The sequence below is a fragment of the Kribbella sp. NPDC026596 genome (genome assembly GCF_040638415.1).
In the GTDB taxonomy this organism is placed as follows: Bacteria; Actinomycetota; Actinomycetes; order Propionibacteriales; family Kribbellaceae; genus Kribbella.
In genome coordinates, this window is the sequence record NZ_JBEZYF010000062.1 from 1 (window position 1) to 53,563 (window position 53,563).

The following is a 53,563-nucleotide window of genomic DNA, read 5'->3' on the forward strand; positions in this document are numbered from 1 at the left end:
CGGGCCTTCGGCGCCGGCAGGGTCATGGGGCCTTGGCTCCCGGCCTTCCCTCGTCACTCCAGTCGCTGCGCTCCCTGCGCTCCTCAGTCCAGGCCGGGAGGCCCCATGACCACGAACCCGGCCATCGAGACCTTTCGTGAGTATGCGAAGGACCGCCGGGTCATCCCGGTGACGCGGCGGCTGCTGGCTGACGCGGAGACGCCGATCGGGGTCTACGGCAAGCTCGCGGCCGAGCGTGAGGGCACCTTCCTGCTCGAGTCGGCGGAGAACGGCGGCGTCTGGTCGCGCTACTCGTTCATCGGCGTCCGCTCCGCCGCGACGCTGACCGAGCGCGACGGCGAGGCGCTCTGGACCGGCCACCCGCCCGTGGGTCTGCCACAGAGCGGTGACCCGCTGCGGGTGCTCCGCGAGACCGTGGAGATCCTGCACACGCCCCGGCTGCCGGACCTGCCCCCGCTCACCGGCGGCATGGTCGGCTTCCTCGGGTACGACGCCGTCCGCCGGCTGGAACGGTTGCCGGACACAACGACCGACGACCTCGGCCTGCCCGAGCTCACCTTCCTGTTCGCCACCGACCTGGCCGCCCTCGACCACGAGACCGGCGAGATCTGGCTGATCGCGAACGCGGTCAACTGGGACGACTCCGACGAGCGCGTCGACGAGGCGTACGCCGACGCCGTCCGCCGGCTCGACGCGATGGAGGCGGACCTCGCCCAGCCGACCCCGTCGTACGTCGTCCGCGCGAATCGGACCGCGGAGCCGGACCCGTACCGGCAGCGGTCGAGCGCGGAGTACCGGGAGGCGGTCGAGCACGCCAAGGAGGAGATCCGGGCCGGCGAGGCGTTCCAGATCGTCGTGTCCCAGCGGTTCGAGCTGCAGACCACGGCGTCCGCGCTCGACATCTACCGGGTGCTGCGTCGCTCCAACCCGAGCCCGTACATGTACCTGGTCCGCCTGGACGGCTTCGACATCGTCGGCTCGAGTCCCGAGGCGCTGGTCAAGGTCACCGACAACAAGGTGATCCTGCACCCGATCGCCGGCACCCGCCGCCGCGGCGCGACGCCGGAGGAGGACCACGCGCTCGAGGCAGAGTTGCGCGCCGACGCCAAGGAGCGCGCCGAGCACCTGATGCTGGTCGACCTCGGCCGCAACGACGTCGGCCGGGTCTGCGCGCCGGGCACGGTCGAGGTGGTCGACTTCATGGACGTCCGCCGCTACAGCCACGTGATGCACCTGGAATCGACCGTCACCGGGCAGCTCGCGGCCGGCAAGACCGCGTTCGACGCGCTCACCGCCGCGTTCCCGGCCGGAACGTTGTCCGGGGCACCGAAGCCGCGGGCGATGGAGATCATCGACAAGCTCGAGGTGACGCGCCGCGGGGTGTACGGCGGAGTCGTCGGCTACCTGGACTTCGCCGGTGACGCCGACACCGCGATCGCCATCCGGACCGCGGTGCTGCGCGGCTCCACGGCGTACGTGCAGGCCGGTGCGGGAATCGTTGCCGACTCCGACCCGGCCGCCGAGGACGCGGAGTGCCGGACCAAGGCGGCCGCCGTGCTGAATGCGATCGCGGTCGCGGGAACGTTCAGTGACGTATGAGGGACGTATGAGGCCACAACGGCTGGTCGACCTCCTCGCGCTGGTGGCGCTGGTTCTGCTCGGGTTGTCGGCGTACCTGACGTGGTCGTCGGCCGGTCCGGGCAGCGGACGGCCGGTCGTGGACTTCAACGGCTACACCGTCACCAAGGCACCGGTGACCCTCGCACTGGCGTCGGTGGTCGCGATCGTCGTAACGAAACTGGCCGGGACCGTATTGCGTCGCGTGCTGGCCGCTCTCGTGCTGCTGATGGGCGCCGCCGCGATCGGCGTTGCGCTGCGGGTGCGACCGGACGTGGACGAGCTGAGCCGGATCCGGCCGGAGCTGAGCCAGGCGGTCACCGATCGGGTCACGCTGGACGGTGGGCCGGCGCCTTGGTTCGCGCTGGCCGGGGGACTGGCCTTGGTCGCGGCAGGCCTGATCGCTTTGCTGACAGCGGGAAGGTGGCGCCGGCCGACGGCGCGGTACGAGCGTGATCCAGCCGCGGCAGCGTCGGATGAAGGAGCCGATCAGTGGAAGGCGATCGACGCCGGGGAGGACCCGACTCTCTGATCGCGGCGGGCTACCGCCACAATAGGACGGGACGACGACGAGGAGTGGCGCCAATCATGGACAATACGGTGGCTGATCAAGGGGCGGACCAAGCAGCGCCGCGGGTGAGCGAGGAGGCTCCCCACGATCTGCACGGCAACAGCCCGGCGGCCTGGACCGCGGTGACCATCGTGCTGATCGCGTTCACGGTCGGCGCGATCGCGATGGTGCTCGGCCCGAACTGGGTGTTGTTCTGGATCTCGGTCGCGATCGCCGTACTGGGGGCGCTGACCGGCAAGGTCATGCAGCTGCTGGGCTTCGGGGTCCCGGCCCACGGCGACCACTGAGGGGCGGACGGACATGACTGTGCTTGACGACATTCTCGCGGGGGTCCGGGAGGACCTCGCGGAGCGCCAGGCGCGGGTCAGCCTGGACGATCTGAAGCAGGAGGCCCAGCGCAAGCCCGATGCCAAGGACCCGATGCCGGTGTTCCGCGGTGACGGGATCGCGATCATCGCCGAGGTGAAGCGGTCCAGTCCGTCCAAGGGCGATCTGGCCGAGATCACCGACCCGGCCGCGCTGGCCGGTGAGTACGAAGGCGGTGGCGCGGCCGCGATCTCGGTGCTGACCGAGCGGCGCCGGTTCAACGGCAGCCTGGACGACCTGCGTGCGGTCCGGGGCCGGGTCGACGTCCCCGTGCTGCGCAAGGACTTCATCGTCTCGTCGTACCAGCTCTGGGAGGCCCGTGCGGCCGGCGCCGACATGGTGCTGCTGATCGCCGCGGCGCTGGAGCAGGAGGCATTGGTCTCGCTGATCGAGCGGGCGCACTCGATCGGCCTGTGCCCGCTGGTCGAGGTGCACGACGAGGAGGAGACCCGGCGTGCGGTGGACGCCGGAGCTCAGCTGATCGGCGTGAACAACCGGAACCTTAAGACCCTCGAGGTCGACCGGACCACCTTCGCCCGGGTCGCTCCGACGATCCCGTCCCACCTGGTCCGGGTGGCGGAGTCCGGAGTCCGCGGGCCGCATGATGTAATCGAGTTCGCGCGCGCCGGGGCCGATGTCGTCCTCGTCGGTGAAACCCTGGTGACCGGCCGCGATCCGCGCGCCTCGGTCGCCGACCTCGTCGCCGCCGGATCGCACCCCGCCATCCAGCAGGCCCGGTAGCACCCCGCGCCGTCAGCCGGCCCGGGGCACCACACCCCCGCGCCGGCGGCGTGGGGTATTTGGAAGGCTTGTACGGATGACAACTGTGCTGCCCGACCAGCTCGGGCACTTCGGCCGTTTCGGCGGCAGGTTCATGCCGGAGGCGCTGATCGCGCCGCTCGACGAGCTCACCACGGCCTGGCACGAAGCCATGGCCGACCCGGAGTTCACCGGTGAGTTCGAGCGGATGCTGCGCGAGTACATCGGTGCTCCGAGCCTGCTCTACGACGCGACCCGGCTGTCCGATGTCGCCGGTGCCCGGATCCTGCTGAAGCGCGAGGACCTCAACCACACCGGCGCACACAAGATCCGCAACGCGATCGGCCAGGCGCTGCTGACCAAGCGGATGGGCAAGACCCGCGTGATCGCCGAGACCGGCGCCGGCCAGCACGGCGTCGCGACCGCGACCGCGTGCGCCTACCTGGACCTCGAGTGCGTGGTCTACATGGGCGAGGTCGACACCGAGCGGCAGGCGCTGAACGTGGCGCGGATGAAGCTGCTCGGCGCCGAGGTGATCTCGGTCAAGACCGGCAGCCGGACGCTGAAGGACGCGATCAACGAGGCCCTGCGGGACTGGGTCGCCAGCGTGGACCAGACGCACTACATCCTCGGTACGGCGGCCGGTTCGCATCCCTTCCCCGCGATGGTGCGTGACTTCGTCCGTGGCATCGGCGACGAGGCCCGGGAGCAGTCGCTCGCGTTGCTGGGCAAGCTCCCGGACGCCGCGGTCGCCTCGGTCGGCGGTGGGTCGAACGCGATCGGCCTGTTCACCGCGTTCATCCCGGACGCGGACGTGAAGCTGTACGGCATCGAGCCGGGCGGCGACGGGTTCGAGACCGGCCGGCACGCGGCCACGATCACCGCCGGGCAGGTCGGCGTACTGCATGGTGCGCGGTCGTTCCTGCTGCAGGACGAGGACGGTCAGACGATCGAGTCGCACTCGATCTCGGCCGGCCTGGACTACCCCGGTGTCGGTCCCGAGCACGCGTGGCTGGCCGAGACCGGGCGCGCGTCGTACCGGCCGATCACCGACGCCGAGGCGATGGAGGCGTTCAAGCTGCTGTCGCGGACCGAGGGGATCATCCCCGCGATCGAGTCCGCGCACGCGGTCGCCGGCGCGGTCGACATCGCCAGGGAATTGGGGCCGGAGGCAACCATTCTGGTGAACCTGTCCGGTCGCGGGGACAAGGACATGGACACGGCCGTCTCGTGGTTCGGCCTGATCGACTCGGAGACCGCTGGTGAGTGAATTGGTTGCCCTGGGCAAGGCCGGGGCCGCGATCCGGAAGGCGAACGACGCGGGCCGCGGCGCCCTGGTCGGGTACCTGCCGGCGGGCTTCCCGACGTACGACGGTGGCGTGGACGGGATCAAGGCGCTGATCGACGGTGGCGTCGACGTGGTCGAGGTCGGCCTGCCGTACAGCGACCCGGTGATGGACGGCATCACCATCCAGCGCGCCACCGAGGTGGCCCGGGCCGGTGGGCTGCGGACCCGCGACGTCCTGAGCACGATCGAGAAGGTCGCGGCGTACTCCGATGTCCCGGTGCTCGTGATGACGTACTGGAACCCGGTCGAGCGGTACGGCGTGGACCGGTTCGCAGCGGACTTCGCCGGCGTCGGGGGAGCGGGGCTGATCACGCCCGACCTGATCCCGGACGAGGGCGCGGAGTGGATCGCGGCCGCCGACAAGAACGACCTGGACAAGGTCTTCCTGGTCTCGCCGTCGTCGACCGACGAGCGGATCGCGATGACCACGGCTGCCTGCCGCGGTTTCGTGTACGCGACCGCTGTGATGGGAGTCACCGGTGCGCGGGACAAGCCGTCGGATCTCGCGGCGCCGCTGGTGGCCCGGGCGAAAGCGGTGACCGGCCTGCCGATCGGCGTCGGCCTCGGAATCTCGAACGCGGACCAGGCGGCCGGTGTGGCAGCGTTCGCGGACGCGGCGATCGTCGGCGCGGCACTCGTCAAGGCACTCGAAGACGGCGGCCCGGCCGGTGTGCGAAAGCTCACCGAAAGCCTCGCCGAAGGCGTCCGCAGGGAACCCAGCGCCGCCGCCGGTCGTTAGACACGCCGTGAGTCGAACCCGAAACGCGGCCCTTCTCCTGGCCGCGGTGGCTCTGCTCGCCCTCGCGGGCTGCAGTGGCGGCAAAGAGAAGGCGGACAACCCCGGCGGTGCGATCATCCGCACCACGCAGAACCCGAACGGTCTGCGCGGTGCGACGCTGGACCGTCCGTACTCGTTGCCCGCGGCCACCCTGACCGACACCGGCGGGAACCCGTTCAACCTGGTCACCTCGACCAAGAAGCCGGTCACGCTGGTGTTCTTCGGTTACACGAACTGCCCGGACGTGTGCCCGACAGTGATGGCCGACGTGGCGTCCGCGCTGACCAAGCTGGACGAGCCGGTGCGGGACCAGGTGCAGTTGCTGTTCATCACCACCGACCCGTCCCGGGACACCGGCCCGGTGATTCGTAAGTACCTGGACCGGTTCGACCCGTCGTTCGTCGGGCTGACCGGTTCGCTGACGTCGATCAAGGACATCGCGAAGGCTGTCGGCGTACCGGTGGAGGGGATGCAGAAGCTTCCTTCCGGTGGGTACGAGGTCGGCCACGGTGCGCAGGTGATCGGCTTCGGCAAGAACGACAAGGCGAACGTGCTCTGGTTGTCGAACGCCGCCATCGGCGACCTGGCCCACGACTTCGGGAAGCTGGTGGAGGACAACCAGTGACGGTTCGACCCTGGTTCGAATGGGTCTCGCTGGGAGCGCGACTGGTGCTGGGCGGTGTGATGCTGGTGGCCGGCGCGCTGAAGGTGACCGATCCGGAGACGGCTGCTCAGGCGGTCCGCGCGTACGAACTGCTGCCGTCGTCGCTGGCGGCGCCGGTCGGCTGGGGGCTGCCGTTCCTGGAGATCGCGATCGGATTGCTGTTGATCGTCGGTTTCGGTGTCCGCGCCGCGGCGGTGGCCGCGGGTGTTTTCATGGTCGTGTTCATCGCCGCGGTGGCCTCCGCCTGGGTCCGCGGCCTGGCGATCGACTGCGGCTGCTTCGGCGGCGGTGGCCAGGTCGCCCCGGGGCAGACGAAGTACCTGCAGGAGATCCTGCGGGACGTCGGCTTGCTGGCCCTGGCAGCCTGGTTGTGGTGGCAGCCCACCAGTAAGTTCGCCCTCGAGTCCGATTCGCACAGCCCGTCAGGAGTCACCGCGTCGTGAGCAAGACCAAAGCCCCCGTGAATCCGCTGGTGCAGCAGCCGAAGCGACGGATCACACCCGGGATCATCGTGGTGATCGTCCTGGTGCTCGCTCTCGGCGGCGGCGTCGGGGTGCAGTACTGGCGCGGGCACTCCAAGGTCGAGGTGACCTCGACCGGGAAGATGGAGCCGGCCGTGATCACCGGACCGGGGACGTCCGGCAAGGGCGTCACCGTCGGCAAGGCCGGCGCCAAGGCGCACATCGACCTGTACCTGGACTTCCGCTGCCCGCACTGCGCGGAGTTCGAGGAGTCGACCGGCGCGACCATCGACAAGCTGGTCGAGGACGGTACGGCGACGCTGACCTACTGGCCGCTCGCCTTCGTCAACCCGGACGCCTCACCGCGGCTGGCCAACGCGTTCGCCGCCGCGGCCGCGAACGGCAAGGCGCTCACCTACGCCGACGAGATGTACGGCGACTTCTCCAAGTCGTGGACCACCGACCAGCTGATCGAGCTGGGAAAGCAGCTGGGCATCGGCGACGCGAAGTTCCAGCAGGCGCTGCAGGACAACACGTACGCCGGTTGGCTGGACACCGTCTCGAAGGCCTCGGACGACCGCGGCGTGACCGGGACGCCGACCGTCTACGTCAACGACAAGCAACTGGGAGCCGACCAGCTCACCGCCGACGGCCTGCAGAAGGCCGTGGATGCGATCGCGAGCTGACGCACCGAGTCCCCATCGTGACCATGAGTTTCTGGCCGTGCTGGGACGGGTCGAGTAGCGTTCCTGGTTGCCATGTCTAGTCTGATTCCCGCCGTGATGGTTCCGGCGTTCATCCCCAGCCCGAGCCAGGGTGTCTGGCACGTCCTCGGCCTGCCGATCCGCGCGTACGCGCTGTGCATCCTGGCCGGTATCTTCATCGGTTACTGGCTCGGCCGCCGCCGCTGGGTCGCCCGCGGCGGCTCGCCGACCGTGCTGGCCGACATCATGTTCTGGGCCATCCCGTTCGGGCTGGTCGGGGCGCGGATCTACCACGTCATCACCGACGCCGAGCTGTACTTCGGCGCGGGCCGGCACCCGATCGACGCACTGAAGATCTGGCACGGCGGACTGGGCATCTGGGGTGCCGTCGGCTTCGGCGCGCTCGGCGCCTGGATCGCCTGCCGGCGCGCCAAGGTGCCGTTCCTGGCGGTCGCGGACGCGATGGCGCCGGGGATCGCGCTGGCACAGGTGTTCGGGCGGTTCGGCAACTACTTCAACCAGGAGCTGTTCGGCAAGCCGACGACCAGGCCGTGGGGCCTGGAGATCGCCCCCGAGCACCGGCCGGACGGGTTCGCCGACTTCGCCACGTTCCACCCGACCTTCCTGTACGAAGCGATCTGGAACCTCGGCGTGGTCGTGCTGGTCATCCTGGTCGACCGCCGCTACAAGCTGGGCCACGGCCGCGCGTTCTTCCTCTACGTGGCCGGCTACACCGCGGGCCGCGCCTGGATCGAGAACCTGCGCATCGACACGGTCAACCACTTCCTCGGCCTCCGCCTGAACGTGTGGACCGCCCTCATCCTGTTCGTCCTCGCCGTCGTCGCCTTCATCATCAGCGCCCGCAAGTACCCCGGCCAGGAAGACCTCACCACCGGCCCCGCCGCCGGCAAGCCCACCGCGGACGCGGCGACGCCGGAAACGGCGGACGACGAGCAGGCAAGCACCGACGAATCAGCTGATACTGAAACGACGGACGCCGTACCGGACAAACCAAAGGTCGAGGCGACCAACGGTTCTGAATCAGATGGGTCTCGTGACTGACCTTCCCGAGGTTTCTGCCGAGCACCACGGAGATCACACCCACCGTGATGTGAACGGCGGCTGGCTGCGACCGGCCGTCTTCGGCGCCATGGACGGCCTGGTCTCGAACTTCGCCCTGATCGCGGGCATGGACGGCGGTACGACGTCCGGCTCGCAGGTGATCGTGCTCGCCGGGCTGGCCGGCCTGGCCGCCGGCGCGTTCTCGATGGCGGCCGGGGAGTACACCTCGGTCGCCTCGCAGCGTGAGCTCGCCCGGGCCGAGATCGAGGTGGAGCGCAAGGAGATCCAGCGGCACCCGATCGACGAGGAGATCGAGCTCGCCGAGACCTACCGCGCCAAGGGCCTCGACCCGGACCTGGCCAGCAAGGTCGCCAAGCAGTTCCACACCGACCCGGACCAGGCGCTGGAGGAACACGTCCGCGAGGAGCTCGGCATCGATCCGCACGACCTGCCGAACCCGTTGCTCGCGGCCGCGTCGTCGTTCGTCTGCTTCGCGGTCGGCGCGTTCATCCCGCTGGCGCCGTACCTGCTCGGTGCGGGCAGCGTCGTACCGGCCCTGATCCTGTCGCTGACCGCCCTCTTCGTCTGCGGCGCGGTCGTGTCGAGGGTGACCAGCCGGTCCTGGTGGTACTCCGGCCTCCGCCAGCTGATCCTCGGCGGCCTGGCCGCGGGCCTCACCTACTTCGTCGGAACGCTGGTCGGACCCGGAATCTAGGCCTTGAACAGCCCGCTGTAGGCGTTGAGCGCGGGCTGGCCGCCGAGGTGCGCGTAGAGGACGTTGGAGTCCTTCGGGATGTCGCCGTTCCGGATCAGGTCGATCAGGCCGGCCATCGACTTCCCCTCGTAGACCGGGTCGATGATCATCCCCTCGAGCCGACCGGTGAGCCGGATCGCGTCCAGCGTGGACTGCACCGGGATGCCGTACCGGTCACCGGCCCAGCCCTCGAGCACGGTGATCTCGTCGTCGCGCAGGTCCCGGCCGAGGTCGATCAGCTCCGCGGTGGCGCGCGCGATCCGCTCGACCTGGTCGCGGGTCTCCTGCAGCTTCGCGCTCGCGTCGATGCCGATCACCCGCCGCGGCCGGTCCTGGCCGGCGAACCCGGCGATCATCCCGGCCTGCGTCGACCCGGTCACCGCGCAGACGACGATCGTGTCGAAGAAGACGCCGAGCTCGCGCTCCTGCTGCTCGACCTCGTAGGCCCAGTTGGCGAACCCGAGCCCGCCGAGCCGGTGGTCCGAGGCTCCCGCCGGGATCGCGTACGGCGTACCTCCGCGCCGCTCGACGTCCGCGAGGGCTTCCTTCCAGCTGTCCTTGAACCCGATCCCGAACCCGGCCGGATCGAGCCGGACCTCGGCACCCATGATCCGGCTCAGCAGGATGTTGCCGACCCGGTCGTTCAGCGCGTCCGGCCAGTCGACCCAGTTCTCCTGCACCAGCACGGCCTTCAACCCGACCTTCGCCGCGACCGCCGCGACCTGCCGGGTGTGGTTGGACTGATACCCACCGATCGACACCAGCGTGTCGGCCCCCTGCGCCAGCGCGTCCGGGATCAGGTACTCCAGCTTCCGCGTCTTGTTCCCGCCGTACGCCAACCCGGAGTTGCAGTCCTCCCGCTTGGCCCAAACCCGCGCCCCACCAAGCTCGGCACTCAGCCGCTCGAGCAAGTGCACCGGGCTAGGCCCGAACGTCAATTGGTACCGCGGAAAGTCGTTCAGTGTCATAGATTCCTCCCGTGTTCCCTGGCGAGATCGTCGTACTCCCGGCCACCTACCTCAACCACCTGGGCACCATCTTCGCCCGCTTCGACACCCAGGACTCCGGCAACGTCGCGTACGGCGTCCAAACCCCCGACCACAAGTACTTCGTCAAGACCGCGGGCGACCCCATGGACAGCACGCCGTACCTCGACTTCGACGGCCGAGTCGCCCTCCTCCGCAACGCCGTGGAGCTCGCCGAGTCCGTCACCCACGCCACGCTGCCCACCCTGCATGCCGTGATCGAGTCCTCGTCCGGCCCGCTCCTCGTCTACGACTGGCGCGACGGCGAACACCTGGGCAACGACCGCGACCACCCCGCCAGCGCTCACCAACGCTTCCGCGCCCTCCCGCCGAGCGAGATCCTCGCCGCCCTCGACGAGCTCTACGACCTGCACACGAAGCTCGACGCCGCAGGCTGGGTCGAGGGCGACTTCTACGACGGTGCGCTCCTCTACGACTTCGGCGCGCGCCAACTCACCGTCATCGATCTCGACACCTACCGCCGCGGTCCCTTCCGCAACACCATGGGCCGCATGTTCGGCTCCACCCGCTTCATGGCCCCCGAACAACACTCCCTCGGCGCCCCCATCGACACCCGCACCACGGCCTACGTCCTAGCCCGCACCGCCCTCGTCCTCCTCCCCGAACCCCCGCCCCCGCTCTACGCCGTCCTCCAAGAAGCCACCACCACCCGCTACCCGACCTATCAGACCTTCCACCAGGCATGGCTGGCAGCCCGCGGAGCCTGACGACTCCAGCGGCCGGGGTCCCCGAACCACCGTTGCGCCGTACCGATGGACGGGTAGTGGTCGAGCGCTGCGGCGTCTGGCTCGCCTGTGTTAGCCGGTGTCGGGCGGCATCTGACGACCACTACCCGTTCGTCCGTACGCAGCACGCCTATGCGATGTGGCCGGCGGCTTCCTCCACCACGTTTGACAGCATCAGGAACTGGTTGACGTGGTTGCCGGGGGTTGGCTGGGTCAGGGACCAGGCGGCGCGAGAGACCGTGGTGTAGGCCGCGATCAGGGTGACTCCACGCCGTACGACGTCTGTGTTGCCGGCGTGGGCTGCCAAGAGGTCGTCGAGTGGGGTGTTCCCGGCTAGCAAGAGGCAGGCCAGGTCGAAGCCCGTCGGGGCAAGGCCGAACTGTTCCCAGTCGATGGCGAGTACGTCGTCGCTGTCGCGGCCGATCAGGTTGATCGGATGCGCGTCTCCATGCGACGGCGTTCGCGGTACGTCCCTGGCAACCCACGACGGCTCCGTCACCGAAGACCGCGCAAACCGGCCCAGAGCAGCAGCCAGAGCGACTGGAGTCCACGGTGCCGGTGGTACGTACGCCATCCGGAGGGTGATGCCCGTGGGATCGCGTTCGACGGCCAGACACGCCGGCGAGCGGAGGCCTGGCGTCGTGGCGACGACGCCAGACTCGGCGACCAGCGCCTGGCGTTCCCAGTAGGCGTGGTGGCGGGGGTCCTGGATGCCGGGGACGAGGCGTTTGACCACCTGCTCGTCGGGTGTCAGCCATACGCCGCCGGTGGCTTGGCCAGTGCCGGCGGTCAGCGGTTGCCAGTCGGGGGAGGGCTGCCAGGGCATACGTGTGGCTTACCAGGAGGCAGGCGTCTCAGCAGGTGAATTTCAGGGGGCATGGGTGGTTGCGGGGCGGGGTTGCTGGGAAGATTAGGGCTGGTAGTGAGCGCTTGCTTACTGTGGGTTATCAGGGCGTTGTGACGGTGGGACGAGCGTCCATCTGTCGGGCGTCATGAGGTAGTCTCGGGACTCCCGGCTTGGGCCAATGTTGTCCCGCGGCCAGTTGTTGACCGTAGGACGACGGGAGCCCCTGAATGTTTGGTCGCCCCCCATTCCCGAGCGAGGGACTCTACGACGGGCAGCACGAGCACGATGCTTGTGGTGTCGCTTTCGTCGCGACCCTGACCGGTGAACCGAGCCACGACATCGTGGCCAAGGCTTTGACCGCCCTGCGCAACCTCGAGCATCGCGGCGCCTCGGGTGCCGAACCGGACTCCGGCGACGGCGCCGGCATCCTGATCCAGATCCCGGACGCGTTCTACCGCAAGGTGTGCGAGTTCGAGCTGCCGGCCAAGCACAGCTACGCCGCCGGCATCGCGTTCCTGCCCGCCGAGGCCGACGACGCGGCCAAGGCGATCGACCGGATCGAGGAGCTCGCGGCCGAGGAGAACCTGACCGTCCTCGGCTGGCGGGACGTCCCGACCAGCCCGGACCTGCTCGGCGCGACCGCACGCTCGGTGATGCCGACGTTCAAGCAGCTCTTCGTCGCCGCGAAGGCCGGCCGGGTGCTCGGCCTGGCGCTGGAGCGGATGGCGTTCCGGCTGCGGAAGCGGGTCGAGAAGGAGACCGAGACCTACTTCCCGTCGCTGTCCGGCCGGACCATCACCTACAAGGGGATGCTGACCACCGACCAGCTGGACAAGTTCTTCCCCGAGCTGACCGACCCCGACTTCGCCTCGGCGATCGGCATCGTGCACTCCCGGTTCTCCACCAACACGTTCCCGTCCTGGCCGCTGGCCCACCCGTACCGGTACATCGCCCACAACGGTGAGATCAACACCGTCCAGGGCAACCGGAACTGGATGCGCGCCCGCGAGGCGCTGCTGTCCAGCGACCTGATCCCCGGCGACCTCGAGCAGCTCTACCCGATCTGTACGCCGAGCGCCTCCGACTCGGCCTCCTTCGACGAGGTCCTCGAGCTCCTCCACCTGGGCGGCCGCTCACTGCCGCACGCGATGCTGATGATGATCCCGGAGGCGTGGGAGAACGCCACCACGATGGATCCGAAGCGGCGCGCCTTCTACGAGTTCCACTCGACGCTGATGGAGCCGTGGGACGGCCCGGCCTCGGTGGTCTTCTCCGACGGCACCAAGGTCGGCGCGGTGCTCGACCGCAACGGCCTTAGGCCATCGCGGTACTGGGTGACTGATGACGGTCTCGTCGTGCTCGCGTCCGAGGCGGGCGTTCTCGACATCGACCCGGCCACCGTCACCGAGAAGGGCCGGCTCGAGCCGGGCCGGATCTTCCTGGTCGACGTCGACGCGCACCGGATCATCACCGACTCCGAGGTGAAGAACGCGCTCGCCACCGAGCATCCGTACGACGAGTGGCTGCATGCCGGCCTGATCCGGTTCGAGGACCTGCACGAGCGTGAGCACGTCGTCCACAGCCACGCGTCGGTGACGCGGCGCCAGCAGGTGTTCGGGTATACCGAGGAGGAGCTGCGGGTCATCCTGACCCCGATGGCGAAGGCCGGTGCCGAGCCGATCGGCTCGATGGGCACCGACACGCCGATCGCCGTGCTGAGCGACCGGCCGCGGCTGTTGTTCGACTACTTCGCGCAGCTGTTCGCCCAGGTCACCAACCCGCCGCTGGACGCGATCCGCGAGGAGCTCGTGACGTCGCTGTCGTCGAGCCTCGGCCCGGAGTCGAACCTGCTCAACCCGAGCCCGGCGTCCTGCCGACAGGTGGTGATCCCGTTCCCGGTGATCACCAACGACGAGCTCGCCAAGCTGCGGCACATCAACCTCGACGGCGACATGCCGGGCCTGGCCACCACGGTCCTGCGCGGCGTGTACGACGTCGAAGGCGGCGGAGAGGCTTTGCGGGCACGGCTCGCGGAGATCTGCGCCGAGGCCGACGCGGCGATCAAGGAGGGCGCCCGGATCCTGGTGCTGTCCGACCGGCACTCCAACGCCGACAGCGCGCCGATCCCGTCGCTGCTGCTGACCGCCGCGGTTCATCACCACCTGGTGAGGGAGAAGACCCGCACCCAGGTCGGTCTGGTGGTCGAGGCAGGTGACGTCCGCGAGGTCCACCACGTCGCGCTCCTGATGGGGTACGGCGCCGCCGCGATCAACCCGTACCTCGCGCTGGAGTCGGTCGAGGACCTGTGCCGCCGCGGCACCTACCTGCCGGGCATCGACCCCGAGCAGGCGGTCCGCAACGTGGTGAAGTCGCTCGGCAAGGGCGTGCTCAAGGTCATGTCGAAGATGGGTGTCTCGACGGTCGCGTCGTACACCGGCGCCCAGATCTTCGAGGCGAACGGGCTGTCCCCGTTCCTGGTCGACATCTACTTCACCGGTACGTCGTCGAGGCTCGGCGGCGTCGGCTTGGACACGATCGCCGAGGAGGTACGCCGCCGGCACCTGCGCGCGTATCCGGCCGACGGGATCCTGCCCGCGCACCGCAAGCTCGAGATCGGCGGGGAGTACCAGTGGCGGCGTGAGGGTGAGCCGCACCTGTTCGACCCGGACACCGTGTTCCGGCTGCAGCACAGCACCCGGACCGGGCGCTACGACATCTTCAAGCAGTACACCGCTCGCGTGGACGAGCAGTCCGAGCGGCTGATGACGCTGCGCGGGTTGTTCGGCTTCAAGAGCGACCGCGGGCCGATCTCCGTCGACGAGGTCGAGCCGGTCAGCGCGATCGTCAAGCGGTTCTCCACGGGTGCGATGAGCTATGGCTCGATCAGTGCCGAGGCGCACACCACGCTGGCGATCGCGATGAACCAGCTCGGCGGCAAGTCGAACACCGGTGAGGGCGGCGAGGACTCCGACCGTCTGCACGACCCGGCGCGGCGGAGCTCGATCAAGCAGGTCGCGTCCGGGCGCTTCGGTGTCACCTCGGAGTACCTGACGAACTCCGACGACATCCAGATCAAGATGGCGCAGGGTGCCAAGCCGGGCGAGGGTGGCCAGCTGCCCGGCAACAAGGTCTACCCGTGGGTGGCGAACACCCGGCACTCGACGCCGGGCGTCGGCCTGATCTCGCCGCCGCCGCACCACGACATCTACTCGATCGAGGACCTGGCCCAGCTGATCCACGATCTGAAGAACGCCAACCCGCAGGCGCGCATCCACGTGAAGCTCGTCTCCGAGGTCGGCGTCGGTACGATCGCCGCCGGTGTCTCGAAGGCCCACGCGGACGTCGTACTGATCTCCGGTCACGACGGTGGTACCGGTGCGGCGCCGCTGACGTCGCTGAAGCACGCCGGTGGTCCCTGGGAGCTCGGACTGGCCGAGACCCAGCAAACCCTGCTGCTGAACGGATTGCGCGACCGCATCGTCGTACAGACCGATGGCCAGCTGAAGACCGGCCGGGACGTGGTCATCGCGGCGCTGCTCGGTGCGGAGGAGTACGGCTTCGCCACTGCGCCGCTCGTGGTGTCGGGCTGCATCATGATGCGGGTCTGCCACTTGGACACCTGCCCGGTCGGCGTCGCGACCCAGAACCCGGTGCTGCGCGGGCGGTTCTCGGGCAAGCCCGAGTTCGTGGTGAACTTCTTCGAGTTCATCGCCGAGGAAGTCCGCGAGTATCTGGCCGAGCTCGGCTTCCGGTCGCTGGACGAGGCGATCGGGCACGCCGAGGTGCTGGACATCCAGCGCGCGGTCGACCACTGGAAGGCCGACGGGCTCGACCTGTCGCCGATCCTGCATGTGCCGGCGCTGCCCGAGGGCGCGTCGCGTCACCAGGTCGTCGGCCAGGACCACGGCCTCGACAAGGCGCTCGACAACGAGCTGATCCGGATCTGCGAGCCCGCGTTGGAAAGCGGCGAGCCGGTACGGGCGCAGTTGGCGATCCGCAACGTCAACCGGACCGTCGGCACGATGCTCGGTCACGAGATCACCAAGCGGTACCGGGCGGCCGGGCTGGCCGACGGCACGATCGACCTGACCTTCACCGGATCGGCGGGCAACTCGTTCGCCGCCTTCGTCCCGAACGGCGTCACGCTGCGGCTCGAGGGTGACGCCAACGACTACGTCGGCAAGGGGCTGTCCGGTGGTCGCGTGGTGATCCGTCCGGACCGCCACGCGCGGTTCGACGCGGCCGACCAGATCATCGCCGGCAACGTCATCGCGTACGGCGCGACGTCCGGTGAACTGTTCATCAGTGGTGGCGTCGGGCAACGGTTCTGCGTCCGGAACTCCGGTGCCACCGCGGTCGTCGAGTCGGTCGGCGACCACGCCTGTGAGTACATGACCGGTGGGCGCGTCGTCGTACTCGGCGCCGTCGGCCGGAACTTCGCGGCGGGCATGTCGGGCGGCGTGGCCCACGTGCTCGACCTGGACCACACCTTGGTGAACCCGGAGCTGGTGGATCTGCACCCGGCGACCGAGGACGAGTCCGAACTGCTGCACGACCTGGTCCGCCGGCACCACGAGGAGACCGGTTCGGAACGGGCGGCCAAGCTGCTCGCCGACTGGCCCGAGGCGGCCACCAGGATCACCACGGTGATGCCTCGCGACTACGCCCGGGTGCTGGCGGCCAAGGCGGCCGCCGAGCGGGACGGGCTGGACGAGGACGCCACCACGCGAGCGATGATGGAGGCCATCTGATGGCTGACCCGAAGGGATTCCTGACCACCCAGCGGGAGGTCGCCGAGCGGCGGCCGGTCGACGAGCGGGTGCAGGACTGGAAAGAGGTCTACCCCGGTGGGCCCGGCAAGGCACTGCTGCCGATCATCACCAAGCAGGCCGGTCGCTGCATGGACTGCGGCATCCCGTTCTGCCACAACGGCTGCCCGCTGGGCAACCTGATCCCGGAGTGGAACGACCTGGTCTGGCGCGACGACTGGTCCAGTGCGATCGAACGGCTGCACGCGACCAACAACTTCCCGGAGTTCACCGGCCGGCTCTGCCCGGCGCCGTGCGAGACCTCGTGCGTACTCGGGATCAACCAGGACCCGGTGACGATCAAGAACGTCGAGGTCGCGATCATCGACAAGGCCTGGGAGTCCGGTGACGTCCGGCCGCAGCCGCCGGAGTGGCTGACCGGCAAGACGATCGCGGTCGTCGGTTCCGGCCCGGCCGGTCTGGCCGCCGCGCAGCAGCTGACCCGCGCGGGTCACACCGTCGCGGTGTACGAGCGCGCCGACGCGCCCGGCGGCCTGCTGCGGTACGGCATTCCCGAGTTCAAGATGGAGAAGGAGCAGGTCGACCGCCGGATCCAGCAGATGAAGGAAGAGGGCACGGTCTTCCGCTCCGGCGTGAACGTCGGCGTGGACGTGACCGGGACCCAGCTCAAGCAGCGGTACGACGCGGTCGTGATCGCCACCGGGGCCACCGCGGCCCGCGATCTGCCGGTGCCGGGCCGCGAGCACGGCGGGATCCACCAGGCGATGGAGTACCTGCCGCAGTCGAACCGGGCCTCGCTCGGCAAGCTGGTCGAGGACCAGATCGTTGCCACTGGCAAGGACGTGGTGATCATCGGCGGCGGCGACACCGGGGCCGACTGCCTCGGTACGGCGCACCGGCAGGGTGCCCGCTCGGTGACTCAGCTCGAGATCATGCCGCGACCGGGTGACGACCGCCCGGCCGGCCAGCCGTGGCCGACGTACCCGATGATCTACCGGGTCGCCTCGGCGCACGAGGAGGGTGGCGAGCGGGTCTACTCGGTCTCCACCGTCAACTTCGAGGCGGATGCCGAAGGCAACGTTTCGGGGCTGAACCTGGTCGAGGTGGAGTTCAAGGACGGCAGGTTCGTGCCGGTCGAGGGCACCGAGCGGACCATCCCGGCGCAGCTGGTGCTGCTCGCGATGGGCTTCCTCGGCCCGGAGCGCGAGGGCTTCCTCGAGCAGCTCGGCGTCGAGCTGGACGAGCGCGGCAACGTGAAGCGGGACAAGACGTACCAGACCTCGGTCGAAGGTGTCTTCGCCTGCGGCGACGCCGGTCGCGGCCAGTCCCTGATCGTCTGGGCCATCGCCGAGGGCCGGTCCTGCGCCAACGGCGTGGACACCCTCCTCACCGGCTCATCCACCCTCCCCACCCCCATCCCCCCGACCGCCCGCCCGCTGGCGGTCTGAACCAGTACCACCTTGAGCACCCACCAACCGGAATCCGTGACGTTGTGTGGTCGGCCGGTGCTCAAGGTGGTGCATCCCGATAGGTTGGGAGTGTGGCTACGCGCCTGGTGACCCGAGCCCGGCTCCGTGCGATCGCGCCGTGGGCCGCACTCAGCCTGCTCTGGCTGGTCATCTCGGCCGCGGTCGGTCTGTTCGCGTTCGCCAACGACTCCGAGCGGGTCACGATCGGCGCCCACGCGGCGACCGTGTCACCGACCTTCGACGGGCACGCCACTGTCGACCTCGGCGCCGTCCTGCCCCGGCTGCGGATCGCCGCCCACAATCCGTTCGGCCTCGGCGTCAACATCGATGTGCAGGAGACCGACGCCGACAACCTCACCGATCTGATCAACCGCGACGCCCTGATCGCCTCCCAGCCCGACGGTGAGATCGCGCGGATCCAGCAGGTGGTGCGGGACATGGCGGTCGACGACTTCCTGGCCGGCGCCGGTTCCGGTCTGCTCGTGGTCGTGGTCGCGGCGACCCTCTGGGCCGTGATCGGCGCCCGGCGGCGCCGCGAGTTGTGGCACCTGGTGCACCGGCACGAACGACGCGTCGAGCACCGCGCGATCGTCGTCCTGGTCGCGATGCTGATCACGATCGCGTCGATCTTCGGCCCGGCCCGGATGCGGCCGGCCGACGTACCGCCGACGGCGTGGCGCCCACTCGCCGAGTTGCTGCCCGAGATCCCCCTGGACGAGCGGCTGCAGGGGGTCGAGGTCGCGGCCGGGTTCTCCACCACGGGTGGGGTCGGGGTGATCCGTACGGCGGTCGAGACGTACCAGCGATCCACCCGGTTCTACGGTCAGCTGAAGGACCGGGTCGGGGACGTCGCCGGCGAGATCCATCAGCCCGGCGAAGGCCAGAAGGTCGCCATCCAGGTCAGCGACCGGCACGACAACATCGGCATCGACGGTTTCGCCGCAGAGGTGGCCAAGGCGGCCGGCGCGAAGCTCCTGATCGACGCCGGGGACGACACCTCGTCGGGCCAGGCCTGGGAGGTGTTCAGCATCAACTCGTTGCGCCAGCACTTCAAGGACTTCAAGGTGGTCGCCGTGGCGGGCAACCACGACGCCGGTGGCCACGTCGAGAACGCCATGCGCAAGAACGGTTTCACGGTGCTGGACAGCAAGCCGGTCGATGTCGAGGGCATTCGGTTCCTCGGCGACAGCGATCCGACCAAGACCGGCCTGGGCAGTGCGGACCAGCCCGGCGACGAGACCACCTCCGAGCAGTCGAAGCGGCTGGCGGACGTCGCCTGCGACCAGCCTGACGACAAGCGGATCTCGACCTTCGTGGTCCACGACCCGTCGTCGTTCGCGGACACCGCCGCCCGGGGCTGCGCGACCTTGCTGCTGTCGGGTCATCTGCACCGTCAGGTCGGCCCGGAGAGCAAGGTGGTCGACGATCGGCCGGTCACGACGTACACGAACGGCACGACCGGGGGAGCGGCGTACGCGTTCGCCCTCGGCTACACGTTGCGGCGGCCGGGTGAGGTCACCCTCATCACGTACCAGAAGGGGCAGCCGATCGGCCTGCAGACGGTCACCGCCGAACTGACCGGCGCCATCACGGTCGGGGCCTACACCCCCTTGCCTTCTTGACGATTCAGGCTTCGTCCCCTCTTGTCATCAGCTGTTAACTGTCCAGTAAGGGGGGCGGACCAGCGGGCGCAGTGGTTTGTAGGAGTAGGGTTTTGTGACGTGCGTCGCGCAAAGATCGTTTGTACGCTCGGCCCGGCTACGGCCGCCCCTGAGCGCATCCTGGAACTCGTCCAAGCAGGTATGGACGTCGCAAGACTCAACCTGAGTCACGGCGCCCATGCCGAGCATGAGCGGATCTATCAGCGGATCCGCACCGCAGCGGCCGAGACCGGCCAGAACGTCGGGATCCTCGTCGACCTGCAGGGTCCGAAGATCCGGCTGGCGGAGTTCGCCGAAGGCAAGGCCACCCTGACCTACGGCGAACGCTTCACCATCACCACCCGGGAGGTGCCGGGTGACGTGACCATCTGCGGTACGACGTACGACGGCCTGCCCGGTGACGTGAAGCCGGGCGACCAGCTGCTCATCGACGACGGCCGGATCGCGCTGGTCGCCGAGGAGGTGACCGAGACCGACGTGGTCTGCCGGGTCACCGTCGGCGGACCGGTGTCGAACCACAAGGGCATCAACCTGCCGGGTGTCGCGGTCAGCGTGCCGGCGATGTCGGAGAAGGACGCCGAGGACCTGCGCTGGGCGCTGCACCTGCCGGCCGACATGATCGCGCTGTCGTTCGTGCGCGACGCGTCCGACATCCAGCTGGTGCACAAGATCATGGACGAGGAGGGTCTGCGGATCCCGGTCGTCGCCAAGATCGAGAAGCCGCAGGCGGTCGCCAACCTGGACGAGATCATCGAGGCCTTCGACGGGTTCATGGTGGCCCGCGGCGACCTCGGCGTGGAGCTCCCGCTCGAGGAGGTCCCGCTGGTCCAGAAGCTGATCATCGACCAGGCCCGGCTGAACGCGAAGCCGGTGATCGTCGCCACCCAGATGCTGGAGTCGATGATCTCCGCGCCGCGGCCGACCCGGGCCGAGGCGTCCGACGTCGCGAACGCCGTACTCGACGGTGCCGACGCGGTCATGCTGTCCGGTGAGACCAGTGTCGGCCGGTTCCCGATCGAGACCGTCAAGACGATGTCCCGGATCGTGGAGTCGACCGAGGAGCACGGCCTCGGCCGGGTGGCCGAGATCGACTGGGAGCCGCGGACCAAGGGTGGCGTGATCGCCCGGGCCGCCGCGGACGTGGCCGAGCGGCTCGAGGCGAAGTACCTGGTGGCCTTCACCCAGTCCGGTGACACCGCGCTCCGCCTGGCCCGGTACCGAACCGAGATCCCGGTGCTCGCGTTCACGCCGGTCCCGTCGGTCAGCTCCTGGCTGAGCGTCGTCTGGGGAATCGAGACGCACATCGTCCCCACCGTCGACCACACCGACGAAATGGTCCGCCAGGTAGACCAGCGCCTCCTCGAACTCGGCAAGGTCAACAAGGGCGACCTCGTAGTCATCGTCGCCGGCTCCCCACCCAGCCTCCCCGGCTCCACCAACGCCCTCCGAGTCCACCGCATGGGCGACGCCATCGAAGGCATAGCCCCGGCGTACCGCAGCCCCAACCCGTAAACCACCTGATGTGAGGCGGACAGCCGATCCGGCTGTCCGCCTTTCGTCATTCGGGCAGGTTGTAGGCGACCGGGTGCAGCGGCTGGTAGACGCTCAGGCGGGCGCCGCTGGGCAGAGGGATGCTGGCGAGCCGGCCCCAGCGCTCCTCGGTGATGTCGCGCGAGACGTCGACCCCGGCATCGGCCAGCTTGTCGAAGAGCGCCTCGATGTCCTCACACATCAGATAGAACTCGTGCCGCTCGTCCCCATCACTCGGATGCACGGCAACCTCCGCCGGCGGCAACCGAAAGATCAACCACCCCGCCCCCGCATCCACATACGGAACCCCAGCACATCCGCAATAAACCCCCGATCAGCCCCCGCATCCCCGCTGTACAAAATCACATGAGCCCCAACAAACACGCCCCACTCCTCTCACCCTGACCCTTCACGGTACGACGGGCAGGTCCGGGCTTCCCGTTCGGGCACACGGGAGGAGGTGGACGGGACGGTGCTGGTGTCCCGCTCGGGCGATCGATCACACAGCGTGGTGGATCTGGTGTCCGCAACACACCCCGCGATCCGCCGGGCCCGATGAGCGCAGCAGGCCTCTGAGCGGATACAGTTCTCCTGCAACCTTGCCGGGTTGGTGGAATGGCAGACACGACGGACTCAAAATCCGTTGCTCGCAAGGGCGTGTGGGTTCGAATCCCACACCCGGCACAATCTGTCGGTGGCCGGCGTGAGCATGGGGCATGGCTCACTTCAGGTCGCAGGAGACAGTGGACTCCGCGTTGCGGATGTCGGACGAAGGCGTCAGCGATCGGGTGAACGCCGAGATCCACGGCGTGGCGATCAAGACGATCCGGCGATGGCGGCGGCTGTACCAGCGCCGAGGGCTGCCGCGAGGGACGGGCTTTCAGGGAACGCCGTGTCCACGGTGTGATGGGGCTGCGTTGGACGGGACGGCGTACGCGCTGTTGCTGGGGTGGTATCTCGGTGACGGGCACATCGCCCAGGCGAGGCGTGGGGTCTTCTGCCTGCAGATCGCCAACGATCTGAAGTATCCGGAGCTGAACCAGGAGATCGCGGCCACGATCAGATTGGTGAAGCCGACCGCGAGCCCGTGCCTCCGGAACGGGCAAGGCATGATCCGGATCGAGGCACGATGGAAGCACTGGCCGTGTCTGTTTCCGCAGCATGGTCCCGGGCTGAAGCATCTGCGGAAGATCGAGTTGGCGGACTGGCAGCGGGAGATTGTTGCCAAGTACCCCGAACAGCTTCTGCGCGGGCTCTTCCATTCGGACGGGTGCCGGTTCGTCAACTGGGCGAGCAAGCCCGGGAGGGAGCAGCGGTACTACTACGTGCGGTACATGTTCTCGAACGAGTCCGAAGACATCATCGGGATCCTCACCGAGGCGCTGGATCTGCTCGGGATTCCGTGGCGGAGACCGCGGCGGAACGTCGTCGCGGTGAGCCGGAAGGAGGGGGTCGCCGCGCTGGATGCCTTTGTGGGTCCGAAGAGCTGACGAGGGGTCGATAAGGTGTGCGGTGTGACTGCTAAGCGTGTGGTGATCGCTGAGGACGAGGCTTTGATCCGGATGGATCTGGCCGAGATGCTGGCCGAGGAGGGGTACGACGTCGTCGGGCAGGCGGGGGACGGGGAAGAGGCCATCCGGCTGGCGACCGAGCATCGGCCGGATCTGGTCATCCTCGACGTGAAGATGCCGAAGCTGGACGGGCTCAGCGCGGCGGAGAAGATCGCCGGCGACCGGATCGCCCCGGTGCTGATGCTGACCGCGTTCTCGCAGCGCGAGCTGGTCGAGCGGGCCCGCGACGCCGGCGCCATGGCATACCTGGTGAAACCGTTCTCCAAGGCCGACCTGCTGCCCGCGATCGAGATCGCCGCGTCCCGGTACGTCGAGCTCGCCGAGCTGGAGCGTGAGGTCGCCGATCTGGCCGAGCGGCTGGAGACCCGCAAGCTGGTCGACCGGGCCAAGTCGATCCTGCAGACGAAGTTCGGCCTGTCCGAGCCGGACTCGTTCCGGTGGATCCAGAAAACCGCCATGGACAAAAGAGTTTCCATGCGGCAGGTCGCGGAGTTGGTTGTTGACGAGGCTGGCGGTAGTGACTGAATCACTCTCCGCTCATCGAGCTGAGCGCGCGTACAGCAATCACTGATACTCATGCTGCTTACCGCTGTAACGACCTCACAACACACGCTCCGTGACATCGCCGAGAGAGCTTGCTGAGGTCTAACCTGCCGGTGCTCGCGGGAAACGCGGGAGTCCGGGTTTCCCGGACTATCCAGACATGGGAGGAACAGTGCACCAGCGTTCCGTAGTAAGGGTCGGCGCGTCGCTGATCGTTGCGTCGTTGGCCCTGACTGCCTGCGGCTCACGCAGTGGCGACGACTCCGGGGGGGACTCCGGAGGTTCGACGAAGACTGCCAAGATCGGCGTGATCGCGCCTCTGTCAGGAGACTTGTCGGCGCTGGGACTGGGCATCCAGCACTCGGTCGAACTGGCCGTGAAGCAGGCCAACGACTCCAACGCGATCCCGGGCTGGAAGCTCGAGGTCGTGCCGAAGGACGACGAGGCGAAGCCGGACCCGGGTAAGAACGCGGCCACCGCGCTCGCCGGTGACGCGGACGTCATCGGCGTGGTCGGCACGCTGAACACCAGCGTCAGCCAGCAGGTCCAGCCGGTGCTCGCACCGAAGAACATCGTCCAGGTCTCGCCGGCCAACACCGGTCCGGGCCTGACCCAGGGCGCGAACTGGCAGACCGACCCGAAGCGGCCGTACCCGACGTACTTCCGCACCTGCACGACCGACGCGGTCCAGGGTCCGTTCGCGGCTCGTTACCTGTACGAGACGGCGAAGATCACCAAGGTCGCCACGATCCACGACAAGAAGGCGTACGGCCAGGGCCTGGTCGGCACCTTCACCGAGGAGTTCAAGAAGCTGGGTGGTCAGGTCGTCGCGGCCCAGACCATCAACCCGGACGACTCGAACTACCAGGCCGTCATCTCGGCGATCAAGCCGTCCGCTCCGCAGGCGATCTACTACGGTGGTGAGTACCCGCAGGCCGGTCCGCTCTCGCAGCAGATGAAGGCCGCCGGTCTGAACGTTCCGCTGATGGGCGGCGACGGCATCTACGACCCGAAGTACATCACCCTGGCCGGCAAGACCAGCACCAACGACCTCGCTACCTCGGTCGGCGCGCCGGTGGACGCTCTGGAGTCGGCGAAGAAGTTCGTCGCGGACTACAACGCGGCCGGCTACAAGGACCCGTACGCGGCGTACGGCGGCTACTCCTACGACGCGGCCAACGCGATCATCACCGCGCTGAAGACCTCGCTGAAGGACGCCAAGGACGTCGAGTCGGCCCGCCAGGCCACGGTCGATGCCATGAGCAAGGTTTCCTTCGACGGCGTGACCGGTAAGGTGGCGTTCGACCAGTACGGCGACACCACGTCCAAGGTGCTCACCGTCTACAAGGTTGCCGACGGCAAGTGGGCGACGGTCGAGACTAAGGACTTCGAGGCCAAGTAAGCAGAGTCGACCCCATGCTTCGGGGGTGGGAGCGATCCTCCCACCCCCGTGGCGTGTCATAACTGAGGCAGATGGGAGGTCGACGTGGACCAGTTCTTCCAGCAGCTCGTGAACGGACTGACCCTGGGGTCGCTGTACGCCCTGATCGCGGTCGGTTACACCGTCGTCTACGGCATCGTGCAGCTGATCAACTTCGCCCACGGCGAGGTCTTCATGATCGGTGCGTTCGGCGCACTGACGACGTACCTGTTGTTCTTCGACGGCGAGACCAGCGTCTGGATCCTGCCGATCATGATCATCGGCGCGATGATCGCGTCGGTCGGCACGGCCGTGGCGATGGAACGTGTCGCGTACCGTCCCCTGCGGAACGCGCCACGACTCGCACCGCTGATCACCGCGATCGGTATCTCGGTGTTCCTGCAGGAGTTCGTGCGGCTGTTCTACGAGCGCCCGGGCTGGACGTTGTTCGCCTTCGCCGCCATGGCGCTGGGCATCGGCTACTACGTCGGCACGCGGGTGTCGAAGGCCGAGCTGAACCACCCGGTGACCAAGTGGTACGACCGTGCCGCGCTGATCGGCGCCGTGGTCGGCCCCGTCGCCGTCTGGGTAGTGGTACGGCAGATCACCAGCGACGTGACCGCCGTGCTGGTGGTGGGCGTGGTCATCGTCGGCGCGGTCGTCGGTACGGCGATCGGCTGGCTGGCCGGTCTGGCCGTACGACGGAGGGCGCGCGCGGAGATCAAGATCCCGGCGATCGCGGCGGCCGCGGCCACCGCAGCCGTAGCCGCGGTGGTGGGCTGGGTGCTCTTCGAGAAGCTCATCAGCAGCATCACCTGGCCGAGCGCCAAGCAGCGTATCCCGTTCCCGCAGATCGATGTGGTCACCGGAACGGCGATCGAGATCGGCGGCGTGACGATCCAGCGGTCCGCGATCTTCACCATGGCCGCGCTGGCGCTCTGCTCCGTCCTGCTGTGGTTCTTCATCAACCGGACCCGGCTCGGGCGCGGCATGCAGGCCGTGTCGCAGGACCCGGACACGTCCCGGCTGATGGGTATCAACGTGGACCGGATCATCGTGGTCGCGTTCGCCCTCGGTGCGGTCCTCGCGGCCATCGCCGGTGTCTCGCAGGGTCTTCAGAACAACAACATCGACTTCCGGATGGGCTTCCTGGCCGGTCTGAAGGCGTTCACCGCCGCGGTGCTCGGTGGTATCGGCAACGTGTTCGGCGCCGTCGTCGGTGGTCTGGTGCTCGGCGTCATCGAGGCGATGGCGACCCAGTACATCCCGGGCCAGTTCGGTGGTAGCACCTGGAAGGACGTCTGGGCCTTCGTGATCCTGATTCTGGTACTGGTGTTCAGGCCGCAGGGCCTGCTCGGCGCGAGGGTGGTGGACCGGGCATGACCGATGTGAGGACGCCTCCGGCGGGGCCGGAGACCGCGGCTCAGCCGCAAGCCAAGCCGCTCGCCTGGCCGTTAGGCCTGGCCGGTGTGGCGCTGGTCATCGTGGGCTCGTTCCTGTCGTGGAGCTACGACAGCACGATCCTGGGCGACCTGTCGATCAACTTCTACCCGGGTGGCCTGCAGATCCTGGCGATCATCCTCGCCTTGCTCGCGCTGGTCCTGCTGCTGGCCGAGAAGGGCCCGCTGACGAAGCTGGGCGCGTGGCTGGATGCCACGGCCGGTCTGCGGGCACTGGGCTTCACTCTCACGCTGTACATGCTGCTGGTCCTGATCGCGATCTCGGTCGACTCCGACGGCCTGATCAACGTGAACCCCGGCGCGTACATCTCGTTCGTCGGTGCCGCGCTGATCCTGGTCAGCGCCTGGATGCTGCCGTTGCGGCAGTTGCGGGACATGAGCGAAGCCAGGCTGCCGGGCTGGTTCGAGATCCTCTCGATCGCGGTGCTGATGGCCGCCGTGCTGTTCGTCGCGGCGTACGCGCTCGGGCTGGAGGACGCCTGGTCGTTCATCCTCTGCCTGGTCTTCATCGCGGCGGTCACGGCCGTACTGTTCCGGACCGGTGCGTTCTCGTGGGTCGGCCATGTCTCGCAGCGGCAGCGCAAGGTGCTGACGCTGTCGGCGGTCGTGGTCGCCTTCCTGTTCCCGTTCACCCAGGGTGGCTCCGACGCGAACATGTCGATCGCCACCCAGGTGCTGGTCTTCGCGGCGACCGCGATGGGCCTGAACATCGTGGTCGGTCTGGCCGGCCTGCTCGACCTCGGGTACATCGCGTTCCTCGGGTGCGGCGCGTACGTGGCCGCCACCATGTCGACGTCGGCGTTCGCCACCATCGGGTGGAAGCCGCCCTTCCTGGTCGTGATGCTGATCGGCGCCAGTGTCGCGGCGACCTTGGGTCTGATCATCGGCACGCCGACACTGCGGGTCTCGGGTGACTACCTGGCCATCGTGACCCTGGGCTTCGGTGAGATCTTCCGGTTCTCGATGTTCAACCTGGACGGGAACAACGGCCCGAACCTGACCAACGGCCCGAACGGTGTCCCCGGCATCCCGGACCTGGAGATCGGCAGCTTCAATTTCGGCGACGTGCACACGGTCGCGGGGATCGAGCTCGGCCGGTTCTCGAACTACTACTTCCTGCTGCTGCTACTGACCGGCTTCGTCATCCTCGTCTTCTCGCGGTTGAACAACAGCCGGATCGGCCGGGGCTGGGTGGCGATCCGGGAGGACGAGAAGGCGGCCGAGGCGATGGGTGTGAACACGTTCGGGCTGAAGCTGCTCGCGTTCGCGGTCGGTGCCTTCCTGGCCGGCCTGGCCGGCACCATCAAGGCCCACCAGGACGGCGCGGTCAGCCCGGACCAGTTCATCTTCCTGGAGTCGGCGTTCCTGCTCGCAGCCATCGTGCTCGGCGGTATGGGCACCATCGCCGGTGTGTTGCTGGGGGCAGCGATCCTGAAGCTGCTGCCGGAGAAGTTGCGGTTCTTCTCCGAGTACCGGCTGCTGCTGTTCGGCCTGCTGCTGGTGCTGATGATGCGGTTCCGCCCGGAGGGTCTGGTCGCGAACAGACGCCGCCAGTTGGAGTTCCACGAAGAGGACGAGCAGCTGGCCGTCGAGATCGACGAAGAGCACCTGTTCGTCGAGGAGGCGAAATGACCGTCACCGAAACGACCCCGGCTCCGGCCCGAGCGTCCGGCGCCGCGGTGCTGGAGGCGACCGGCGTGACCATGCGGTTCGGCGGTCTGCTGGCGGTCAACGACGTCAACCTGACCGTCCGCGAAGGCGAGATCGTCGGCCTGATCGGCCCGAACGGAGCCGGCAAGACGACCTTCTTCAACTGCCTCACCGGCCTCTACAAGCCGACCAGCGGCGAGGTCCGGTTCGCCGGTACGCCGTTGCCGCCGAAGCCGCGGGCGGTCGTCAAGGCCGGGATGGCGCGGACGTTCCAGAACATCCGCCTGTTCGCCAACATGACCGCGCTGGAGAACGTGATGGTCGGCCGGTACTGCCGGACCAGCTCGGGCGCGCTCACCTCGGTCCTGCGGGGGCCGAAGTTCCGCCGCGAGGAGGCTGCCACCATTGCCCGGTCCCAGGAGCTCCTCGACTTCGTCGGCCTCGGCAAGTCCACCGACCACCTGGCCCGGAACATGCCGTACGGCGACCAGCGCCGGCTCGAGATCGCGCGCGCGCTGGCCACCGACCCGAAGCTCGTCCTGCTGGACGAGCCGACGGCCGGTATGAACCCGCTGGAGACCCGGCAGGCCAGCGACCTGATCTTCAAGATCCGGGACTCGGGCCTGTCGGTCGTGGTGATCGAGCACGACATGCGGTTCATCTTCAACCTCTGCGACCGGGTGCTCTGCCTGGTCCGCGGCGAGGCGCTGATCGAGGGCACGCCGCAGGAGGTGCAGTCCGACCCGCGGGTGATCGAGGCCTACATCGGCACCGGCGAGCAGGACGACGAGGACGAGGTCGAGGACGTCGAACCGCAGCAGCCGCAGGACGGCGAGGAGGCCCCATGACCGCGATGCTCGAGGTCCGCGACCTGGAAGTTGCCTACGGCAAGATCGTCGCGGTGAAGAATATCAGCTTCAGCGTGGAGCAGGGGCAGGTGGTGTCGCTGATCGGCACCAACGGCGCCGGCAAGACCACCACGCTGCGGACGATCTCGGGGCTGCTCCGGCCGACGTCGGGCGAGATCCTGTTCCAGGGCGAGCGGATCGACCAGGTGGCGGCGCACGACATCGTCGCCCGCGGTCTGGCCCACTCACCGGAAGGGCGGCGGATCTTCCCGAGGCTGTCGGTCGAGGAGAACCTGATGCTCGGGGCGTTCGCCCGTAAAGACCCCGGGGGTGTGCGCACCGACCTGGACGCGGCGTACGACCTGTTCCCGATCCTGGGGGAGCGGCGCAAGCAGCCGGCCGGGACGTTCTCCGGTGGTGAGCAGCAGATGCTGGCGATGGGCCGGGCGATGATGAGCCGGCCGAAGCTGCTGATGCTGGACGAGCCGTCGATGGGGCTGTCGCCGATCATGATGAAGCGGATCATGTCGACGGTCACCGAGCTGCAGCAGCAGGGCACCACGATCCTGCTGGTGGAGCAGAACGCGCAGGCGGCCCTGAAGCGGGCCGACTTCGGTTACGTGCTGGAGGTCGGCAAGATCGTGCTGTCCGGCACTGGCCGCGATCTGCTGGTCAACGACGAGGTCCGCAAGGCCTACCTCGGCGAGGACTGAGTTCGTCTGCCTGAGCCCCTCTGGTGTCACACCAGAGGGGCTCAGCTGCGGATGGCCACTAGTAGCTGGACAAGCAGGGGAGCGACGATCAGCGCCGGCAGCAGATCGGCCACCGCGACCTGCTTGAGCTTGAGCAGTCGCAGCGCGACACCGATCAGCATCACGCCACCGGTCGCCCCGAGCGCGGTCACCTGCGCGTCCGGGAGTACGTCGCCCGGCACCGCACCGACCGCGGTCATCGAGCCTTGGACGACGAGTACGACCAGCGCCGAGGCGGCCACGCCCCAGCCGAACGACGCGGCGAAGGCGATCGAGGTGAAACCGTCCAGAACCGCCTTCAGATACAGCTGATCCGCGCCCCGGCCGAGTCCGTCGGACAACGCGCCCAGGAACGTCAGCGGACCGACGCAGAACACCATCGACGCCGACACGAATCCCTCGACGAAGGTGCTCTGTCCTTCACCCCGGTCGAAGCGGTGCTGGATCCAGGCACCGAAACCCTCCAGCCGCTGCTCGATCCGCAGCAGCGAGCCGATGATCCCGCCGATCAGCATCGCGCCGAGCACGATCAGGACCGGAGCGCTGTCGCCGACGGCGTCGCTGAGCACCTGATCGCCGACCGTGAGCGCTGCCGAGATCGCGATCAGCAGCGTGACCAGGCCGATCGCATCGGTGACCAGATCCCGGGTCCGGTGACTCAGCCGATGCCCGATGAGTACGCCGAGTACCGAGCCGACGAGCACTGTCGCGACGTTCACGACGGTGCCGATTCCGATGAACAAACCTGTCTCCGATCAGCCCGGGCTGCGCAGCTTTGCAACGGACCCTGGAGGGCCTACTGTTGCGCGAGGACGAGCGTATCCGCCGTCCTCGTTCACCTCGGGGGTGGACCGGACCAGGAGGTCGCTGTGGCAGCAGCCATCGAGGTGAGGGACGCCCAGCGAGGCGATGCCGATGCCTTGGTCGCGTTGTGGCGCGAGCTGGCCACCGCGGGTGCGCATCCGTCACGGTTGCCCGCGACACCTTCCGCGGCGGCCGTCGAGGTTGCCGTCAGCAAGCATGTGGACGACCCGTTCGGCCGGTTGCTGGTCGGCGAGCTGGACGGCGAGGTGCACGGCATGGCGTACTTGCGCCGCACCGCGATCAGCCCGCTGCACGAGGACCTGACGGTCACGATCGAGTATCTGCACGTCAGCGACACCGCCCGCCGGCACGGCCTGGGCAAGGCCCTGATCGCGGAGGCGGTCGCCTGGGCCGAGCACGAGAGCTGCGCACATCTGGCCGTGGTCGCCCCCGCGATCGCCCGCGAGGCGAACAGGTTCCTTGCGCGGTTGGGCCTCGGGCAGGCCGGCGTGCTGCGGTTCGCGAACACCCACACGGTGCGTCGCCGGCTCGCCGCCGAGCACGCGCCGAACCTGCTCGCCCTGCTCTCGTCGCGACGGTCCGTGGCGGCCCGCCGCGCGCAGCTCGGCCGCCCGCTGCCGGCCGCCGCGCCGCCGATCGACGTCAGCTACCCGGCGGAGCCTGAATCAGCTGGCACGTGATCCGCGCGGTGCAGACCCGCTTGCCCCGGTCGTCGGTGACGACGACCTCGTACGACGTCGTCGTTCGGCCGAGGTAGATCGGGGTGGCGACCCCGGTCACGTTGCCCTCGCGGACCGCACGGTGGTGGGTGGCGTTGATGTCCACGCCGACGGCCACCTTGTCGTAGCTCGCGGCGTGCAGCGCCGAGCCGATCGAGCCCAGGCTCTCGGCCAGGACGCAGGACGCGCCGCCGTGGAGGAGGCCGTAGGGCTGCGTGTTGCCGTTGACCGGCATCGTCGCGACCACCTTCTCCGGGGACGCTTCGCTGACAACGATTCCCATCAGCTGCAGCAGCGTGCCCTCCATGCCCATCCCCGGGCCGAGGTCCATTTGATCAGTCACAGGGGCACACTACGCGGGTGTGTCAGAACTGTCGGCGGGAACCACTAGAGTCGGTACGTGGCTCCAGAAACCAACACCTCGACGATGACCAAGGGCACCACGGGGGACGCCCCGCAGCCTGGCACCGGCCGGCCGCGGATCCTGCTGCTGGACGGGCACTCGCTGGCGTACCGGGCGTTCTACGCGCTCCCGGTGGAGAACTTCTCCACCACCACCGGGCAGCACACCAACGCGGTGTACGGGTTCACCTCGATGCTGATCAACATGCTCCGCGACGAGCAGCCGACGCACATCTGCGTCGCGTTCGACGTGTCCCGCAAGACCTTCCGCTCCGAGCAGTACGCGGAGTACAAGGCGGGCCGGTCGAAGTCGCCGGACGAGTTCAAGGGTCAGGTCTCGCTGGTCAAGGAGGTGCTGGAGGCGCTCCGGATCCCGACCACCGAGATCGACGGCTGGGAGGCCGACGACATCCTCGCCACGCTCGCCACCCAGGCGGCCGAGCAGGGCTTCGAGGTGCTGATCAGCAGCGGTGACCGGGACGCGTTCCAGTTGGTGAGCGACGACATCACGGTGCTGTATCCGAAGCGTGGCGTGTCCGAGATCGCCCGGATGGACCCGGCCGCGGTCGAGGAGAAGTACGGCGTACCGCCCCGGCTGTATCCGGATCTGGCCGCGCTGGTGGGGGAGCAGAGCGACAACCTGCCCGGTGTGCCCGGGGTCGGGCCGAAGACGGCGGCCAAGTGGCTGAACCAGTTCGGCTCGCTGAACGACGTGGTCGACCGGGTGAACGAGATCAAGGGCAAGGCCGGCGAGTCGCTGCGTGAGCACCTGGCCGACGTGATCCGGAACCGGCAGATCAACGAGCTGGTCCGCGACCTGACGCTGGACGTTGTGGTGGACGACCTGGTCCGGACGCCGTGGGACCGGGACAAGGTGCACACGCTGTTCGACAGCCTTGAGTTCCGGGTGCTGCGCGAGCGGTTGGTCGCCGAGCATGAGGAGGTCGACGCGACCGTCGACCACGGGTTCGAGCTGCAGGGCGTGCAGCTGAAGCCGGGGGAGGTCGCCGCCTGGCTCAAGGAGCATGTCAACGCCGGTGAGCGGGTCGGCGTCGCAGTGCAGGGCAGCTGGGGTCGTGGCACCGGCGAGATCACCGGACTGGCGCTGGCGAACACCTCCGGCGCGGCAGCCTGGTTCGACCCGACCGTACTGACGCCCGACGACGACGCGGCCTGGCAGGCCTGGCTCGCAGACCCGAAGCAGCCGAAGGCGCTGCACGACGCGAAGGGCCCGCTGCTCGGCTTCCTGGAGCGCGGTTGGACGCTAGCTGGTCTGAGCTCGGACACCCAACTGAGTGCCTATCTCGCCCGTCCGGACCAGCGGTCGTACGACCTGGCCGACCTGACCGTGCGGTATCTCAAGCGCGAGCTGCGCAACGAGGAGGCGGACAACGGCCAGCTCAGCTTCGACGACGTCGAGGGCGGCCCGGCCGCGGATCACACGATGCTGCGCGCCCGGGCGATCGCCGACCTGGCCGACACCCTCGACGCCGAGCTCGAGAAGCAGGCCGGTACGGCGCTGCTCGCGGACGTCGAGCTCCCGCTGATCGACGTGATCGCCGGGATGGAGCGGGACGGGATCGCGGTCGACCGGCCGTATCTCGAGCAGCTGGAGGAGCGGTTCGCCACCGGAGTCCGGGAGGCCGCGACGGCGGCGTACGACGTGATCGGCAAGGAGATCAACCTCGGTTCGCCGAAGCAGTTGCAGGTCGTGCTGTTCGACGAGCTGCAGATGCCGAAGACCAAGCGGACCAAGACCGGCTACACCACCGACGCGGATTCGCTGCAGGCGCTGTTCGAGAAGACCGAGCACCCGTTCCTGGCGTACCTCCTGGCGCACCGGGACGCGACCCGGCTGCGGCAGACGGTCGAGGGGCTGCTGAAGACGATCAGCCCGAAGGACGGCCGGATCCACACCACGTTCAACCAGACGATCGCGGCGACCGGGCGGCTCAGCTCGACCGACCCGAACCTGCAGAACATCCCGATCCGGACCGAGGAGGGCCGCCGGATCCGGCAGGCGTTCATCGTCGGCGGGGGCAACGAGTCGCTGATGTCGGCCGACTACAGCCAGATCGAGATGCGGATCATGGCGCACGTGTCCGAGGACCAGGGTCTGGTCGACGCGTTCAACTCCGGGATGGACTTCCACTCGGTGACGGCGTCCCGGGTGTTCTCGGTCGAGCCGTCCGCGGTGACGCAGGAACAGCGCGCCAAGATCAAGGCGATGAACTACGGGCTCGCCTACGGCCTGTCGGCGTACGGGCTGAGTCAGCAGCTGAAGATCGGCGTCGACGAGGCGAAGGGCTTGATGGACGAGTACTTCGAGCGCTTCGGGGGCGTCCGCGACTACCTGCGCTCGATCGTCATCGACGCCGGCAAGAGCGGGTACACCGAGACGATCCTGGGCCGCCGGCGGTACCTGCCGGACCTGACCAGCGACAACCGGCAGCGCCGCGAGATGGCCGAGCGGATGGCGCTGAACGCGCCGATCCAGGGCTCGGCCGCGGACGTGATCAAGATGGCGATGCTCAAGGTCGACGCGTCGCTGCGCGAGTCCGGCCTCAAGTCACGGATGCTGCTCCAGGTCCACGACGAGCTCGTCTTCGAGATCGCCCCCGGCGAACGCGAGCCGCTCGAGGAGCTCGTCCGCCGCGACATGGGCCGCGCGGTCGAGATGACCGTTCCCCTGGACGTCTCGGTCGGCGTCGGCCGCACCTGGCACGAAGCCGCGCACTAGGGCGTCAGCCCCCGACCCCCGGTAGCAACGGCATCGGGTCGGGGGACAGGGCGTTGTCGATCGACGTCAGTTCACGGGGATTGAGCGGAGGCAGGTCGGCCAGCGGGAACCAGGCGACCTCCAGCGACTCGTCGTCGTTCACGCGCGGTTCGCCACGCACCCAGCGGCAGCGGAAGCAGAGGTCGAGGAACTGGACCTGGTCGCCGTTGGGGTAGCTGAACGGCGGCTGGGCCTGGACGCTGACGAGGCGCTCGACGGCGACCTCGACCGCGGTCTCCTCGTGGATCTCGCGGGCCAGGCCGAGGGCCGGCTGCTCACCCGGTTCGAGGATGCCTTCGACCAGGGCCCAGCGGCCGGTGTCGGCACGCCGGACCAGCAGGACCTCCGCGTGGTCGTTCAGGACCACGCCGGTGATGCCGGTGAGCCAGAGCAGGTCGTGCCCGATCTTCTCGCGCAGCTCGAGGATGAACTTCGGGGTCGCCATGCCCAGCACCCTATCGAGCGGGCCGGAGCACTTACTTTCCGCAAGAAAGATGTCCGATAGACAGTAAGCGGAAAGCGTTTGCACGCAAGATGCGGACAGTGAGCGGCCGATCTCGGTCGGTTGCTGTCGAGGTCTTCCGCACGGTGTCTTTCTCTGTCATTCTGCCGGGCAAGATCCGAGATCCTATCGGATATTGCTCTCGGATATTTCGTGCTTGTTCCGACCCAGCCGCCTAGGAGGAACCCATGCCGAACGACGATGCCCGACCGCCGGCACTCAGTCGTCGATCACTCATCGCGGGGGCGTTAGGACTCACCGCCGCGACCGCCGGCGGTGGTCTGCTCAGTGGCTGCAGTGGCTCCAGCACTGCGAGCGGCGCGGCCGCGGGCGCCGGCCAGGCCGCCCCCAGCGTCACCCTCGGCCCGAAGCTGACCACCGTGCAGTACCCGGAGGGGTACGTCGGACCGGTCGCCCGCACGCTGAAACCGCTCACGACCGAGAAGGTGACGTTCAAGATCGTCGTCAAGCAGGACGTGACGATCGGTGACTGGAAGACCAACGCCTTCACCAAGTGGCTGGAGGAGAAGACCGGCGTCCACATCGAGTGGAGTCAGATCGGCGGTACCGACGACGACGTGATGACCAAGGTCAACGCGATGATCGCGGCCGGCGACATCCCGGACGCCTTCCTGGGCGTCAACTTCACCCGGTCGCAGCTGTTCCTGTACGGCGCGCAGGGACTCTTCACCGACGTCGGCGGGCACATCGACGCCTACGCGCTGAACCTGCAGCAGGCGATGAAGGACTACCCGGAGACCCGCAAGCTGATCCAGGCGCCGGACAAGAAGATCTACTCGTTCCCGGGCATCAACGACTGCTTCCACTGCCGGGCCATCGACGGACGGGCGTGGCTGAACATCGACTGGATCAAGCAGGTCGGTCTGGAGATGCCGAAGACCACCGACGAGTTCCGCGAGGTACTGCGCGCGTTCAAGAAGGCGGACCTGGCCGGCAACGGCAAGACGATCCCGTTCGCCGGCTTCAACGAGGCTCCCATCGACCCGTTCTTCATGAACGCGTTCCTCTACGATCCGGGCGAACCGTGGCTGGTGGTCAAGGACGGCAAGGTCGACGTCGCGTTCGACAAGGACGAGTGGCGCGAGGGCCTGAAATACGCGAACGGCCTGTACCGCGAAGGGCTGATCAGCCGGGACATCTTCACCGCCGACGGGGACCAGTTGAAGCGCTACGGCAACGCCCCGGGCAAACCGCTGATCGGGGGTGCCCGGTCGAACTACTGGGGCAACTTCCTCGACATCGACCAGAAGGACCCGAACGCCCGCTGGCGTCAGTACGAGGCGTGTCCGCCGCTGAAGGGACCGAACGGCGTCCAGTACGCCGCCTGGGACTACCTGACCGTCGGCGTCGAGGTGTCGCACCTGGTGATCACCAAGAAGTGCGCCAAGCCGGATCTGCTCGTCCAGTGGGCCGACGCGCAGTACGAGCTGGAGGCGATCCTGCGCGGGTACGGCGGTCCGAAGTTCGCGTGGGCGAAGAAGGGTGATCTCGGGATCAACGGCAAGCAGGCGGTGTACGGGTTCGACGCGACCTGGAACTCGCAGAAGAACCTCAACTGGGGCCAGGACAACCCGATGTACCGCTCCCAGGACTTCCGGCTCGGTGAGCGGGTGCAGCCGGGCGACCTCACGTTCGAGAAGCCGCTGTACGAGCAGACCAAGGAGCGGTTCTTCCCCCTCAAGCAGCCGCAGGAGATGCAGTTCCCGCCGGTCACCCTGGACCAGGACCAGGCCGCGCAGGAGGCCGAGCTGAAGACCAACCTCAAGGGCGAGGTGAACCAGTCGTTCGCCAAGTTCCTCACCGGGCAGCTCGACCCGAACGACGACGGCGCCTGGAACGACTACAAGGACCGGGTCAGCAAGATCGGAGTGAAGCCGTACCTGGACCTCCAGCAGGCCGCCTACGAGACGTACAACGCATGAGAGAGCGGAGCGAGCTCATCATCAAGCACAGTGCGTCTCGTGTCTCATCCGCGCCCGGAGCGAAGCGAGGACGTGGATGAGCACCGGAACGCTGCCGCCGGACGAGACGCGGTTGGCGGTCGGCGCTTCGATCCAGGACACCCGCGGTGACAAGATCGCGATGGCCTGCATCTATACCGCGCTCGGCCTCTTCTGCCTGGCGATCCTGTACCCGCTGATCTACGTTCTCAGCGCCTCGGTCAGCAACACCAGGAAGGTGTCCGCCGGCGAGGTCTGGCTGTGGCCGGTCGGGTTCACGCTGGATGCCTACAGGGCGATCTTCGACTACAAGGCGATCGTCAGCAGCTTCGGCAACTCGGTGTACTACGCGGTCGCCGGGGCGCTGGTGGCCACGGTCCTCACGTTGCTGGCGGCGTACCCGCTGTCCCGGAAGGGGCTGCCGGGCAAGGGGCTGATCATGGGGGCGTTCGTATTCACCATGATGTTCAACGGCGGCCTGATCCCGACGTACCTGGTGGTCGACCAGCTGGGACTGCTGAACACGCGCTGGGCGATCATCCTGCCGACCGCGATGGCGGTCTGGAACGTGATCATCACCCGGACCTACTTCATGGTCACGATCCCGGAGGAGCTGGTCGAGGCGGGGAAGGTGGACGGCTGTAGCGACTTCAGCTTCTTCTGGCGGGTCGTCCTGCCGCTGAGCAAGCCGATCATCGCGGTGAACCTGCTGTTCTACGCGGTCGGGCAGTGGAACTCGTTCTTCAACGCGCTGATCTACCTGACCAACGAGCACCTGTTCCCGCTGCAGGTGGTGCTGCGCCAGATCCTGATCCAGTCCAAGGTCGACCCGTCCCAGATGCAGGACACCAGCAAACTGCTGCAGATGCAGGAACTGCAGCAGCAGCTGAAGTACTCGCTGATCGTGATCGCGATGATCCCACCGCTGCTGATCTATCCGTTCGTGCAGAAGCACTTCGTCAAGGGGGCCATGGTGGGCTCCTTGAAGGGATGAGCGTATGACGACCTCAACAGAAGCAGAGGCCCGCTCGTCGGTGCGGACGGCGGCGCACAAGCGGACGCGCACGGCGAAGAACGCGGTGGGGCTGGGGCTGCGGATGCGCCGGAACTGGCAGCTGTACGCGATGCTCGCGCTACCGCTGCTCTGGCTGGCGATCTTCGCCTACTGGCCGATGTACGGGGTGATCATCGCCTTCAAGGACTACAACGTGGTGTCCGGGATCTGGGGCAGCCCGTGGGCCGGGATGAAGTACTTCGACCGGTTCGTGGAGTCGTACCAGTTCTGGCGGCTGATCAAGAACACCGTGTACCTGCACGTCTACGAGCTGGTGGCCACGTTCCCGTTGCCGATCATCCTCGCGCTCTGCCTGAACACGGTCCGGAAGAAGTGGTTCAGCCGGTCGACGCAGCTGATCACCTACGCACCGCACTTCATCTCCACGGTGGTCGTGGTGGGTCTGCTCGTCGTACTGACCAGCCCGAACACCGGGGTGACGAACAAGCTGATCGGCCTGTTCGGGTTCGGCCCGGCGAACCTGATGGGCGACTCCGGGATGTTCCGGCACCTCTATGTCTGGTCCGGAGCGTGGCAGACGATGGGGTTCGCCGCGATCATCTACCTCGCCGCGCTGACAAGTGTGCCGCCGGAGCTGCACGAGGCGGCGATCGTGGACGGGGCGTCGCGGTTGCGGCGGATCTGGCACATCGATCTGCCGGCGATCGTGCCGGTGGCGGTGATCCTGCTGATCCTGAACATCGGCTCGATCCTGTCGGTCGGGTTCGAGAAGGTGCTGCTGATGCAGAACAGCCTGAACCTCGATGTGGCCGAAGTGATCGACACCTATGTGTACAAGATCGGTCTGGCGTCTTCGGTGCCGCAGTTCAGCTATGCGACCGCGATCGGTTTGTTCAGATCGATGATCGGCCTGGTGCTGCTGGTATTGGCCAACACCTTCGCTCGCCGCTTCGCGCGGTCCAGCCTTTGGTGATGGCCAGCCTCTGGTGAGCTAGTCGGTCGCCTGGCGGTGGAGTCCCACCGCCAGGGCGGCCGACAGCACCAAGGCGCAGGTGCTGGTCATCGCGACCAGCACCTTCACGCCGGTCAGCCCGGTGGCGATCCCGGCGCCGAGGACGATCCCGGCCGCGACCGCGAGGACGGCCAGTCCGACCCAGATCAGCAGCGCGGCGCGCTTCTCCTGCTGCGCGATCGCGGCGTACACGACCAGTTGCAGTACGGCGTACGCCGAGCCGGAGACCGCGAACAGCCAGGTGTACGGACCGAGTGGTGCGTAGTTCTCCTTGCCACCGATGATCGTGACCACCAGGTCCGGCAGCAGGAGCGTGCCGATGACCGTGCACACGCCGAGCCCCGCGACGGCCATGATCGCCCGGCGCAGCCGCACGGTGTCACCGGGGGAGCTGGCCAGGGACGGGAACACGATCACGATGACGAACTGCGGCAGGAACAGGCACGCCTTCGCCACGATCACCCCGGCCGCGTAGTACCCGCTGTCCGTGCCGTCCAGCAGCGCCCGCGCGAACAGCACATCAGCGTTCGCGATCACGAAGAACGCGAGCAGCGTGTGCGTGCCGTGCACCGTCTCCCGCAACGCCGCCTTGATGTGCTCCGCCGAAGCCCCGGCGGACCCGCGCAGGAGGAAAGCTCCCAGCAGAGCGGGTACGGCGGCGCCGAGAGCGAGACCGATCATCGCCGAGTCAAGCGATGGATGCACGATCAGCGCACCACCGCCGAGCACCAGGCGGCCGACGCCGACGGCGGTGTAGACGGCGGCCAGCTCGGTCCAGCGCTGGCTGCCTTGCAGGACCCCGAGTTGTGAGCCCATCAGGGTCAGACAGCCGAGGGTCGGTGCGAGGAGCAGCACCGCGACTATGGAGTCGATGTGCAGCAGCCACATGAACAAGGGCGTCGCCACCACGCACACTGCGGTGAGGCCGAGCGCCGAACGGTGGCCGGCCTTGAGCATGGCGTCGGACAGTGCCTCGGCGTCCTTGCCGGAGCCGGTGTGGGTGGCGAGCCGGCGGGCGCCGGTCGCCTGCAGGCCGAGTGAGGCGACATTGCCGATCAAGAGCAGGCCGAGCAGCGCGGTGATCGCACCGAACTGCTCCGGGATCAGGCGGTGACTGCTAATCAGGGTGAAACCGTAGGCGGCGACGTTCATGATGGCCATGCCGACGGCAACGACCGTGGCGCTGCGCAGGAACGCGAGGCGGGGTGCCTTGGGCTCTTGCTCCGGAGTGGTGTCAGAACTCATGCTCTACTGCCTCAGGGCATTGGGTGGGGAGGTGGTCATGTCAGAACGTGCGTCAGAACGTGCGCAGCGCGTCCTGCCGTGGTTGTGGCCTGTCCTGCTCACCCTGCTGATCACTGCTCCGCTGCTCGCTCCGGGCTTCGTGGTCGGCTACGACCTGGTGTTCGTGCCGGACCTCACCGTACGACTTGACCTGTTCGGTGTCACAACGGCCATGCCGCGGGCGGTCCCGTCCGACATCCTCGTCGCCCTGGCCGACGAGGTCACTGGCGGCCAGGTCCTGGACAAGCTCGTTCTGGTAGCCATTCCGCTACTGTCCGGCCTCGGCATGACAGCCCTCTGGCGCGAGCTCCGCCTTGGCGGCGCGCTGCCGGGCGCCGCCGCCGCGACGCTCTACCTCTGGAACCCGTTCGTCGCCGAGCGACTGCGGTTGGGTGCGTGGGCGCTCCTCCTCGGGTACGCCGCCCTGCCGTGGCTCGTGCGGTCCGCTGTCAGACTGCGTCGGGGGGAGGGCTGGCCCGGCTTCGTGCTCGCCTCCGCCGGGTGCGCGCTGACGGCCTCAGGTGGAATCACCGGACTGCTGGTCGCAGGGCTGCTCTTGTTGTGGCCACCGCGAGCACCCAAGCTGTGGCCGCTGGGCGCGGCAGTCCTGCTGAACGCGCCGTGGCTGGTGGCAGGCCTCACTCATGGTGGAAGCTCGACCACCGACCCCGCCTCGGTGGCCGCGTTCGCTGCTCGCGACGAGGGCTATGGCGGCACGCTGCCCACTTTGCTCACCTTGGGCGGTGCCTGGAACGCGAATGTTGTCCCCGGCAACCGAGGGGACCTGTTGCCGCTGATCTTCGCCTTCGTCATGTTGCTTGCCTCGGTGGCCGGCGTAGTCCTGTGGTGGCAACGAGATCGCCTGGTCGGTGCCCTGGTCGTAGCTGCCGGCATCGCACTGCTCATTGCGCTCGCTGGAGTTGTCGCGCCCGGTGCGTTCGCCCAAGTCGTCGCGCACGTACCAGGGGCGGGCCTCTTCCGCGACGGCCAGCGCTACCTGCCACCACTGGTCCTGCTCGAGTCCATCGGCTTCGGCGTTGCGATCAGTGCGGTGCTGAAACACGTCCACCTGCAGAAGGTGGTCGGAGTCACCGCGGTGCTGCTGCCGATCGCGGCTCTACCCGCGCTCTCCGGCGGAGCCGGTCTGCACGTGTCGCACTACCCGGCGGAGTGGGAGCAGGCACAGCAGGCGGTCGCCGGCCGCTTCATCCCCTGGCCGTTCGAGTCCTATCGCGCACCGGTGTGGAACGGGCGCCGCCCGGTGCTCGACCCCATGCCGCGGTACTTCGCCCAGCCCTCAGTCGTCCCTGACGAGTTGATCGTGAGCGGCCACCGGTTGGCGGGCGAGGACCCGAGTGCCGCCGCCGTGGCAACCGCGATCCGCGCGGCCATGCGTGACAGGACCGATCCGACACCGGTCTTGCTGCAGCAGGGCGTCGGGTGGGTGGTGGTCGACCGTGAAGCCGGCGGACCAACACCATGGACTCTCATGCGCGGACTCACCGAGGAGTTCTCCGGTCCGACTGTGACGGTCTACCGACTCGCTGGGACCCCTGTCCCGCAACACCATGCGCTCTGGCGGACTGTCGTCGTACTGGCTGCCTGGGCGGCCGCGGGAATGACCTTGATCGCCGCTCTGGTGTCTGTGGTCCGGCGTTGTTACTCTTCGGTTCACTTGACCGGGAGGGGACACGTTTCATGGGATCACTGATCGGTGCGGCCATCGCCGTACTCGCAGGACTAGCGGTGGCTACCACGACGGTTGTCGGGGTGGTTCAGTCGGTGAAGGAGGACCCGGCGCCGCCGCCCGGTCAGACCCAGGGGCAGGCGGACGAGCCGATCGTCGGCTACGGGATGAAGTAGGCGTCAGCAGTCGATCGAAGGCCAGTGCGGCGGCACACCAGGTGAACCTGCCCGCGCTGGCCGACGCTCCCTCCGACAGCCGCTGCCGCAAGGCGTCGTCCTGCAGCAGTTGAGTGATCGCCTCGGCGAACTCAGCAGGGCTGTCCACCAGCACACCCGAGACTCCGTCATGGACGGACTCCTTCGGCCCGCCGGCACTCCGATAGGCCACCGTGGGTACGGCGTGTCCCGCGGCCTCACCGACGACGAGACCCCAACCCTCTTTGAGGCTTGGCAGTGCCAGCACCCAGGCCTCGTCGTACGCCGCGTGCTTGTCGTCCTCGCTGACGTGGCCACGGAACTCGACCGCGTCCCGCAGGCCGCGCTCCTCGACGTACGTGCGGAGTGAGTCCTCCCACCAGCCTGAGCCGACAACTATCAGGCGAGCGTCGGGAACGACCTCGCGTGCCTGTGCGATCGCGTCGACGGCGTGCTCGAGTTGCTTGTGCGGAACGAGGCGGCCGACACACACCACGGTCGGCGCGGATGCCTTCGGTTGCTGGCGTGCCGGCGCCGGATCGGTGCCGTTGTGGATCACCTCGATGTCGGTGACGCCCAGACCGAGGAGCTCGTCGCGTGACGCCGATGACACAGTCACGTAAGGACAATCGGCGTACAGGCGTGGTGCGACGCGGGACTCCAGCCACCATCCGAGCCGGCCACGCCAGCCCGGGTACACCACCTGCCACTGCTCCTGGTGCACGTGATGCACGAGGACGACGACGGTACGACGTACGAGACGGGTAAAGAATGGGAGTCCGTTCTGCACGTCGACAACGCGGTCCGGCCGATGCACCAAGGTGTGCAGGAGGCCGCGTAGGTACACCGTGACCTTGGTCCCTCGGTATACGTACCGGACGTCGTGCCGACGCGCTTCGCGTGGGCTCCCCGGGTACGCCGCGCAGAGCACGGTCACCGACCAGCCCAATGCCGCAAGGCCTCTCGCCACCTCCTCCACATAGCGCTCCGAGCCTCCACCCTCCGGGTTCGTCGTGTCCCGCCAATTCAGCAACAGCACGCTCTGCGCACGCACCTGGTCAGCCCCACCCCTCTGGTCACCTCCCCCGAGGTAATGGCCGGGGACGTTACCAAGGAGTAACGATGTCCGCCAGACCTCGCGAGATCCGTTAATGTCCCGCCTGTGCAGGTGATGACGAACACCACGGACAACCGGGAGTGGACGGCCGATCTCGGGCGTGCGATCCGGCTGTTCCGGGCGTTCGGTGTCGAGCAGGCGGACCCGGATCGCTTCTACCAAACGCTTGCTGCAGACTCGGTCGGCCAACTGCGTCAGTACGCCGATCTCCGCGGTGCACGGATGCTCGACGTCGGTGGCGGACCCGGGTACTTCGCCGACGCGTTCCGCCAGGCCGGAGCGACGTACTACGCGATCGATTCCGACCTCGGTGAGCTGAGCGGCCGCGGTGAACCCACACCGGGCACTGTGCTCGGCAGCGGAATGGCTCTGCCGGTTGCAGACGCCACAGTCGACATCTGCTTCTCGTCCAACGTGCTGGAGCACGTGCCCGACCCGTGGCTGATGGCTGACGAGTTGGTTCGCGTCACCCGGCCAGGTGGGACGGTCTTCCTGTCGTACACCGGCTGGTGGGGACCGCATGGCGGTCACGAGACGGCGCCTTGGCACTACCTCGGCGGACACCGCGCCGCCAGTCGGTACGAGCGCCGCCGGGGGCATCCGCCGAAGAACAGGTTCGGTGAGTCGCTGTTCCCGATCACAGTGGCCGGGGGACTGCGGTGGGCACACGCTTGCCGGGAAGCGGACCTCGTCGCGGCGGTGCCGAGGTATCACCCGCGCTGGGCGTACGGCGTACTCGCGGTGCCCGCGCTGCGGGAGGTCGTGACCTGGAACCTCGTCCTGGTGCTCCGGCGTCGATGAGGAGACTGAAGGCCGGCAGTTCGGAGCAGGTGGTCTGGCGAGCGAGGCTCGTGCTGGGCTGCCTGTTCCTGATCGCCCTGTGCTTCCACCAGGCGCCCGGCAAGATCGTGCCCGACACCAAGCTCGACCTCACCGCCGCGCCAGGTGGCTTCCTCGCTCGCGCACTGCACCTGTGGGATCCACTGGGTGCGTTCGGTCAACTGCAGAACCAGGCCTACGGCTATCTGCTGCCCATGGGCCCGTTCCACTGGCTTCTGGATTCGCTGTCGGTGCCGGACTGGATCACGCAACGCCTGTGGTGGTCTCTGGTTCTCTGTGTCGCCTTCCTCGGTGTCTGGAAGCTCTGCAATGCCTTGCAGTACGGCGTCCCCTGGACGCGCTTCGCCGTCGCGCTCTTCTACGCCTTGAGTCCGCGGATGCTCGGCGAACTGTCGATCACGTCGGTCGAGGTCTGGCCGATCGCGATGGCTCCGTGGGTACTGCTGCCACTCGTCACCCCGCGCGCCCGCTCCGGTTGGTGGCGGGTCGGTTGGTCGGCCGTGGCGTTCGCACTGGTCGGGGGAGTCAACGCGGTCGCGACCGGTGCGACGCTCGTACTGCCTGCGATCTGGCTGATCACTCGGCGACTGGACCGGTCGACGGTGAAGGTGGCGGTCGGCTGGTTGGGCTGTGTGGTCGCGGTGTCGACCTGGTGGCTCGTGCCACTGCTGCTGCTCGGCCGGTACAGCCCGCCGTTCCTCGACTGGATCGAGGACGCGGCAGTGACCACCGGTACGGCAAGTGTGTTCGAGTCCTTCCGTGGTACGTCGCAGTGGCTCAACTTCCTGTCCGGCGGCGACGGACCGAGCTGGCCGGCGGGTTGGCTCTACGTCACGCAGCCGACGCTGATTCTGATCACCGCAGTGATCGCTCTGCTCGGCCTTGCAGGCTTGGCGATGGGCTCGCTCAAGAACCGCGGCTTCCTGCAGCTGTCGCTCGTGGCGGGCCTCTTGCTGGTGACCCTGGGCCACGCGGGTGCGGCCGGCTCACCACTGGCGCCGCAGTTGCACGACCTGCTCGACGGACCGCTGGCAGCACTGCGCAACACGCACAAGTTCGAGCTGGTCGTGCGTCTGCCGCTCACTCTGGCTGCGGCGCATTCGCTGAGCCGGCTCGCGGAGTGGTCCGTGGCGCGAGGGATCCACCGTCGGGTTGTCCCGGTCCTGGTCGCCTGCCTCGTCGTCTCGGTGACGACGCCGGCCATCTTCGGTCAGCTGCCCAGACATGAGTCGTATGACGCCATCCCCGCACACTGGCGGGAGGCCGCTACCTGGCTCGACAACCAGTCCGCACCGGGCAGCGTGCTGGTCGTCCCGGCCGCATCATTCGCGGACTTCACCTGGGGTTCGACCAAGGACGAGCCGTTCCAGGCCCTGCTGAAACGCCCCATGGCCGTGCGAGACGCCGTACCGCTGGGGTCTGCCGGGACGACGCGGTGGCTGGACGAGGTGGAACGCCGGCTCGGATCCGGCGTCGGCGACCAGACACTGCGACAGGCGCTCACACGTGCGGGAGTCAGGTACGTCGTCGTACGCAACGACCTCAGGTACGACGCACAGGTAACGCCGACGTTGGCGGTGCACGAGAGCCTGGCGGAGTCCGGGATCAAGCGAGTGGCGCACTTCGGCCCAGCCACCGGCAGCACCATCGAGCAGCCCGATGCGACGCTCGACGGGCACACGCGACTGCCCTACCCGAGCGTGGAGATCTACGACGTCGGTAGCACCAGCGCCGGCCGGCTGGTTCCGCAGTCGCGGCTCATGGAAGTCCGTGGCGCGGCTGAGGACGTACCGGCCGCACTGACGGCACTCGGCGGCGACCGTGACGCGATCACCAGCACCGACGCCGCGGGCCGGCTCGACGGGCTGCCGCTGGTCCAGACCGACGGCATGCAACGCCGTGAGGTGTCGGTCGGTCGCCCGGCGGAGAACTACTCGCCGGTGCTCACCGAAACCGAACAAGGTCGCCAGCATCGCCGCACCCTCGGGTACGACGTCGACGCCAAGGCTCCGAGTACGACGCGGACGTGGGGTGGCGGCGTCGTCGACGTACGGGCGTCTTCGTCCGCGGCGGATGCGGATGCCACGTTGCGGACCGGACCGGGCAACGGACCGTTCGCCGCGGTGGACGGCGATCCGTCCAGTCGCTGGGTCTCGGGAACGTTCGGCCGGAGCAGTGGTGAATGGCTGGAGCTGACGTTCGCGTCGCCGCGCACGGTCGACGGGCTGAAGGTCCAGTTCTCGCTGGCACCGCCGACCACCGAAGCGGTCCGGACACTGCAGGTCGATACGGACGCCGGGTCGATGACCTCGGTGCTCTCCGGATCAGCCGATCCGGAGAGCATCCCGACTCCACCGGGCAAGACGCAGCGGCTGCGGCTCAGTGTCGGAGTGACCGACGGCAGGAACCCGAACGGGGTGTCGATCGCCGAGGTGACCCTGCCGGGTATGGCTGCCGTCAGCAGGCTCAGCGTGCCCGACACTGACCGGCAACCGAGCGCACTGGTGTTCAGGAACCAGCAGATCGGGCGGTCTGCCTGCCTCCACGTCGACACCCGGCCGCTGTGCCGGCAGAGCGACGCCAAGGACTCGGAGGAGCCGACCGGGCTCTTGCGCAGTGTGGAGCTCCCCAAGGCGGCGTCGTACCGGCTGCAGGGGACCGCACTGCCCAAGGACGGCGCGACTCTCGAGGGCATGCTCGTCGTACCGGGGGCCATCACCGCCTCCGCCTCGTCCCGGGCCGTCACGGCTCCGGAGGGGCGGCCGGGTGCAGCCGTCGACCGCGATCTCGGCACCGGCTGGGTGGCGGATCCCAGCGACCCGGCGCCGAGCCTGACCTTGAGGTTGCCCAGGGCACGGGAGTTGAGCGGGCTGCAGTTCCTCACCGATCCGTACCTGACCGCGTCTCACCCGGCCGAGGTGCTGCTGCGCTTCGACGGCAGTCCACCGACGCGGAGCACGGTGGATCCCGAGGGCTACGTGCGGTTCGGCGCGCGGAAGGCGCGGACGGTCGAGGTGGACTTCGCCGGGACCAGACCGATGGTCGACTTCGACTCAGCGACCGGGTACGCGCGGACCGCACCGGTCGGCGTGGCCGAGGTCCGGGTGCTCGGTGCCGACGATCTGCGCGAGGCACTCGACCTGAACGGCCAGACCGGGGCGTACTGCGGCTATGGCCCAGGTGTCCGCGTCGACGGCGTACCGGCGGATACGCAGGTGAAGGCGACCGTGCGGGACCTGCTGCAGCGGCGGCCGGTCACCTTCACCACGTGCGGGAAGGACTCCGTGGTGCCACTGCAGGCAGGACGCCACAACGTGGACGTCCTGGCCGGGGGCGGCTTCGTACCGACCGAGACGACGCTGACCAAGGCAGGGTTCGGCGACGTGTCCACCACGCCGGTGCAGAGCGTGGACGTGTGGCGTCCCAACCCGGCAGAGCTGACCGCCGAGGTGCCGGCCGCGAACGAGCAGTCGGTGCTGACCGTCGCCCAGAACTTCAACGAGGGCTGGGAAGCGTACGACGGCAGTGGCCACAAGCTGACCCCGATCCGCGTCGAGGGCTGGCAGCAGGGCTGGGTGCTGCCGGCAGGTCCCGAGCAGGTGGTCACCGCTCGCTTCATGCCGGACCGGACGTACCGGGCCGGCCTGTTGGTCGGCTTGCTCGGTCTGTTGACAGTCATCGGCATGGCGGTGTTCGTCCGGCGACGCAGGTCGAGACACTCGGGACATGGGCTGCGAGAAGGTCGCAGCATCGGACCATGGCTCGCTCTGGGCATCGGTCTGGCCGCGGGGTGGTTCATGTCCGGCTGGATCGGGCTGGGTGCGGTCGCGGTGGCCGCAGTCTGCTCGTGGTTCTTGTCCAGATGGGTGCTGCTCGTGGTGGTCGTCGCTGCGGTGATGCTCGGGACTCTGGTGGCGGTGGTTCAGCCCTGGCCGGATGAGGGAGCAGGTGTGACCTCGGGAGTCGTCCAGGCGTCGATCTTGTTCGGCTGCGCGCTCGCACTGCTGTCTTCCGGTGAGACGTCGTACGACTTGTCCCGCCTGCCAAGGCGCATGATGGGCCGCTCCATCCCGTAGTAGCTCGCGGCGGCGACGGCGGCCGACAGGACGAGCGTGGTGAAGAACAGTACGGCGAACTTCCCGCTGAAGAGCTCGTAGCCGCTGATCTGCTCGATCAGGCTCAGCACGATCAGGTGGTACGCGAAAACGCCGTACGAGATGTCGCCGGCGACATGACCGACCCTGCCACCTAGGACCCGTGCCGTGCGCGCAGTCGGTGTCACGGCCGGGAAGAGTACGCACGCGGCGACGCCGGTGTAGAGGAGGCTCTTCATGAACGCCTGACCGGCCGTGGACGTGGTCAGGTTGTACGGCCCGGCCACCGGAGTCGCGGCGATCAAGAGCAGCGCCACGGCGATTCCCCAGACGGTCCCAGGGATCTTGGTGAGCGTGTCCAGGGTGGACGGCCCGAGGCGGCCGCTGGTGCGGGCGACCTGCCACAGTGCGAACCCCATGCCGACCGCGAACCAGCCGAGGTAGCCAGGCAACCAGAGGCCTGCCTGCGGATGACCGGTCGCGTTCACTACAGCCATCCACACCGGTCCGAGGACAGTCAGCACACCGAGGACGACGAGTCGCCAGCGCACACTGCGTCGGGTGGGACGCTCGTACCCGGTCAGAAGCTTCGCCAACGCGGGCAGGAGAAGGTAGAACGCGACCTCGGTGGCCAGACTCCACAGCTGGGTGAGCCCGTCCGCCGCGATCCCGTCGAAGTAGATCTGGGTGAGTGTCGCGTGCTGGAGGTACGTCGCCCAGCTCACGCCGTCCTTGTGCGGTACGAGCAGAGCGGCGAGCACTATGGCGACCCAGAGCGCCGGCAGGATCCGGAGGGCCCGATTGCGTACGTAGGGCAAGGTGAGCGGGGGCAGTGTGCCTTCGAACCACGCCACGGCGTGTGGCCTGTAGAGCAGGAACCCGGAGATCGCGAAGAAGATCGCCACCCCGACGTCCAGCCTCGACAGCACCCCGGCGAACGGCCCGCTCAGCGACGCGCCGGTGTGGAACCCGACATGCGTGGTGAGCACCGCAAGCGCACCGATGGCCCGGAGCCCGTCCAGCGCCGGGAATCTGGTCCTCATCTAGGCAATCCGATCTCGAGGTTCTGCACGCACAGGTTCGTTGCGGGATCGGAGGAGCGTAGCCGGACCTCCGTGGCTTTGATCCGCCGCGACGGACCGAAGTACATGTTCCCGAGTCCCGCGGGCCACTTCGCCGACGGCAGCGCAGCAACGTTGCCGTCGCCGTCCACCAGTTCGATCGACACGCTGTTCTCCCGGTTGGAGAAGTAGGCGGCTTTGACGAACCAGTCCGCGGTGGCGACCTCGTTCTGCGTCGGGGCCAGCGGAATGCTGAGTGTTTCGGTGCCGTGCATGAGGTGGTTGCAGAACGAGTCCGGCTCCTTGGCGGGCTCGCTGCGCGACCACACCGCCAGCTGGGAGGGACGCAGGTGTCCGGTGTCGTCGACGATCAGTGGCTCACTGCTCGGAGACTGCAACTGGAACGGGATCCCAGCCATCCTCAGCACCGGTGACAGCCGGGGGTCGGACATCAGAGCTGTTCCGATGGTCGGCGGCAAGTTGGTGTCCCAGAGATTCACGTTCGGGCCGGCCCGATCCAGCTCCGTGGTGACGGTGGCGAAGTACCCTTTTGCCGGGTTCTTGCCCCACTCCCGGGCGAATCCGGCGTCCGACACGACCACGCCGACGACCAAACAGGCCACGGGTACGACGACCAGCCGCAACCGGACCGTACTCAGCGACAGCACCACGGCCAACGTGAGCGGGATCGAGAGATCGGACCAATAGTGGTAGTGCACGGTGAAGACCGACCCGAACACCCGGAAGCGTCCGTAGGACACCAAGAACACCGTGACCAGGACATAGGCGGCGACCGAGGCCCACAGCAGCAGGGCGCGCCGGTCCCGTCGCCAGGCGGTCGTCAGAACCACAGCGGCGACGAGCGCGCCGATCACGAAGGCCGCGACGGGAGGTGCGGCGAGGCTCATCGACTGCCCGGTGCCGGCCCAGGTCCAGGGACCGCCGGTCAGGGCGGACAGTGGGACACCGAAGCCTCGAGCGAGGAGCTCGAGCAGCTGGCGCGGCCCGGGCAGCTGACCGGTTGACGGGTTGCCCTGGGTCAGGTAGAGGATGCCAAAGGCAACGATCGGGGCAGTGAGGGCGGCGGCGAAGGGCCAGGTGCGGCGGAGCCAGGGGCGGATCGGCTCGGTGCGGAGATAGAGCGCCAGGGCGACGGCCGTGAACAGCATCAGGCCTGACTTCTCCCAGCAGGCCAGGGTGATCAGGAGCGATAGGGGGCCGTAGGCAATGGCTCGCCGGCGGTGGTCGTCGTACCAGTCGATGGTTGCGTGCAGCAACAGCAAGCCGAAGACGTGGGCGGAGAGGTTGTTGACGCCACTCGACAGTGACATGAACGACGGCATGCTGAGCGGCGTGAGGGCGTAGAAGAGCGTGCCGGCGACGACCCACCAGCTCGAGCCGAGGATGCGGATCAGCAGCAGGCCCATCAGGACGATCGCGATCGCCTGCATCACCACCCGCCAGCCGACGGTGAAGTCGTGGTCGAGCGGCGCGACCGTGGCGAAGACCGCGTAGAAGAACCGCAGGCCCGGCGCGATGTGGTCGTTGACCGGCGTGAGCAGTTCGGCCGGCGCGAAGCCGCGACCGCCCTGGACCAGGAAGTCGAGGTCGTCGCTCAGCCACGAGCCCCGGCGCGCGAGCACTCCGAGCACGGCCGACTGCAGCACCGCGATCGCCACGACGACGCCGCGGAGAGCCGATGTCTGCGGTGCCGTCGGCAGTGTCCGGATCCCCCTCATGCGGCGCGACTATATGACAGTTCGAAATTCCCTCGCGCATCGTCTGTTCAAGGTGGCTACCCGCTGGTAGCGTCCCGCGAACAGACCAGGAGGGGATGCAGTGGGGACTCGTAGTCGAGCGGCGTTGATCGGGCTCGGGGTGTTCTTCGTCGGCGTTGCGGCGCTGGCCAGGTTCTATGCGTATCCGACGCTGGCGGTGGCGCCCGCGGACCAGATCGCGCACACGGTGTCGGCCGGGCCGGACGCCACTATCTTCAGCGTCGCGGACCTGAAGGAGAAGAAGGGTGTCGAGCTGGAAGCACGGCGGACCGTCCGTGGTGACGTGGCCGCCGCCGACAAGATCAGCAAGGCGCTGAACCGCAAGGTGGTCGTGTTCGACACCGCGGTGGTGACGGACGACTCGAAGAACTATCAGTTCCCCGACGACGCGTCGCTGACCGGCCTGATGCCGCTGAGCTTCGTCCAGGAGCGGGTCGTGCTGGACGCGCACACGGGTGAGGCGGTGCGCTGGAACCCGTCCGGTGACGACAACAGCGGCGAGTACATCGCCACCACGCTGGAGAAGGCGGACCGGCTCAAGCCCGACCCGAAGAGCGCGTTGTTCAAGGGACATGAGGGTCTGGTGCTGAAGTTCCCGTTCGGCACCGAGAAGAAGACGTACCAGTTCTGGGACACCACGCTGCGCAAGGCGTTCCCGATCACGTACAAGGAAACGACCAAGCTGGACGGCCTCAAGGTCTACGTCTTCGAGCAGGACATCCCGAAGCAAGAGGTGCCGCTGGCGAAGCCGCTCGAGGTGCCGGGGAGCCTGGTCGACCAGCTCGGCCAGGATTCCGTCGAGGTGCAGCGGACGTACAAGAACACCCGGACGCTGTGGGTCGAGCCGGTCACCGGCGCGATCATCAAGGGTCGTGAGCAGCAGCTCGCCACCATCGCGTACGACGGCGAGGACAAGCTGACCGCCACCAAGGTCACGATCGCGTACGACGACGCGACCGTGAAGAAGAACGTCAAGGGCGCGGTCGAGAACGGTCACGACGAAGGCGGCTACCAGTCGAAGGCGACCCAGCTGCACCTCATCGGCTTCTGGGTGCCGTTGCTCTCGCTGATCCTCGGACTGCTCCTGCTGGGCTTCGTGGCCGTGCGGTCAGGCCTTCCGGGCCGACCAGATGGCGGTGCCGGGGACTAGCCGGCCGCGGTCCGGTCCCCAGCCGCCCCAGACCAGCTCGTGCCCGGCCGGCCAGTCGGGCTCGAGCAGGTCGTCGATGACGAAGCCGGCGCTGGTGAGTGCGCGAATCCAGTCGCCGGTGGTGCGGTGGTGCTCGGCGTAGACCGGCGTACCGGCGTCGTCGACCTCCACGTACGGCGTGCGGTCGAAGTAGGAATGGGTGATCCGCAGACCGGCCGGGCTGGGGTCGTCCGGCATGGTCCAGCGGAACGGGTGCGTCACCGAGAACACGAGCAGCCCGCCCGGCTTGAGCGCTCGGCCGATCTCGCGGAGCGCGGTCTCGGCGTCGGCCACGAAAGGCAGTGCGCCGAACGCCGAGCAAACGATGTCGAACGTGCTGCTCTTGTAGGGCAGCGCGACGGTATCGGCCGCGACCGTGCGTACCGCCGTGCCGGTCCGCGCGTCGAGTTGGCGCGCGATGCGCAGCTGCTCGACGGAGATGTCGAAGGCGACGACGTTCGCACCTTGCCCGGCCAACCAGCGTGAACACTGCGCGGCGCCGCACCCGACCTCGAGGATGCGCTTGCCCCGGACCGGACCGAGCAGCTGGGCCGATTCCTCGTCGACACCTTCGGGACACCAGATGAAGCGGTCGTCACCGAGGAAGTCACCATGTTCGGCCAGATACTCGCCGGCCGCCGCGTTCCAGTAGGCCCGGCTGGCCCGCGAAGTCTCCGCCTCGGTCAACTCCACCCGCACCGGCCCAGTCACAGAGGAAACTCTAGTGTTCAGCGGTATGAGTGATTTCGCGGCCAGCGCTGTCCCGCTGACGGGCGGGTACGGCGGTCAGACGTATGCGGTCAGCGCCGGCGGCGAGGACGCCGTACTGAAGTTGTATGTGAAGGACCCCGGGCGGGCGGCGATCGACGCGGCGCTGCTGCAGTTGGTCCGCGGCCTACTGCCGGTGCCGCGGGTGCTGGAGGCGAAGCGTGAAGGATCCGTCGAGGACCCGCCCTATCTGCTGACCGAGCGGCTGCCTGGGGTGAACCTGCAGGTCTACTTGGAGACGGCGGGGGAGGACGAGCGCCGGACGGTCGGGGAGCAGTTGGGGGAGCTCCTGGTGCGGTTGAGCGGGATGCCGTTCCTGACCTTCGGGCTGTTCCGGGACGGCGAACTGGCGATCGAGCCGTTCGGGTCGGGCGATCTGGAGCAGTACGTCGAGGGTCTCGACCTCGGGTTCAGCCCGGAGCAGGCGGAGAACTTCGCCGGCGTGATCGCTGCGGCCGAGGACGTGCTGGCCGAGGGGGTCGACCGGGTCTGCCTGGTGCACAGCGACTTCAATCCGAAGAACCTGCTGGTGGACCCGGCGACCGCGCGGATCACCGGGCTGATCGACTGGGAGTTCGCTCACGCGGGATCGCCGTACACGGATCTGGGAAACCTTTTCCGCTTTTGCGTCGATCCGGTGCTCGCGGGGGCGGTGCTGAGCGTGCTCCGGGGGAGCGGGCTCGGGCTGGGGGAGCCGCTCGTGGACCTGGGCCGCGCGGCCGATCTCTGGGCGCTGCTGGACCTGGCCGCCCGCTCCACCGAGCACGAGATCGCAGCCGCCGCCCACGCTCAGGTTGCTCGGATGGCGGACACGGCTACCCTCTCTGGAGGACGACCCGCCCTTGGGGGTGTGTGCTGACCCCGTCCGTGCTGCGCGGCACTCGGCACGGCACCTCGCCGCACTGGCGCAAAGGCCACGATGCTCCGCATCGAGACCTTCGCTCCAGCACGCCGATGCACC

General features: G+C 68.1%; 44 protein-coding genes, 1 tRNA gene and 1 pseudogene. 35 read left to right on the forward strand and 11 right to left on the reverse strand.

Annotation, left to right across the window (positions count from 1 at the left end):
• The first annotated feature begins 105 nt into the window (after positions 1-105).
• From AB0E63_RS35800 to AB0E63_RS35850, 11 genes are all read left to right on the forward strand, one after another.
• Positions 106-1,599, forward strand: coding sequence for an anthranilate synthase component I (locus AB0E63_RS35800; protein ID WP_360376027.1), 1,494 nt, complete (start codon positions 106-108; stop codon positions 1,597-1,599).
• A 7-nt stretch (positions 1,600-1,606) separates the two neighbouring features.
• Entirely contained in the window at positions 1,607-2,149 is a 543-nt protein-coding gene (locus tag AB0E63_RS35805) for a Trp biosynthesis-associated membrane protein (RefSeq protein ID WP_360376030.1), read from the forward strand.
• 56 nt (positions 2,150-2,205) lie between these two features.
• Positions 2,206-2,475 (forward strand): HGxxPAAW family protein, encoded by a 270-nt coding sequence (locus tag AB0E63_RS35810; RefSeq protein ID WP_360376033.1) that lies wholly within the window; start codon positions 2,206-2,208, stop codon positions 2,473-2,475.
• Positions 2,476-2,488: 13 nt separating this feature from the next.
• Complete coding sequence (trpC, locus tag AB0E63_RS35815) at positions 2,489-3,295, forward strand: indole-3-glycerol phosphate synthase TrpC (protein WP_360376036.1); 807 nt, start codon at positions 2,489-2,491, stop codon at positions 3,293-3,295.
• A gap of 76 nt (positions 3,296-3,371) precedes the next feature.
• Entirely contained in the window at positions 3,372-4,583 is a 1,212-nt protein-coding gene (trpB, locus tag AB0E63_RS35820; protein WP_360376038.1) for a tryptophan synthase subunit beta, read from the forward strand.
• Positions 4,576-5,400, forward strand: coding sequence for a tryptophan synthase subunit alpha (trpA, locus tag AB0E63_RS35825; RefSeq protein ID WP_360376040.1), 825 nt, complete (start codon positions 4,576-4,578; stop codon positions 5,398-5,400). The genes trpB and trpA overlap by 8 nt, the downstream gene beginning before the upstream one ends.
• A 7-nt stretch (positions 5,401-5,407) precedes the next feature.
• Positions 5,408-6,064 (forward strand): SCO family protein, encoded by a 657-nt coding sequence (locus tag AB0E63_RS35830; protein ID WP_360376042.1) that lies wholly within the window; start codon positions 5,408-5,410, stop codon positions 6,062-6,064.
• Positions 6,061-6,546 (forward strand): MauE/DoxX family redox-associated membrane protein, encoded by a 486-nt coding sequence (locus AB0E63_RS35835; protein ID WP_360376045.1) that lies wholly within the window; start codon positions 6,061-6,063, stop codon positions 6,544-6,546. Before AB0E63_RS35830 ends, AB0E63_RS35835 begins: the two co-directional genes overlap by 4 nt.
• The gene (locus tag AB0E63_RS35840; RefSeq protein ID WP_360376047.1) at positions 6,543-7,250 is read left to right on the forward strand and encodes a thioredoxin domain-containing protein; all 708 of its coding nucleotides are present in this window, start codon (positions 6,543-6,545) and stop codon (positions 7,248-7,250) included. Before AB0E63_RS35835 ends, AB0E63_RS35840 begins: the two co-directional genes overlap by 4 nt.
• Positions 7,251-7,322: 72 nt before the next feature.
• A complete protein-coding gene (gene lgt / locus AB0E63_RS35845; protein WP_360376050.1) occupies positions 7,323-8,330 on the forward strand; it encodes a prolipoprotein diacylglyceryl transferase in 1,008 nt (335 codons plus the stop codon).
• Positions 8,323-9,045, forward strand: a complete 723-nt coding sequence (locus AB0E63_RS35850) for a VIT1/CCC1 transporter family protein (protein ID WP_360376052.1) — start codon at positions 8,323-8,325, stop codon at positions 9,043-9,045. Before lgt ends, AB0E63_RS35850 begins: the two co-directional genes overlap by 8 nt.
• Here the strand turns inward: AB0E63_RS35850 and AB0E63_RS35855 are convergent.
• The gene (locus AB0E63_RS35855) at positions 9,042-10,052 is read right to left on the reverse strand and encodes a 1-aminocyclopropane-1-carboxylate deaminase (protein ID WP_360376054.1); all 1,011 of its coding nucleotides are present in this window, start codon (positions 10,050-10,052) and stop codon (positions 9,042-9,044) included. The genes AB0E63_RS35850 and AB0E63_RS35855 overlap by 4 nt on opposite strands.
• A gap of 11 nt (positions 10,053-10,063) precedes the next feature.
• On the opposite strand from AB0E63_RS35855, the gene AB0E63_RS35860 reads away from it, so the two are divergent.
• A complete protein-coding gene (locus AB0E63_RS35860) occupies positions 10,064-10,837 on the forward strand; it encodes a hypothetical protein (RefSeq protein ID WP_360376056.1) in 774 nt (257 codons plus the stop codon).
• Positions 10,838-10,985: 148 nt separating this feature from the next.
• Here AB0E63_RS35860 and AB0E63_RS35865 read toward each other — a convergent pair whose 3' ends face one another.
• A complete protein-coding gene (locus tag AB0E63_RS35865) occupies positions 10,986-11,681 on the reverse strand; it encodes a phosphotransferase (protein ID WP_360376058.1) in 696 nt (231 codons plus the stop codon).
• Between the two features lie 248 nt (positions 11,682-11,929).
• On the opposite strand from AB0E63_RS35865, the gene gltB reads away from it, so the two are divergent.
• The 4 genes from gltB (at position 11,930) to pyk (ending at position 21,113) form a co-directional block, all read left to right on the forward strand.
• On the forward strand, positions 11,930-16,453 hold the full coding sequence (gltB, locus tag AB0E63_RS35870) for a glutamate synthase large subunit (RefSeq protein WP_360376061.1): 4,524 nt from the start codon (positions 11,930-11,932) through the stop codon (positions 16,451-16,453).
• Positions 16,453-17,919 (forward strand): glutamate synthase subunit beta, encoded by a 1,467-nt coding sequence (locus AB0E63_RS35875; RefSeq protein WP_360376063.1) that lies wholly within the window; start codon positions 16,453-16,455, stop codon positions 17,917-17,919. The genes gltB and AB0E63_RS35875 overlap by 1 nt, the downstream gene beginning before the upstream one ends.
• 92 nt (positions 17,920-18,011) lie before the next feature.
• On the forward strand, positions 18,012-19,562 hold the full coding sequence (locus AB0E63_RS35880) for a metallophosphoesterase (protein ID WP_360376066.1): 1,551 nt from the start codon (positions 18,012-18,014) through the stop codon (positions 19,560-19,562).
• A 99-nt stretch (positions 19,563-19,661) separates the two neighbouring features.
• A complete protein-coding gene (gene pyk / locus AB0E63_RS35885) occupies positions 19,662-21,113 on the forward strand; it encodes a pyruvate kinase (protein ID WP_360376068.1) in 1,452 nt (483 codons plus the stop codon).
• 46 nt (positions 21,114-21,159) lie between these two features.
• Here pyk and AB0E63_RS35890 read toward each other — a convergent pair whose 3' ends face one another.
• On the reverse strand, positions 21,160-21,375 hold the full coding sequence (locus AB0E63_RS35890) for a hypothetical protein (protein WP_360376070.1): 216 nt from the start codon (positions 21,373-21,375) through the stop codon (positions 21,160-21,162).
• A gap of 357 nt (positions 21,376-21,732) precedes the next feature.
• Here AB0E63_RS35890 and AB0E63_RS35895 point away from each other — a divergent pair.
• The 8 genes from AB0E63_RS35895 (at position 21,733) to AB0E63_RS35930 (ending at position 29,336) form a co-directional block, all read left to right on the forward strand.
• Positions 21,733-21,815: transfer RNA gene (locus AB0E63_RS35895), tRNA-Leu, on the forward strand.
• 32 nt (positions 21,816-21,847) lie between these two features.
• Positions 21,848-22,621, forward strand: coding sequence for a transcriptional regulator (locus AB0E63_RS35900; RefSeq protein ID WP_360376072.1), 774 nt, complete (start codon positions 21,848-21,850; stop codon positions 22,619-22,621).
• 15 nt (positions 22,622-22,636) lie between these two features.
• Positions 22,637-23,227 carry a response regulator gene (locus AB0E63_RS35905; RefSeq protein ID WP_360376074.1) on the forward strand — a complete coding sequence of 197 codons (591 nt, stop codon included), beginning with the start codon at positions 22,637-22,639 and terminating at the stop codon, positions 23,225-23,227.
• Positions 23,228-23,405: 178 nt separating this feature from the next.
• Positions 23,406-24,647 (forward strand): branched-chain amino acid ABC transporter substrate-binding protein, encoded by a 1,242-nt coding sequence (locus tag AB0E63_RS35910; RefSeq protein WP_360376077.1) that lies wholly within the window; start codon positions 23,406-23,408, stop codon positions 24,645-24,647.
• Between the two features lie 84 nt (positions 24,648-24,731).
• Positions 24,732-26,048: a branched-chain amino acid ABC transporter permease gene (locus tag AB0E63_RS35915; RefSeq protein ID WP_360376080.1), complete on the forward strand. Its 1,317-nt coding sequence runs from the start codon at positions 24,732-24,734 to the stop codon at positions 26,046-26,048.
• Positions 26,045-27,757: a branched-chain amino acid ABC transporter permease gene (locus AB0E63_RS35920; RefSeq protein WP_360376082.1), complete on the forward strand. Its 1,713-nt coding sequence runs from the start codon at positions 26,045-26,047 to the stop codon at positions 27,755-27,757. The genes AB0E63_RS35915 and AB0E63_RS35920 overlap by 4 nt, the downstream gene beginning before the upstream one ends.
• Positions 27,754-28,623: an ABC transporter ATP-binding protein gene (locus tag AB0E63_RS35925; protein ID WP_360376084.1), complete on the forward strand. Its 870-nt coding sequence runs from the start codon at positions 27,754-27,756 to the stop codon at positions 28,621-28,623. The genes AB0E63_RS35920 and AB0E63_RS35925 overlap by 4 nt, the downstream gene beginning before the upstream one ends.
• Positions 28,620-29,336: an ABC transporter ATP-binding protein gene (locus AB0E63_RS35930; protein WP_360376086.1), complete on the forward strand. Its 717-nt coding sequence runs from the start codon at positions 28,620-28,622 to the stop codon at positions 29,334-29,336. The genes AB0E63_RS35925 and AB0E63_RS35930 overlap by 4 nt, the downstream gene beginning before the upstream one ends.
• A 41-nt stretch (positions 29,337-29,377) precedes the next feature.
• On the opposite strand, the gene AB0E63_RS35935 is transcribed toward AB0E63_RS35930, so the two are convergent.
• Positions 29,378-30,118 (reverse strand): DUF554 domain-containing protein, encoded by a 741-nt coding sequence (locus tag AB0E63_RS35935; RefSeq protein WP_360376088.1) that lies wholly within the window; start codon positions 30,116-30,118, stop codon positions 29,378-29,380.
• Between the two features lie 126 nt (positions 30,119-30,244).
• On the opposite strand from AB0E63_RS35935, the gene AB0E63_RS35940 reads away from it, so the two are divergent.
• Positions 30,245-30,880, forward strand: a complete 636-nt coding sequence (locus AB0E63_RS35940; protein WP_360376090.1) for a GNAT family N-acetyltransferase — start codon at positions 30,245-30,247, stop codon at positions 30,878-30,880.
• On the opposite strand, the gene AB0E63_RS35945 is transcribed toward AB0E63_RS35940, so the two are convergent.
• The gene (locus AB0E63_RS35945) at positions 30,843-31,262 is read right to left on the reverse strand and encodes a hotdog fold thioesterase (RefSeq protein ID WP_360376093.1); all 420 of its coding nucleotides are present in this window, start codon (positions 31,260-31,262) and stop codon (positions 30,843-30,845) included. The two genes, AB0E63_RS35940 and AB0E63_RS35945, sit on opposite strands and share 38 nt — an antisense overlap.
• 84 nt (positions 31,263-31,346) lie before the next feature.
• Here AB0E63_RS35945 and polA point away from each other — a divergent pair, with 84 nt between their 5' ends.
• Positions 31,347-34,061, forward strand: a complete 2,715-nt coding sequence (gene polA, locus AB0E63_RS35950) for a DNA polymerase I (RefSeq protein WP_360376132.1) — start codon at positions 31,347-31,349, stop codon at positions 34,059-34,061.
• 4 nt (positions 34,062-34,065) lie between these two features.
• Here the strand turns inward: polA and AB0E63_RS35955 are convergent, their stop codons facing one another.
• A complete protein-coding gene (locus AB0E63_RS35955; RefSeq protein WP_360376095.1) occupies positions 34,066-34,545 on the reverse strand; it encodes an NUDIX domain-containing protein in 480 nt (159 codons plus the stop codon).
• A gap of 245 nt (positions 34,546-34,790) precedes the next feature.
• Between AB0E63_RS35955 and AB0E63_RS35960 the strand changes: the two genes are divergently transcribed.
• From AB0E63_RS35960 to AB0E63_RS35970, 3 genes are all read left to right on the forward strand, one after another.
• Positions 34,791-36,545 carry an extracellular solute-binding protein gene (locus AB0E63_RS35960; protein WP_360376097.1) on the forward strand — a complete coding sequence of 585 codons (1,755 nt, stop codon included), beginning with the start codon at positions 34,791-34,793 and terminating at the stop codon, positions 36,543-36,545.
• A gap of 76 nt (positions 36,546-36,621) precedes the next feature.
• Positions 36,622-37,557, forward strand: coding sequence for a carbohydrate ABC transporter permease (locus tag AB0E63_RS35965; RefSeq protein WP_360376100.1), 936 nt, complete (start codon positions 36,622-36,624; stop codon positions 37,555-37,557).
• Between the two features lie 4 nt (positions 37,558-37,561).
• Positions 37,562-38,551: an ABC transporter permease subunit gene (locus AB0E63_RS35970; protein ID WP_360376103.1), complete on the forward strand. Its 990-nt coding sequence runs from the start codon at positions 37,562-37,564 to the stop codon at positions 38,549-38,551.
• Positions 38,552-38,569: 18 nt separating this feature from the next.
• Here AB0E63_RS35970 and AB0E63_RS35975 read toward each other — a convergent pair whose 3' ends face one another.
• The gene (locus tag AB0E63_RS35975) at positions 38,570-39,835 is read right to left on the reverse strand and encodes a polysaccharide biosynthesis protein (RefSeq protein ID WP_360376106.1); all 1,266 of its coding nucleotides are present in this window, start codon (positions 39,833-39,835) and stop codon (positions 38,570-38,572) included.
• Between the two features lie 37 nt (positions 39,836-39,872).
• On the opposite strand from AB0E63_RS35975, the gene AB0E63_RS35980 reads away from it, so the two are divergent.
• Positions 39,873-41,585, forward strand: a complete 1,713-nt coding sequence (locus tag AB0E63_RS35980) for a hypothetical protein (RefSeq protein ID WP_360376109.1) — start codon at positions 39,873-39,875, stop codon at positions 41,583-41,585.
• The gene (locus AB0E63_RS35985; RefSeq protein WP_360376135.1) at positions 41,477-41,737 is read left to right on the forward strand and encodes a DUF2613 family protein; all 261 of its coding nucleotides are present in this window, start codon (positions 41,477-41,479) and stop codon (positions 41,735-41,737) included. Before AB0E63_RS35980 ends, AB0E63_RS35985 begins: the two co-directional genes overlap by 109 nt.
• On the opposite strand, the gene AB0E63_RS35990 is transcribed toward AB0E63_RS35985, so the two are convergent.
• The gene (locus AB0E63_RS35990; RefSeq protein ID WP_360376112.1) at positions 41,625-42,809 is read right to left on the reverse strand and encodes a glycosyltransferase family 4 protein; all 1,185 of its coding nucleotides are present in this window, start codon (positions 42,807-42,809) and stop codon (positions 41,625-41,627) included. The two genes, AB0E63_RS35985 and AB0E63_RS35990, sit on opposite strands and share 113 nt — an antisense overlap.
• A 117-nt stretch (positions 42,810-42,926) precedes the next feature.
• Between AB0E63_RS35990 and AB0E63_RS35995 the strand changes: the two genes are divergently transcribed.
• Positions 42,927-43,673, forward strand: a complete 747-nt coding sequence (locus AB0E63_RS35995; protein ID WP_360376115.1) for a class I SAM-dependent methyltransferase — start codon at positions 42,927-42,929, stop codon at positions 43,671-43,673.
• Positions 43,670-45,679 (forward strand): annotated as a pseudogene (locus AB0E63_RS36000) (DUF3367 domain-containing protein); the annotation flags it as partial. The gene AB0E63_RS35995 and the pseudogene AB0E63_RS36000, both read left to right, overlap by 4 nt.
• A 1,955-nt stretch (positions 45,680-47,634) precedes the next feature.
• Here AB0E63_RS36000 and AB0E63_RS36005 read toward each other — a convergent pair.
• Together AB0E63_RS36005 and AB0E63_RS36010 are read right to left on the reverse strand one after the other, a co-directional pair.
• Positions 47,635-48,849, reverse strand: a complete 1,215-nt coding sequence (locus AB0E63_RS36005; protein WP_360376118.1) for an acyltransferase — start codon at positions 48,847-48,849, stop codon at positions 47,635-47,637.
• On the reverse strand, positions 48,846-50,606 hold the full coding sequence (locus tag AB0E63_RS36010; protein ID WP_360376121.1) for a hypothetical protein: 1,761 nt from the start codon (positions 50,604-50,606) through the stop codon (positions 48,846-48,848). The genes AB0E63_RS36005 and AB0E63_RS36010 overlap by 4 nt, the downstream gene beginning before the upstream one ends.
• A 100-nt stretch (positions 50,607-50,706) precedes the next feature.
• Here AB0E63_RS36010 and AB0E63_RS36015 point away from each other — a divergent pair, with 100 nt between their 5' ends.
• Positions 50,707-51,795 (forward strand): DUF3068 domain-containing protein, encoded by a 1,089-nt coding sequence (locus tag AB0E63_RS36015; RefSeq protein ID WP_360376124.1) that lies wholly within the window; start codon positions 50,707-50,709, stop codon positions 51,793-51,795.
• Here AB0E63_RS36015 and AB0E63_RS36020 read toward each other — a convergent pair.
• On the reverse strand, positions 51,754-52,545 hold the full coding sequence (locus AB0E63_RS36020; RefSeq protein ID WP_360376127.1) for a class I SAM-dependent methyltransferase: 792 nt from the start codon (positions 52,543-52,545) through the stop codon (positions 51,754-51,756). The genes AB0E63_RS36015 and AB0E63_RS36020 overlap by 42 nt on opposite strands.
• Before the next feature lie 25 nt (positions 52,546-52,570).
• On the opposite strand from AB0E63_RS36020, the gene AB0E63_RS36025 reads away from it, so the two are divergent.
• Positions 52,571-53,461, forward strand: a complete 891-nt coding sequence (locus AB0E63_RS36025) for a phosphotransferase (RefSeq protein ID WP_360376130.1) — start codon at positions 52,571-52,573, stop codon at positions 53,459-53,461.
• Positions 53,462-53,563 lie beyond the last annotated feature (102 nt).

What these genes read in the sequence shown, in the direction of transcription:
- AB0E63_RS35800 (WP_360376027.1), top strand. Translation starts at nt 106, where the DNA reads ATGACCACGAACCCGGCCATCGAGACCTTTCGTGAGTATGCGAAGGAC.
- AB0E63_RS35805 (WP_360376030.1), top strand. Translation starts at nt 1,607, where the DNA reads ATGAGGCCACAACGGCTGGTCGACCTCCTCGCGCTGGTGGCGCTGGTT.
- AB0E63_RS35810 (WP_360376033.1), top strand. Translation starts at nt 2,206, where the DNA reads ATGGACAATACGGTGGCTGATCAAGGGGCGGACCAAGCAGCGCCGCGG.
- trpC (WP_360376036.1), top strand. Translation starts at nt 2,489, where the DNA reads ATGACTGTGCTTGACGACATTCTCGCGGGGGTCCGGGAGGACCTCGCG.
- trpB (WP_360376038.1), top strand. Translation starts at nt 3,372, where the DNA reads ATGACAACTGTGCTGCCCGACCAGCTCGGGCACTTCGGCCGTTTCGGC.
- lgt (WP_360376050.1), top strand. Translation starts at nt 7,323, where the DNA reads ATGTCTAGTCTGATTCCCGCCGTGATGGTTCCGGCGTTCATCCCCAGC.
- AB0E63_RS35855 (WP_360376054.1), bottom strand. Translation starts at nt 10,052, where the DNA reads ATGACACTGAACGACTTTCCGCGGTACCAATTGACGTTCGGGCCTAGC.
- AB0E63_RS35865 (WP_360376058.1), bottom strand. Translation starts at nt 11,681, where the DNA reads ATGCCCTGGCAGCCCTCCCCCGACTGGCAACCGCTGACCGCCGGCACT.
- gltB (WP_360376061.1), top strand. Translation starts at nt 11,930, where the DNA reads ATGTTTGGTCGCCCCCCATTCCCGAGCGAGGGACTCTACGACGGGCAG.
- AB0E63_RS35875 (WP_360376063.1), top strand. Translation starts at nt 16,453, where the DNA reads ATGGCTGACCCGAAGGGATTCCTGACCACCCAGCGGGAGGTCGCCGAG.
- AB0E63_RS35900 (WP_360376072.1), top strand. Translation starts at nt 21,848, where the DNA reads ATGGCTCACTTCAGGTCGCAGGAGACAGTGGACTCCGCGTTGCGGATG.
- AB0E63_RS35910 (WP_360376077.1), top strand. Translation starts at nt 23,406, where the DNA reads ATGGGAGGAACAGTGCACCAGCGTTCCGTAGTAAGGGTCGGCGCGTCG.
- AB0E63_RS35920 (WP_360376082.1), top strand. Translation starts at nt 26,045, where the DNA reads ATGACCGATGTGAGGACGCCTCCGGCGGGGCCGGAGACCGCGGCTCAG.
- AB0E63_RS35925 (WP_360376084.1), top strand. Translation starts at nt 27,754, where the DNA reads ATGACCGTCACCGAAACGACCCCGGCTCCGGCCCGAGCGTCCGGCGCC.
- AB0E63_RS35930 (WP_360376086.1), top strand. Translation starts at nt 28,620, where the DNA reads ATGACCGCGATGCTCGAGGTCCGCGACCTGGAAGTTGCCTACGGCAAG.
- polA (WP_360376132.1), top strand. Translation starts at nt 31,347, where the DNA reads ATGACCAAGGGCACCACGGGGGACGCCCCGCAGCCTGGCACCGGCCGG.
- AB0E63_RS35955 (WP_360376095.1), bottom strand. Translation starts at nt 34,545, where the DNA reads ATGGCGACCCCGAAGTTCATCCTCGAGCTGCGCGAGAAGATCGGGCAC.
- AB0E63_RS35960 (WP_360376097.1), top strand. Translation starts at nt 34,791, where the DNA reads ATGCCGAACGACGATGCCCGACCGCCGGCACTCAGTCGTCGATCACTC.
- AB0E63_RS35965 (WP_360376100.1), top strand. Translation starts at nt 36,622, where the DNA reads ATGAGCACCGGAACGCTGCCGCCGGACGAGACGCGGTTGGCGGTCGGC.
- AB0E63_RS35970 (WP_360376103.1), top strand. Translation starts at nt 37,562, where the DNA reads ATGACGACCTCAACAGAAGCAGAGGCCCGCTCGTCGGTGCGGACGGCG.
- AB0E63_RS35975 (WP_360376106.1), bottom strand. Translation starts at nt 39,835, where the DNA reads ATGAGTTCTGACACCACTCCGGAGCAAGAGCCCAAGGCACCCCGCCTC.
- AB0E63_RS35980 (WP_360376109.1), top strand. Translation starts at nt 39,873, where the DNA reads ATGTCAGAACGTGCGTCAGAACGTGCGCAGCGCGTCCTGCCGTGGTTG.
- AB0E63_RS35995 (WP_360376115.1), top strand. Translation starts at nt 42,927, where the DNA reads ATGACGAACACCACGGACAACCGGGAGTGGACGGCCGATCTCGGGCGT.
- AB0E63_RS36005 (WP_360376118.1), bottom strand. Translation starts at nt 48,849, where the DNA reads ATGAGGACCAGATTCCCGGCGCTGGACGGGCTCCGGGCCATCGGTGCG.
- AB0E63_RS36010 (WP_360376121.1), bottom strand. Translation starts at nt 50,606, where the DNA reads ATGAGGGGGATCCGGACACTGCCGACGGCACCGCAGACATCGGCTCTC.
- AB0E63_RS36025 (WP_360376130.1), top strand. Translation starts at nt 52,571, where the DNA reads ATGAGTGATTTCGCGGCCAGCGCTGTCCCGCTGACGGGCGGGTACGGC.